The sequence below is a fragment of the Virgisporangium ochraceum genome, from assembly GCF_016863655.1.
Lineage (GTDB): Bacteria > Actinomycetota > Actinomycetes > Mycobacteriales > Micromonosporaceae > Virgisporangium > Virgisporangium ochraceum.
Window position 1 is genome coordinate 1 of sequence record NZ_BOPH01000155.1, and the last position, 41,676, is coordinate 41,676.

The window sequence follows — 41,676 nt, forward strand, 5'->3', positions numbered from 1 at the left end:
CCCGCACCACCGGACCGGTGTACCGCGCCACGACGTCGGTCACGAACCGCGCACCGGCAAAGTGGTCGGTGTGGTCCTCGTAGTAGCGGGCGTCGGGGGTCGGGTCCTGGTAGCGCAGCACCGTCGGCTGGTAGCTGTTGAGGATCGACAACAGCACGGACGCCACGTCGGCCCTGGCGTAGGCGTACGAGCCGACCGACGATCCCGACGGCACCACGGTCTTGTCGGTCAGCCCGTCGTCGTACACCTCGCCGAGCCGGCCGTCGTGCAGGTTCATGAAGACCAGCTGCACCTCGGGCCGCTGCACCAGCGAGTACCGCTCGACCTTGCGGCTGCCGACGGTCCACGGGCCGCCCGTCCACTCCTCCTGGCCGTTCGCGTTGGTGTCGGGCACACCCGCCATCCGCGCGTACGCGTCCTGTACGCCGCGCTGCAGGCTGCGGGCCTTCTGCTCCGGCGTGCTGCCGGCACCGCTGATCTCGCTCGCCGTGATGTAGACGGTGACCGTCGGCATCCCGGCGCGGATCGTCTGGTAGATGTCCGGGCTCATGAAGAACAGGTCGTCGTCGGGATGGGCGACGACCTGCATCACCTGCACCCGGGCGTTCGCCGGAACGGGCCCGACCTGGACGATCGGTGGGTCATTCACGTCTGCTCCCATCGTCGGGGACGGGCACGGCACCCGGATCCTCTCCTCGCACGGTGACGCCCACCGGAGGGCGGATTGAGGGCCGATCGTCCCGACCGCCGGGACCAACGGCCCGGCTCGCCGTACCGGGCGGGGCGCCGCGGTCCCTGTGCGAGACTGCGCGGATGGCGAGGGCGGTCGAGGCGTCGGCGGACGCGGTCGAGGCGTTGCTGGCGGCGAGCCGGGCGCTGGTGGGCATCGCCGCGCGGTCGGTGGCCGACGTCGACCCGGACGTCACGCTGCCGCAGTACCGGGCCCTGGTGGTGCTCGCGTCGCGGGGACCGCAGAAGGTCGCCGACATCGCCGCCGAGCTGGGGGTCGCGCCGTCGACCGGTACGCGGATGTGCGACCGGCTGATCCGCAAGGACCTGATCCGCCGGCACCGGGTGGAGACCGACCGCCGGGTGGTCCGGCTGGTGCTGACCACCGAGGGGCGGCGGCTCGTCGACCGGGTGATGCGACGGCGGCGCGCGGCGCTCTCGGCGGTCGTCGCCGCCACCGCCGAGGTGTGGCACCCGGCCGTCGCCCCGGCGTTGCGGGCGTTCGCCGAGGCCGCGGGCGACGTCCCCGAACAGGACTGGTGGCTGGGCTGGCCGGCCGACGGCGAGGTCGCCTGACCGCCGCCGTCACGTGCACAGACCGACCATTGCAGTGTGCATGGATTAGGGTGGGTCACATGGCCAGTGACAGGGGACCGCGTCGCATCGAGATCCTCATGGTCGACGACGACCTCGCCGACATCGAGTTCACCCGCGACGTGCTGGCCGAGCACCGCATCGCCAACCGGATGACCGTCCTCACCGACGGCAACTCGGCGTGGCACTACCTGCGGCGCGACCCGCCGTTCGACGGGGCCGTGCGGCCCGACCTGCTCCTGCTCGACCTCAACCTGCCGGGCATCGACGGGTTGACCCTGCTTGACCTGGTGCGCGCCGACGCCGAGCTGCGCGATCTGAAGGTCGCCGTGCTGACGACCGCACCGGTCGACGAGTCCATCCTGCGGCGGCGGGGCGTGCCCGCGCACTGCTTCCTGCTCAAGCCGGTCGACTTCGACCGCCTGGTCCAGGTGGTCCGCCAGGTCGACGGGTTCCACCTCCAGGTCGAACGGCCGACCTGACGGGTCGCGGCATCCGCCGGAGGACAGACAGCAACGGCTTTCGTCTCATTCCATCGCGGACGATGGTCGGGTCCGGTCACCACGGGTTGCCCGGCATTGCCTGTTGTCGTTGCCTGGTCACGTTCTCCGGCGGATGCCGTACGTCGAGCATGTCGCGGACCGCGGACTGAGGGAGGGGCCGGGAGTCGCGTCGGGGCGGGACCAAGGTCCCGTCCTCCGGCGCACCCCACGGCCCTGCCGGTCGGGGCCGTGCCGGAGGACCCTGGTGCCTGACTGAGGACGCCAGGAGGTGGTTCCGATGCTCATGTTGATGGCGATGGCGCTGATGGTCACGCCGATGGTCGTGCTGTTCGTCTGCGAGCGGGCGGCCAAAAGGGGACGCGGACCGCTGGCGCAGCCGGACCGGATGCCGGTCCTCGACGGGCGGATCGTGTCCACGTCGATCCCGGAGCAGCCACTGGTTCCCGCCGGTCCCGTGTTCACCGGTCCCGGCGACACCGAGGGGTGCGCGGCCGAGAGCCGCCTCGTGCGCGGCCTCCTGGCCGGCACGATCGACCGCACCCGGTACCACCGGGAGATGGCCGCCCTCGCGGCCGTCACCGCGCCGCCGGCCGTGCAACTGCCCGGCGAGCCGGGCTGAACCCGTACCCGCCGCCCAACCCGGGCTGGCGGCGGTAGCGGCTGTCGGCGGCGCGCCGCGCGGCGCGTCCGGGACCATCGGGACCGATGTGAGGGCCGAACGGCTCTGCGACCGGCACGCGGCGGGCGTCACCGTGAAGGCAGCCGACGAAAGGGGTCGATAATGTTCTCCTCCACACTGCGCTGGTTCCTCGTGGGCGCCGCGGTCGCCACGGCCCTGGTCGCCGCGGGAGCGGTGGCCGTCGCGCTGCGGCGTGGCTGCGCACTGGCCGACACCGAGGCCGAGCTGTTCCCACCCGACGAGGTGACCGACGAGGGCGACCGGGTGTTCACCGCCGGCGCGATTGGCTGAACCGACTCAGGTCCGCCCGCCGCCCTCCGATAGGTCGATCGTGGCGGACCAGGTCTTCCTGCTGGCCAACGTGGTGATCATGATCGCGTATGCGGCGATCATGGTCGCCATCGTGGTTCCGGTCGCCCGCGCGGGGCAGCTGCGGACGAACAAGCTGGCCGTGGCGACCGCGTTGATCTTCTTCAGCTGCTCGGTCGGGCACGGGCTGCACGCCGTGATGGCCTACCGCAGTATTCTCCAGCCCCCCGGGCTCGGCCACGACCACGTCGTGGCCGACGGCTGGCCGTGGACGGCGGCGGTGTGGGACGTGTTCACCGCGCTCGTCGGGGCGTACTACTGGACGCTGCGCCGCGCGTACGGGGTGCTGCTCGGCAAGGGCGCCATCTTCGTCGACCCCTGGCAGCACCGGCGCCTCGCGGAGGCCGACGCCCGGGAACGGGCCGCCCTGGAGGACGCGGAGAGCCGCCGGGCCATGCTCGCCGCCGTGGTCGAACACACCGACGACGCGATCATCGGGCTGACGCCGGAGGGCCGGGTGACCGCCTGGAACCCGGGCGCGCAGCGGCTGTTCGGCTACACCGCCGAGGAGGTCATCGGCCAGCCGGCCACGATCTTCGCCGACGACGCCGACCGGCACCGGCAGGACGACACGCTGACCCGGATCCGCCACGGCGAGCGCGGCATCTCCTACGAGGCGCGGCGACTGCACCGCGACGGTCACCCGATCGACGTCAGCTTCACCGTCGCACCGATCCACGACGGCGTCGGCACTGTCATCGGGGTGTCGGTCGTCGCCCGCGACATCACCGCCGCGAAGGAGGCGGCCGAACGCCAGCGGCAGCTGCAGGAGCGCACCAACCAGGCGCAGCGCATGGAGAGCCTGGGCAACCTCGCGGGCGGCGTCGCCCACGACTTCAACAACATCCTCGCGATCATCGCGAACTACACCGACTTCGCCATCGCGGCGAGCACCGGGGACCCGGAGGTGCAGGCCGACCTGACCCAGGTGCGCACGGCCACCGAGCGCGCCACCAACCTCACCCGGCAACTGCTCACCTTCACCCGCGCCGACACCATCCGCCCCCAGGACGTCGATTTGAACATCGCCGTCGCGGAGGTCAAGGGCATGCTCGAACGCACCATCGGTGAACACATCACGCTGATCACCCGCCCGGCGCGTCACCCGCTGACCGTGCGCGTCGACCCGGGTCAGCTCCAGCAGGTGCTGCTCAACCTCGCGATCAACGCGCGCGACGCCATGGCGGAGGGCGGCACGCTGGTCATCGAGGCGAACTCCGCGACCGTCGACGGCGACGAGCTGGACGTGCAGCCGCCGCTGTCGGCGGGTGCCTACGCCCGGCTGCTGGTCAGCGACACGGGTGTCGGCATCCCGCCCGAGGTGGCCGAGCACATCTTCGAACCCTTCTACACCACCAAACCCCGCGGCAAGGGGACCGGGCTGGGCCTCGCCACCGTGTACGGCATCGTCAGTGAGGCCGGCGGTGGCATCAACCTGTACTCCGAGCCCGGCATCGGCACCACCTTCCGCATCTACCTTCCCCTCGTCACCGGGTCCACCGCGCAGGCGGTCCAGGCGCGTCCGCGGCGGCAGCCACCGCGCGGTGCGGGACAGACGATCCTGGTGGTGGAGGACGAACCGGCGCTCACCCGGGTCGTGACCCGGATCCTCAGCGACGCCGGCTACCACGTCATCGCCGCGAACAACGGGCCGGAGGCCCTCGACCTGTTCGAGCGCCACGGCTGCGACGCGCTGCTGACCGACGTCATCATGCCGGAGATGTCGGGACGGCGGCTGGCCGAACTGGTCCATCAGGCGAACCCGGACCTACCGGTGCTCTACATGTCCGGCTACAGCAACGGCCTCCTCGGCACCACCCAGATCCTCGACGACGACATCGCGTTCATCGAGAAGCCCTTCACCGCCGACGAACTGCTCCACAAGCTCCACGCCACGCTGGCCGGCAGAACGGCGACCGCGAACCAGTGACCCCATACGTATCATGCCGCCATGCGGCCCACGGATATCGAGGAAATTGTATTTCCGGATACGCCCGTCCTGTCTCCGGACGGCACGGAGACGGTGTTCTGCCTCAGACATCCCGACCTGGACGCGGACGCGTACCGGTCACAGCTGTGGACGGTGCAGACGGACGGCTCCGCCGCGCCGAGACGGCTGACCCACGGACCGTCCGATGTGGAGCCGGCGTACTCGCCCGACGGCCGGTGGCTCGCGTTCTGCCGCACCGCCGACGGTGGTGTGCCGCAGCTGTGGGTCATGCCCACGGGTCACCTCGTTCACCTACCGGGCCGACGGTCTGGGCTATCTCGCGGACCGACCGGCGCACGTCTTCGTCGTCGACCCGCACGCCGCGTCGCCGGTTCCCGTCCAGGTGACGACAGGCCCGTTCGACCACGGACGGGCGGTCTTCAGCCCGGACTCCACCCGCCTGGTGTTCGTCGCCGCCCGCCACGACGGCGCGGGGGACGACCTTCGCGTCGACGTCTGGACCTGCGCCGTGGACGGAATCGACCTGCGCGCGTCGACCTCGGGCGGGCTGCGCGCGCGGACCGCGCGGTTCACCCCCGATGGCGCACACGTCTGCTTCGTCGCCCTGGACCTGACGCCCGTCGAGGGCGAGATCCCGTCGCTGCGGTCGAACAGCGTCTGGACGGTTCCCGTGGACGGCCGCGCCGGTCCCACCCAGCTCACCGACCCGGCAACCACCCACGTGCTGCGGTGGTCGGCCACGCACGCTGATGGGCGGACGTCGGCAGGTGTACGCGTTCGCGGTCACCCCGGATCTGACGACGGTCGTCGCCGCCGTCGCCGACGACACCTGCCCCGGCGAGGTCGTGGCCGAGGCCGACCGCGACGAACGGACGGTGACGGCGTTCAACGCCGCACTGCACGGGATCCGACCGATGGGTCGTGCGTCCGGCCGGACCGGGGCCGCATCCGGTGCTCCTGTTCGTCCACGGCGGGCCGCACACGCAGCTCGGATGGGAGGTGTTCGACGAGGCGCAGGTCTACACGGGCGCAGGCTACGCCGTGGTGTTCGGCAACCCGCGGGGCTCGTCCGGATACGGGCGCGCGCACGGCCGGGCGGGCGCGCACGACTTCGCCATCGGCTCGGCGGCGCCGGACCTGTTGGCGTTGCTGGACGCGGCGTTGGCCGACGGCGACCTCGACGGCGACCGCGTGGGCGTGATGGGAGGGTCGTACGGCGGGACGATGACGGCCTGGCTGGCCGCACACCACTCCGAACAGGACCTGGTCTGTCCGCTCGAACAGGCGCAGCGGCTCTTCTTCACCTTGAAACGGGCCGGAACCCCGGTCGAGCTGGTCATCTTCCCGGGGGAGGGGCACGAGTTGTCCCGGTCGGGCCTGCCCAGCCATCGGCTCGCGCGGTTCGACGTGGTCCTCGAATGGTGGGACCGTCACCTGCGCAGCGGCCGGCCGCAGGTCGACACGACCGGGCAGTCGCCGCATCGTCCGCCGCACAGCGTGCGCATCTGAACGACGGTGATCCGGCGGGCGCGCGCCAGATGGTCCACCGCCGCCTCGACGACGGTCGGGTCCAGACCGGTCCGGGCGCGCACGCCCGCCACCGTGCGGGCGCCGGCGTCGATCGCGGCGAGCACCGCCCGCAACGGGGACGGCGGCCGGGAGACGGGGGCGGTCACAGGAAGAGCCTGCCGATCTGGAACACCAGCACGGCGACGAGCCACGAGACCGTGAGGTTCATCGTGACCCCGATCGCCGTCCACCGGCGACCGACCTCCCGGACCTGTGCGGTCATCGTGGCGACGCAGGGCGCGTAGCCCAGCAGGAACAGGAGGAACGCGAGACCGGCGGGTCCGGGATGCCCGCCGGAGGACTCCGTGAAGTCGGCGTGCACGAGCGCACCGATCCGTCCGGGCTGGGCCGGGTCGGGCGCCGGGTCGGGCGCCGGGTCGGCGGGCTCGTCGGCGGCGTAGGTCTGCGCCCACGACGAGATCACCGCCTCCTTGGCGACGAACCCGACGAGCAGCGCGCCGGTCGTGTGCCAGTCGCCGAAGCCCGCCGGGGCGAACACCGGCGCCACGGCGGAGGAGACGGCGCCGAACGCGCTGTCCTCGACCGTGACGGCGCCGAACGTCCCGGCGCCGGGGTGCGCCGGTGTGGCCGACAGCAGCCACACGGCGGCGACGGTGACCACGATGATGCCGGTGGCCGTGCGGAGGAACGCCAGCAGCCGCGTCCAGGTCACCACCGCCAGCATCCGGGGCACGGGCACCTGGTAGCTGGGCAGGTCGAGCACGAGCGGCTCCGGCCGGACCCCGCGCAGCAGCGTCATCCGCAGCAGCAGCCCGCCGAGGACCACCAGGAGGATCGAGGCGACGTACATCGCGAACACCACGGTGCCCGCGCGGCGGCCGAAGATGGCGGAGCCGACCAGGACGTACACCGGCAGCCGCGCGCTGCACGTGGTGAACGGCACCAGCAGCGTGGTGAGCAGCCGGTGCCGGGCGTCGGGCAGGACCCGGGTTGCCGCGACCGCCGGGACGTTGCAGCCGAAGCCGACCACGAGCGGGATGAACGCCCGACCGGGCAGCCCGACGGCGCGCATAAGCCGGTCGACGACCACCGCGGCGCGGGCGAGGTAACCGGAGTCCTCGAGGAGCGCCAGCAGGAGGAACATCAGCACCATCAACGGCACGAACGTGAGGACCATGCCGACGCCGGCGACCAGCCCGTCGACCACGAACCCCTCCACCCACGTCCCGCCGAGACCGACCGCGCCGACCAGCGCGCCCGCGCCCCGGCTGACCGGACCGGCGAACAGCCGGTCGAGGCCGTCGACGAGAGGTGCCGCCCCGGCGGTCGTCAGTTGGAACACGCCCCACATCACGGCGAGGAACAGCGGCAGCCCGAGGACCGGGGAGGTGACGAACCGGTCCACGCGGTCGGACCAGGTCTGCCGGTCGGGGCCGGTCCGCCGGGTGGTGGCGTCGATCAGCTCCGCGACCTCGGAGAACCGCGCGTCGGCGACGGTGAACTCGTCGGGTGCGTCGTCGTCCGGGAACAGCCGTACCGGGTCCGGCGCGGGCAGGTCGAGCGCCCGCAGCACCGCCGGGCCGAGCCGGTCGACGCCGCGCCGGCGACGCGGGTCGACGGCCACGACCGGCACCCCGAGCGCCGCGGCCAGCGCGTCGACGTCGACCTGCACCCCGCGGGCGGCGGCGACGTCGGTCATGGTCAGCACCACCACGACCCGCGGGCCGTGTTCGCGGACCTGGCTGAGCAGGTACAGCCCGCGGGCGGCGTCGGCGGCGCTGACGACCACGGCCACGACGTCGGGCCGCTCCGCCGGCGCGACGTCGACCAGCAGCTCCCGGGTGAGCCGCTCGTCCAGCGAGAGCGGATCGAGGCTGTACGCGCCCGGCAGGTCGACGACGGCCAGCGGCCGGTCGCGCACCCGCCAGGTACCGCGGCCGACCTCGACCGTGGTGCCCGGCCAGTTGCCCACCCGGCGGCGTGCCCCGGTGAGCGCGTTGAACAACGTCGACTTGCCGACGTTGGGGCTGCCGACCAGGGCGACGACGGGTGCGCCGGCCGGGGCCGTTCCGCCGCTGTCGCCGTGGCAGTGGTGGGCCGCCGTCGGGCGCGTCGACGGCGGTGGAACGTCGCCGGGCGGCGGGTGCCCGGTGGATGCGGTCGGCCGCGCGTGGCCGCGCAGCGCCATCCGGGACAGGACGGCGCGTGCCACGGCCACCCGCGTCGTGCCGACGCCCACGACCCGCCCTCCGCCCGCGGTCCGGTGCAGCGGGGTCACCGTCGAGCCGGTCCGCAGGCCCAGTTCGGCCAGCCGGCGGACGCTGGTGGCGGCCAGGTCCGGGCGGTCCAGCGTCGCGGGCCGACCGGTGGGGGCCATGTCGAGGTTCATGGGTGCCCGCCGCCCTACCGCCAACGCCAGCTGCGCAACGCGAGCAGCGTGAACCCGACTCCGGCCGCGCCGAGGACGGCGAAGTCCATCCACAGCGGATGCCCGGCCGGGTAGCCGACCATGAGCTGGCGCAGCAGGTCGGCCAGGTAGGCCAGCGGGATCACCGCGGCGACGGCCTCGACGGCACCGGGCAGCATGCCGGCGGTGAAGAACACGCCGGACAGGAACAGGAACCCGAAGTTGAACGCCTGCGCGATCCCCTCGGCGCTGGAGACCGTGCGGGACAGGCCGGCGATCATGTAGCCCATGACGGTGAAGACCAGGTTGCCGACCAGCACGCAGGCGACCAGGGGCAGCCAGCGGGTCGGGCCGGTGGGTCCCATCATGAGCATGGCCACGGCGATGAACAGCGCGCTCTGGACGACGCCCACCGTCATGCGCCACAGCGTCACCCCGGTCATGAACCTCGCCTTCGACACCGGCGCGATGCTGATCCGCAGCAGGCAGCCGCTCTCGCGCTGCTTGACCAACGGCAGCGCGGTGGCGAACAGGCTCAGCCACAGCATGGAGACGGCCAGGAAGTTCGGGACGTAGAACTCCGCCAGCGACGGCACCCGGGTCGTGACGTCCTCCTGCCGGAGGCTGACGAGCGCCCCCGTGCCGGACAGCTGGCGGTCGATGTCGGCGACGATGGCCCGCGCGGCGAGCGCGGCCACGTCGGAGTTGACGTCGTGGCCCGAGTTCACCGTCGCCGTCACGGTGGCCGGTTCGCGGCGGGCGACCCGGTCGGAGAACCCGGCCGGCACGACCACGACGAGGTCGGTGTCGCCCTCACGCAGCTTGTGCATGGCCGACCCGTAGCTGTCGACCGCGACGCGCACGTCCTCGCCGCGTCGGCCGGTGATGCCGTCGACCACGGCGGTGGCCGCCGTGCCGGAGTCCTCGTTCACGACGACGATGCGCAGCGGCGACGACCCGGAGGACCCGAAGACGTAGCCGAAGAAGACCCCGAGGACCAGCGGCAGGAGCACGGTGATGAGCACGGTCACGCGGTCCCGGAGGAAGAGGCGGGCCTGGCTCAGGTAGATGGCGCGCAGCGTTCTCATGCCGGCTCTCCAGTCTCTGCGATCGCGAGGAAGACGTCCTCCAACGTGCCCCGCCGGATCCGGGCCTCGACGGGTGCGTCGGGCAGGGCGAGGATCGTCCGCAGCAGGGCGGCCGGGTCGTCGGACCGCAGCACGAACCGGTCCCCCTGGGTGACGCACCCGCGCACGCCCGGCAGGGCCCGGGCGGCCGCGGCGTCGAACCCCGCCGCGGGCGCCAGCTCCACGACGCTGTCGCCGACGTGACGGGCGATGAGCCCGGCGGGGGAGCCCTGCACCCGGATGCGGCCGGCGGTCATGATGGCGACGGTGTCGCACAGCTGCTCAGCCTCGTCCATGTAGTGCGTGGTGAGCACGACGGTCCGCCCGTCGTCCCGGAGCGTGCGCACGACGTCCCAGATGACCCGGCGGGCCTGCGGGTCCAGGCCGGTGGTGGGTTCGTCGAGGAAGACCAGCTCCGGGTCGTTGACCAGCGCCACGCCGAGGGACAGCCGCTGGTGGATGCCGCCGGACAGGTCCTTGACGAGGGTCTTCGCCTTGTCGCGGATGTTCAGCCGGGTCATCAGGGCGTCGACGTCGACCGGCCGGGGATAGAAGCTCGCGTAGAGGTCCAGGGTCTCCCGCAGGGTCAGCAGGTCGTAGAAGCCGGTCTGCTGGAGCTGGATCCCCGTGCGGGTCCTGATGTCCCGGGCCGACGTGGCGTGGCGCAGCCCGAGCACGGTCACCTCGCCCGAGTCCGGTGTCCGGATGCCCTCGACGCATTCGAGGAGGGTGGTCTTCCCGGCGCTGTTGGGGCCGAGCAGGCCGAAGATCCGGCCGGTCGGGATCGTCAACGACACGCCGTCGACGGCCGTGACGTCGCCGTAGCGCTTGTGCAGGTCGGTGACCACCACCGCGGCCGCCGCCGGCCCGGTGTCGGGTGGCCCGGCGGCGGTGAGCCAGTCGATGGCGGTGGTGACGACGTCCTGCCCCTCCTCACCGAACAGCGCGCGGGCCTGCGGGTCGGCCGCGGCGTCCGCGTCGAGGTGACGGGACTCGCGGCCGGCGGTCGCCAGGAACGACCGCAGCTTGCGTAGCCGCTTGACCCACTCCCCGGTGTCGGTGTGGCCGCCCGGCTTCTCCGCGGCCGCGTACCACCCGTCGACGCGTTCCCGCCAGGTGTCGATGCTCCAGCCCGTCGCCAGCGTGACGCCGCGCACGGCCAGCCCGCGCAGCGGCGGGGACAGGTCGGGATGGCGCAGCTCCCCGTCGAGGCGGTCGATCAGTGTCCGCACGGCGCCGGCGACATCCCGTTCGGTTGCCGGCGCGGCCGTGCCTCGCACGCTCGTGTTCATCGTCAGTCCGATCTCGAGATCCGCACGACCCGACGCTTCTGCATCGGCACCTGTCTGCCGGCCGCGTTCCTCATCGACACCGTGAGCAGCTCGGTCATCTCACCGGAGACGAGGTCCGCGTCGGCGGTGGACAGCAGGCACGTTCCGAGGAAGTACGACTCGCCCTGCTGCGACCGGCCGGTGCCGCCCCCGCCGACCTCGAGCCGGCCGACGCCCTGGAAGGCGACCCCCGTGCACGGCGTGCCACCGACGAGCGTGAGCCCGAGCGGGTGACTGTGCACCGCCGCGTTCTCGAAGGTGGAGTCCTCCAGCGCGAAGCCCTTGAAGTCGAAGTGCACCTGGGTACCGTCCATGGTGGACACCGGGCTGCGTACCCCGTACTCGCCCAGCCCGTCGCAGGCCAGGACCCCGGTCAGCGCCTCGAACGTCAGCACGTCCCAGGTCGCCATCACGAGCAGGTTCACCGCGGGCACCGCGGCCAGGTCGGTGTACCAGTCGCCGAGGTGGAACCGTTCGGTGGCACCCGCGCCGTCGCGGTGGTCCGGGAACGCCTCGACGGGGAACGGACGGTAGTAGTCGAAGGTCCGGCCCGCGGCGAACGTCCAGCGGATCGGCTCCTGGGTGGCGGTGCGGCCGGGCGTCGCCGACACGGAGCTGAACTCCACCCAGTCCCAGGTGAAGCCGAACAGCGCGGTGCGCGACGACAGGGCGCCGGTCAACCGGCGGGTATAGCCGGCCCGGAGCCGTTGCCGGCGCAGCACGTGCCCGTTCGGGTTGACGAAGTCGTTGTCCATCGTGAACAGGTAGCCGGCGCGGTCCACCGGTGCGGCCACGTCGCGCAGGTCGAGCGCGGCCTTGAGACGGTCGACGATGTCACCGCCGACGATGTCGATGTCGTCGCGGTTGCCTACGGTCATCGGATCCTCCCCAGGTGCTCGGCCAGCCGGTCGAACGCCGACGCGAGGTGGTCGGCGATGGCGTCCATCAGGTCGTCGGGGGCCAGCAGCGGAGGTCCCAGCTGGACGCAGCCCTCGACGACGCGGGTGTACAGGCCGGACTCGAGCAGCCATCCGGTCATCAGCTGGGACAGTTCGGCGGCCGACGGGGTGCGCCGGCCGGGGACGGTGGGCGGCGGTTCCAGGTCGACGGCGGCGAGCAGCCCGAAGACGCGGATGCCGCCGACATGGGGCCGGCCGCCGAGCCGGTCGCGCAGGGCCGTCGCCAGCCGGGCGCTCTTGCGGTGGACACCGTCGTGGACCTCGGGCCGGCACAGGATGTCGAGGTTCGCGGTGGCGGCCGCGCACGCGACCGGGTGGCCGGTGAACGTGAACCCGGGGATCAGCAGCGCGTTGGCCGGCATGCCGGTGGTGATGTCGCGGTGCGTGAGTACGGCGCCGAGCGGCGCGTAGCCCGACGTCAACGCCTTGGCCAGCGCCACGATGTCGGCCTCGATGCCGAACCGTCGGGTGGCCAGGACGTCACCGCACCGCCCGATGCCGGTGACGACCTCGTCGGCGACGAGCAGCACGTCGTACCGTGAGCAGATCTCCCGGACGGCGGGCCAGTACTCCGGTGGCGGCACCGCGACGCCGGCCGAGGTGGACACGGGTTCGGCGACGAAGGCGGCGACGGTGTCGGGTCCGAGGCGTTCGATGGTGTCGGCCAGGTCCTGCGCGCACCCCACCGCGCACCCGGGGTAGGACCGGCCCAGCGGGCAGTCGGCGCAGGTGGGGTGCACGACCTTGGCGAGCCCGTCGGGCAGCGGCCCGACGGCCCGGCTGAAGATGTCGTACGAGGACAGCCCGAGGGTGAACAGCGTGGTCCCGTGGTAAGAGCCCTGCCGGGAGATGACGGTCCGCTTGCCCGGCTTGCCGCGTGCGCTGTGGTACAGCCGGGCCATCCGCAGCGCCATCTCCACCGACTCCGATCCGCCGGTGGTGAAGTAGACGCGGTCGTAGACGCCGTCGACGGCGTCGGTGAGCCGGGTGGCGAGGTCGACCGCGGCGGTGTTGGCGAAGCCCTCCTCGGACAACGCGTAGCCGAGCCGGGTCGCCTGGGCGGTCATGGCCGCGACGATGTCGGGGTGGCTGTGTCCGGCGTTGACGACCCACACCCCGGACAACGCGTCGATGTAGCGACGTCCGGTCGAGTCCACCAGGTGGCAGCCGTCGGCGGTGTCGAAGACGACCGGGCCGCCGGTACGTGCCATCTTCCGGTGGCTGGTGCCGAACTGCCAGATCCGCTCGCGGGCGGTCGCCGGGTAGTCGGTCATGTCGGCACCCCCACGGCGTGCAGCGCGTCGGTGAGCGACTCGTCCAGCGGCGGCAGCCGGTCGAGCCGGTCGAAGTACGCCCGCTGGCACGCGCGCTGCCGGGCCGCCACGTCGGGATCGAAGAGCAGTCCATCGAGGACGGCGACGGTGCGCGCCGGAACGAACGCCGGCGCCTGGGCGAAGGTGGTGAGGTACGGGTTGCCGGCGTGCAGGACGGTGTCCAGGAACCGGGCCCAGCCCCACGGAAAGACCTTGAAAGGTCCGCAGCGTCCGACGTCGGCCGCCATGTCGCGGTACCAGCCGGGCATGCGGGGCAGCACGTCGCCGAGCCGGTCGAAGTCCATCCGGCGGGGGTTGTGGAGCAGGACGCTCGGCGTCCCGGCGGCCACGGCGTTGCTCAACGTGATGGACGTGGCGTTCGTGCCGTAGAAGAGGTTCGCGTGGTGGACCGTCGCCCCGTACACGTGCGGGGGAAGGCTGGCGAAGTACCGGTAGTCCACAGTGGACCCCGACGGCGGGCGCCAGGGCCGCGGTCCGACGTGGACGACCGTCACGGGCCCGGACACCGAGGCGAACAGCTCGGCGCTGATCCGGGGCATCCACTCGATGAGCCGCGCCATCTCCGGCCTGGTGGAGACGTTGACGTACTCCCAGTTCGAGTTGACGGTGAACACCACGGTGTCGCAGTCGTGGAGGCCGAGGGCGGCCCGCCAGTCGGCCCGGGACATCGGCGGGCCGGGCCGGCGCGGGATGAGCCGGCAGTGCACGACCTCGCCGGCCGGTCGCGTGGACACCCGCGGCTTGTCGGGGTCGCTCAACGGGCACGGCCGGATCAGCAGGTCGCAACCCCGGATCAGGCCGGGGTTGACGCGGCTGCGGCCGCCCTCGGTGTCCCAGACGAAGTCGCCGTCCTCCCAGTCGTACTCGTCGAACGTGGCGACCGGCGGTCCCAGCGTGCGCAGCCACCCGGCGTCGACGCCGGACCACATCGACCCGTAGTCGAGGGTGTAGACGTCGGCGCACAGCAGCAGGTGCGGCCGGAACCGCTCGACGAGGTCCCGCACCGCGCCGCGGTTGCGCACCGGGTCGTGCCCGGCCAGGCCGGTCGCGCGGGCACCGAGCTTCGTCAGGTAGTCCGCGCCCCTGGCGTGGCTGACGAACCGGACGTCGAACCGGGTCGGGTCCAGGTCGCCCAGGCACGACCGGGCGATGGTCATCTCGCCGTTGCTGAGCTGGCCCATGGCCAGCACGAGGATCCGCGTGGTCATGGCAGCCCGATCTCCGCTGCCCTCGGCAGCTTGTCGAGCTGGGTGAGGTACCGCTCCCTCGCGCGCTGCGACCGGTCGGCGTCCTCGCCGCGCAGGATCGCGTCGGCCCGGGCGACGCTGCCGTCGGTGTCGAACAGCTCGGTGTGCCGCATGATGCGGTAGAAGTCGTTGTCCTTCAACGCCGGACGCAGGAACGCGTGCCAGCCGACCGGGAACATGCGGTACGGGTAGGCGTTCGGCACGGACCCGAGCAGGGCCGGCAGCGGGGCGTCGGGCCGGCCGAACCACGTGTAGGTGCCGTCGGGACGCCGGGCGATGGAGCTCTGCACGAGCAGGGTCGGCACGCCCTTCAGGACGAGCCGGCACATCGACGTCGAGACGTAGTTGGTCGACAGGTACAGGTCGCACGCGGCGGTGATCCGGGCGAACTCGTCGGCGGGCAGGTGACTGTACTGGCGCAGCCGCGGGATCTCCCGCGAGGAGCCGATCTCCGGGGTGCCGACGCAGACGACCACGGGGTCGCCGGCCACCCGGGCGAGGATCTCGTCGAGCGCGGTGAGGCAGGCGGCGATGAACGGCATCCGGCCCGGGTAGGACAGGTGCCTCTGCTGCCAGGCCGCCGAGGTCACCAGGATCATCCGGTCGCTGGTGCCGAGGCCGAGCTCCTCCCGGGCCAGCGCGCGTTCCCGCGCACCGATCGGGTCCAGATCCTCGAACAGCGGGTACCGGACGGTCCGGTCGTCGCGCGGCGGGTCCGGCGGCACGATCGGGGTCGGCTGCAGCAGGCGGCGGTAGCGGTCCAGCGTGACGCCCCGCATGCCCTTGGTGTAGAAGCCGTACGTGTCGACCCGGCCGCCGGAGCGGGCGAAGTCGTAGATGTCGATCCCGCTGACCGGCACCCCGAACAGGTCGAGGTCGTCGAGGGTGAGGCCGTAGTGCCGCTCGCAGAACGCGTAGTTGAGGAAGTCGGCGAGAATGACCGCCTTCGGCTCGTACCGGCGGCGCACGTCGCGCAGGAGCATCACATTGAGCTTCCCGCTGCCGGGAACGAGCGTCTCGAACCGGAAGCCCTTCGCCCGGGTCTGCGCGACGTGCGACGGCGGGATGACGAACACCGGTTCGATGCCGGCGCCGCGTTGGCGCTGCGCGAGGTCCAGCGCCATCTGCAGCTCGCCGTAGGACCAGAAGCTGGTGACGATGTAGCACGCGTAGGTGGTCATGTCACCCGCTCCCTCGGTTGGGTGAGCAACCGGCAGCGCCGGGTCAGCTCCGCCCGCAACGCGGGCTGTCCGTCGAGCTCCGGGCGCCGCAGCGCGATGACGACCGGCACCGCGAGCTGGGTGGCCATCGCCGGCGCCGGCCCCGCGTCGGTGCGCGACAGCCCCGCCCTCAGGGCCTCCCAGGCGTGGGGTTCGTCGCCGTCCATGAGGGCCTGCACGGCGAGCAGGCAGTACGGCGCGAGGCCGTACGGGGCGCGCGGGTCGGCGGCGGACCGCAGGTCGACCAGGGTCCGGGCGTCGTCGCGGGCGGCGGCGAGCCCGTAGCTTCCGGGCAGGAGGAACGCGATCATCTCGTCGGCCTCGTCGCTGTGCAGCATCGTCAGGTACGACGCGCGCATGAACCGGGCCGGCCAGTGGTCGGGCCGCAGCGACACGGCGGTGCTGAGGTGGTCGAGCGCGGAGGTGAGAAGGCTGTGCTTGCGCAGCGAGTGCGCGGTCACGTCCATCAGCGCCCACGCGGCGAGACCGGCGTAGAACCAGTTGTCGGCGTGCGAGCTTCCCGCCGCCCGCACGAACTCGTCCACGATCCGCGGTGAGGCGTTGAGCCGCACGACGAGCTCGATGGTCGCGAGGGCGTCGTCGTCTTCGCGGCGGGGCTCACGCACGGGACCCACCGCCCGCGGGCACGAACTCGTCCCAGCCGAACGCGTCGATGTACTCCTTGTAGACCCCGCCGCACCGCACCCGCTGGGGGCAGCCGACGCACGGGGATCCGTGCACCCGCATGGCGTGGTCCATGTATTCCTCGTAGTCGTCGAGGACGTTGTTGCGGAACAGCATCTTGAACTTCTGGCGGTCCCAGTCGACGACGTGGTGCTCGTTGCCGGTGATGGTGCAGAACGGGAAGCCCTCCAGCGTCAGCACGGTGCCGCTGGCCACGACCCGGCGCACAGCCTGCGCCACGTACGGTTCGATGTCGCGGTACCGCGGGGTGACCTGGTGGAAGTTCTTCATCGCCGTGCCCTGCGTGTGCAGCGCGGAGATGTTGATGTGGTCGACGCCGAGGTCGACGACGAGGCTCATGATGTCGGGCAGGTCGGTGTAGTTGAGCTCGCTGACCACCGAGTTGGTCCGTACGTGTGCGCCGAGCGCCTTGACGTTGCGGATGCCGTGCACGGCGTGCCGGAGGCTGTTCGGCACCTGCGTGATGGCGTCGTGGACCGCCGACCGGCTGCCGTGCACCGACACGACGAACTTCTCGACGCCGAGGTCGACGCATGTGCGCGCGAAGTCGGGGCGGGACAGCTTGCGGGCGTTGGTCTGCAGGATGACCGTCGGGTAGCCGAGGTCGCGGATGGCGGTGAGGATCTCCAGGAAGTCGCGGCGGGTGGTCGCCTCGCCGCCGTGCAGGTTGACGCCGAGGTACCCGTGGCCGGCGTTCTCCTCCAGGAAGGAGAGCACGCGCTCGCGCGAGACGAGGTCTTTGAGGATCGACGGGCTGTCGACGACGCAGAACTGGCACCGGTTGTTGCACCGGTCGGTCAGATGGATGCTGAGCATCCGTTCGGTCTCGGACGACCGGAGGTCGCTGCCGGACGCGCTCATGGGAGCTCCTAGGCGTAGTGGAGTGGCACGGACCCGGGGTAGATCGTGAGTCCGGTGGTCCTCAGGGACGCGGCCGCGTCGTCGTACCCGGCGTGCCGCAGGAGCAGAACCGCCTCGCGGAACGGGAGGTCGAGGTAGGGCAGCGAGATGCCGGCCGGTGCCGGCGCGACGGTGTCGACCGCCGACGCGAACTCCTCGACGGCCTTGTCGACCGCGGACCCCTCCCGCAGACGCTGGCGCAGCAGGGCGGCGTGCGTCGACAGGAAGTACGGCGGTGGTCCGGCCACCCCGGCCTGGTCGGACAGCAGCGTCTCGAGGTCACGCGCGGGTGGCTCCGCGTCCACGCCCGGGACGGTGTCGACCAGCACGCTGTTGATCTCCATCCGGAGGTAGCGGGGAAGCCACCACGAGGGGTCGATGTCCAGGCAGCGCGACAGCGCCTGCGCGGCGGCCACCTGGTGCGGTCCCTTGTCCGAGTCGTTCGGGTCGTTGAGCAGGAACACCGCGCGGCACAGGCCATAGTCGAGGACCGCCTGCGGTTGCGCGAGCGGATCCTCGAACCGGTCGCGCAGCCGCGTGAGGACCGTGCGGGCGTTGCCCATCCGGGCGCACAGCGCGAGGGTGGCCGCCAGGTCGACGTCCGCGCGGGTGATGAGCCTCATGCCGTCGCCTCCTGCCGGTACGGCTCGAACGCGGAGTCGCCGTGGACGTCGAGGTAGTCGCGGTACACCCCGCCGCACTCGGCCCGCACCAGACACGACCCGCACGCGTCGGTGCGGACCCGCGTGGTGGTCGTCACGAACGAGTTGAAGTCGTCGATGGTCAGGTCGTGGAACGTCACCTTGAGGTTCTGCGAGCGCCAGTCGACGTGGAGGTCCTCGTACCCCGGGCAGGTGCAGTACGGCACCCCTTCCAGGGTGACCACGAGCCCGGCCGCCCGGGCGGTGTCGATCGCCTCGACGAGGTACGGGCGGCAGATGTCGTAGGGCACCAGCGACGCGCGTGCGAACGACTGCGGCTGCAGCGCCGACAGGTTGAGGTGGTCGACGCCGACGGAGGCGCACAGGGCGGCGATCGCCGGTAGCTCGGTGACGTTCTCGGCGCACACGACGGTGGTCACCCGCAGCGCCGCGCCGCCCTCCTTGATGCGCTCGAAGCCGCGCAGGGCGAGGTCGAACGCCTTGGCGTTGCGGGTGATCCGGGTCGACGTGGCCGCGGTGGACCCGTGGAAGCCGCAGGCGAACATGTCGACGCCGATGCGGTGGACCGACTCGGCGTAGGCCCGGTTGCTCATCCGCAGCGCGTTGGTCTGCAGGATGACCCGCCGGTAGCCGCGGGTGCGGATCTCCTCGAGCAGGTGCAGGAAGTCCTTCCGCAGTGTCGGTTCCCCACCGTGGATGTTGACCGTCGACCAGTCGGCCGGGGGATGGGCGTCGAGGACGGCGATGATCTGGGCCGAGCTGACCGTCTCCCGCCGACCGGCGGCCGTGTCGGCGGCGCAGAACACGCACGCCTCGTTGCACAGGTCGGTGAAGTGCAGGCTGATCGTCCGCGCGTCGTACAGCCGTCCGCGGGCCAGGGGAACCGACGGCCGGTACGCACCGGTCAACGTGGGCATCAGAGCCTCTCGTCTCCGACGTCGTACTCCTCGTCCAGGTCGAGGAAGTCCTCCGCCGAGTAGGCGTCGTCGTCGGCGATGTCGGCCTCGTCGGGCGTGTAGACCGCCGCGTCGGCCGAGAAGTACTCGGCCAGGTTCTCCGGGGTGAGCTTGTCGAAGTCGCTCTCCTCCAGGGTCTTGACCATCAGGATCTGTGCCTGGCTGAGGTCGTAGCCGGCCAGCGCCGCGTCGGGATCGGTGAGCAGCTGCTTCTTGAAGACCCGGTCGGTGACGATCCGGTTGAACAGCCGGCCGATCTCGGTGCCCTCGGCGCCGCCGGTGGGTGTCGTCTCGGTCATGTCAGGTCCCTTCCCAGGGTCAGTGGACGATGGAGTCGAGCATCCGCAGCATCTGGCGGGTCTCGTAGAACTCCGGCCGCTGCATGTCGTGGAGCAGGGTGAGACGCTTGCGCCCCTCCCGCCGGATCTCCGCGTGGTCGCGGCCGCCGACCTCGTCGAAGCCGTAGATGTCGAAGTTGTTCGGCATGGTGGTCAGGTCGCGGCCGCTGCGGAACCAGGCGAGGTTCTGCGCCAGCAGGCTCTCGTACGTGTAGAGGTCGCGGACGATGGTCATGCCGAACGCCTCGGGCTGGCGCCCCATCGTCGAACTGGGCACGACGAAGTACCGGTTGGCCTGGAAGTAGTTGACGAGGTCGCGGTGACCGTGCAGGAACCGCACGGTGCGGGCGAAGTCGTGCACGGTCTCGTGCGGGAACCCGACGATCATCTCCAGGTTGGCCCAGATGCCGAGCCGGCGGCACAGGTCGAGACCCGCCTGCACCCGGTCGACGGTCAGGCGCTTGTTGACCACCTTCATCAGCCGCTCGCCGCCGGTCTCCATGCCGAACCAGAGGGTCTGGCAGCCGGAGTCGCGGATCCGGGTCAGCAGGTCGAGGTCGAGGTTGTTGAACCGGGCGCAGTCCTGCCACCGGATCCGCAACCCGCGCCGGGCGACCTCCGCGCAGAACTTCTTGACGAAGCTCTTCGAGAGGTTGAAGTAGTTGTTGTAGAAGTAGAAGTAGGGGGTGTCGTACTCCGCGGACAGGTACTCCAGGTCGTCGACCACGCGCTCCGCCTCACCGATGACGAGCGGGTCGGTCCGGTCGCTCTCGGCGCAGAACGCGCACGCGTACGGGCAGTGGTAGTTGAACGTGTAGGGGATGACGAGCGTCGGTATCCGGCCCCGCGGCGGGTTGCGGTGGTACACCCGCTGCGCGTACTGGGTCAGCGTCGGCGGCCACTTGAACAACTGCTCGTTGTTGGCGGCGCGGGCCTTCGCGGGGTCCGCCGCCGTCGACTCGTCCTCGATCCAGTGCCGGTACCAGCTGAGGTCCAGGCCGTGGAAGTCCGGCCGCAGCACGGCGGCGCGGGCCTTGGGCGTGAAGGTGATCCGGCCGTCCGGCTGCCGGGCGACGAGCCCGTCGACGGTCGTCGACGCGCCGGGCCAGCCCGGTTCGTGGGCGTGCCGGGCGATCTCGTCGAGGGAGCGGTGCCCCGGTCCGACGATGATGAACCGGAAGGCGCGGGTCAGCGCGTTCCACAGGTCGCGGTAGACGTCCTGGAACAGGGTGAGGTAGTAGATGTTGTTCCCGCCGATCGCGACGGGCACGCCGAAGCGGTCCTGGACGAACCGGGCGAGCAGGAATCCACTGTGGATCGGCATCCAGCTGAAGCTTCCGCCGAGGGAGACGCCGACAATGTCCAGTCCCGCAAGGGGTTTGCCGCTCAGCAGCACGTCGCAGAACCGGTCGATGCCCGGGTCCGGGCGGCCGGCCAGGTAGCCGAGCACCCGGTCGCGGTCGTACAGGAACTCGAGGTCGGCGCCTCGGAGAACGCCGTCGTCGTGCGCGCGCAGCAGGTCGGTGTCGAGGTCGTACTGGTCGACGGTGTGCCCGGCGGCGCGCTGGTACGCGGTCAGCACGCCCAGCGTTCCGGGTGGCAGGGACAGTCCAGTGTGGAGGGTCTGCTCGCTCGGCGAGAGCAGGAGGGCCATCTTCACGGCAGCACCGCCTGCGCCAGGTCGGCGGCGTCGAACCGCGGGTCACCGTCGATGCGCTGGAGGTCGTCGGCGTAGTTGATGTTGGCGTAGGCCGAGCACACCGGGAACCAACCCACGCGCCGGCCCTCGTCGACCATCGTCTGCAGCAGGCCCGGCAGGTCGCGTTCCTGACGCTGCGGGCTGAACGGGGTGCGCTCGATGAGTTCGAAGGTGTCCGGCGGCAGCGCGACGATTCCGGTGCCCATCAGGTCGTTGAGCGCCACGACGGGCTTCTCGACGAGGCGGTGCACGAGCCGGTCGGCGCCGCACAGGAGGGTGTAGGTCCGGCGGATGAGCTCCTCCGGCTGTCCCGGTACCGCGCCGAGCAGGGCGTCGTAACGGGAGAGGTCGTCGAGCATGTCCCCGAACCGGGGCTCGACCATCACCTCGTCGCCGAGCAGCAGCAGGAACTGGCGGCCCCGCACCGAGGGTGCGGCGCACTGCAGGGCGTGGACGAGCCCGCGCTGGCGGGACTGTTCGTGGTACGTGACCGGCACACCCCGGTACCGGTCGCCGAAGTGACGCATGACGGTGTCGGCCTGGTAGCCGACCACGAGGACGATCTCGTCGATACGGTCCAGGTCGGCCAGCCGGGCCACGATGTGCTCGACGATGGGCCTGCCCCGGTGCGGGATCATGCACTTGTTCCGGAGACTGGTCATCGCTCCGAGTCGTGTCCCTCGTCCGGCGGCGAGAACTACGGCCTTCATACCGCTCCCCCCTCAGGTCGGCGATCAGGCGACACGGCTGCCGGTGATCTTCCATTGGCAGCCTTTGATGGAGAGTCTGCGACCGCCGGTCGTTGTGGCAGAAGGGTCCTTGGACACCGTCTGTCCGGTCCGTAGTGCCTATCGGCCGGTACCGATCGACCCGCTCACCGGTGTGCGCGAGGGGTGCCCGCCTTCACGTTGCCGCGGCTGGTGACGATCGCGGCCGCGGCCCGGCCCAGCAGCCGCAGATCGACGCCGACGCCGGCCATCCGGGTGTAGCGGACCTCCAGCGCGAGCCGGGTGTGTGCCGACGCCGCGTTGTACCGGCCGCGCAGCACCAGGATCGCGTAGCTGACCAGCCCGGGGCGCACCGACAGCACGGTGCGCCACCGCGGGTCGGCCAGGTCGACCCGGTCGGGTTCGGTCGGTCGCGGACCCACCAGCGCGAGGTCGCCGCGGACGACGTTGACCAGCATCGGTAGATGGTCGAGCGAGAACCTGCGCAGGAACCCGCCGACGGCCGTGAGGTGCGGGCCGCCGTCGCCGTCGCGCATCGTCCGGAACTGGTAGAGATCGAAGGGGACGCCGTCGCGGCCCAGCCGCGGAGACCGGCGCAGCACCGGTCCGGCGCCCTGGATCCGCAGGGCGATCGCGGCGCTGACGGTCGCCGGCGCGGTGAGGACGAGCAGCGCGGCACCGACCACCCGATCGGCGGCCTCGCGTGCGATGGACGGCCCGTTCGATGCCGGCACCCACCCAGGGTACGGCGCAGGTATTTTCGCGCCGGCCCGGCGGCTCTCATCCCACGACACGACCGGAGCCCGGGTGGGCGAGGAGGGCCACGTGACCGACAGGAACCATTCCCCGAACGAGATTCCCGCGGAGTTCCGGCGCTCCGCGGGCGGTGGCACCACGTCGACGGGACGCGTGGAGCCGGTGCCCGACCAGACCGGGCGCACCAACCAGGTGCCGTCCTCGCCGAGACTGGTACCCGACAGTGTCATCTCGCCGCCGCTGCGCGAGCGGATGGCCGCCGCCGGCGACGGTGAGCGCATCGGCCTGGTCATCGAGCTGAACAACAACCACCCGGAGGGTGTCGACGCGGCGCGGCGGCAGATCGTCGGTCGGATCGCGACGATCGCCCCGGCCACCGAGGTCCGCGAACTGGGCAGCTACGTCGGCACGACGTTGACCGTCCCGCAGATCCGCGACCTCGTGAAGGGGGACGCGCGTGACCACGACGACGCCGCGGAACATTCGGACCCGGTGCGCCCCGCGCCGCGGTGGTCGATGCACCGGATCTGGCCGAACTTCGAGGTGCACGGCCTGATCTGCCGCACCGTCGGAACCACGAAGGCGTCCGCCGCGCACCGCGCGTTCAACGCGCTCGGACAGGACGTCGTCTGGGCCGTCCTCGACTCCGGCATCGACCGCGCGCACGAGCACTTCGCGTTGCACGACAACCTGGCGGTCAACGGGCGCCTGGCGCACCGTAACTTCGTCGGCCCCGACGACGCCGACGCGACCCGCGACGCGTTCGGCCACGGCACGCACGTCGCGGGGATCATCGCCGGCGAACAGCGGCCGCCCGCCAACGGCGACAGGCCGATCCTCGCCGCCGCATGGTACGCCGACGACCAGGGCTCGATGAGTGTCGTCGCGCAGGAGCTGCCCGGTGTCACCGGAATGGCGCCGCGGTGCAAGCTGGTGTCGTGCAAGGTCCTGCGGGACGACGGATCCGGTGACCTGGTCTCGTTGCTCGCGGCGTTGCGGTACATCCAGCAGCTCAACGACGACGGTCGCACGCTGCGGGTGCACGGGGTCAACCTGTCCGTCGGCTACCCGTTCGACCCGACGTGGTTCTCGGCCGGGTCGACACCCGTGTGCCGGGAGGTCGACCGGTTGGTGCGGTCGGGGGTCGTCGTCGTGGTGGCCGCCGGAAACACCGGCTACGGCTGGGCTTTCGGCCCGCTCGAACAACGGATCCGGCTCGGGTTCGACATGACGATCAACGATCCCGGCAACGCCGAGCGGGTCATCACGGTGGGATCGACCTCGGTGACGCCGTTCGTCAGCGGGGTCTCCTACTTCTCCTCCAAGGGCCCGACCGGCGACGGCCGGCAGAAGCCCGACCTCGTGGCGCCGGGGGAGCGGGTCGTGAGCGCCGGCGCCGGAACGCTGCTCGCGGACGCACAGCAGCACGTGGCGGGCGCCCGGTACGTCGAGAACTCCGGAACGTCGATGGCCGCCCCGCACGTCTCCGGCGTCGCGGCCGCGTTCCTGTCGGTGCACCGCGAGTTCATCGGGCGCCCCGAGGAGGTCAAGCAGATCCTCACGAGATCGGCGACCGATCTCGGTCGCACCCGCAACTTCCAGGGACACGGACTGGTCGACGCGATGCGCGCGATCCAGGCGGTCTGACCATCGACGGCAGAAGGACGAGCCATGAAGTTCGACTACACGGACGTTCAGTTCAGGACCGACGGATCGGCGCACGACCGCGCGCAGCTCGACGCCGCGACCGCGCTGGTGCGCAGGCCCGGCGTCACCGACGTGCTGGTGCTCGCGCACGGCTGGAACAACGACATGGACCGGGCCCGCCGGCTCTACGTCGACCTCACCGACCGGCTCCACGACGTCGGCGGCACGGTGCTGGCCGACAACCGCCGTCTGGCGGTCGTCGGTGTGCTGTGGCCGTCGATCCGGTGGGCCGACGACGACGACATCGCCGGCGGCGGCGCGTCGGTCGGTGCCGGGCGGCCCGAGCGCGTCGGTGAGTCGGTCGAGGACGCCGCCACCGCCACCCGGCTGGAGGAGCTGATGCCGGCGTTGGACGGCTCGGCCGCGGCCCGCGACGAGTTTCTCGCCCTCCTGCGCGGCATGCTGCCCACGCACGACGACGGCGCCGACGACGATCCGGTGCCGGAGACGCTGCGCTCCGGTCACACCGACACCGTGTTCGCGGCGGCCTCCGGTCCCGACCTCGAACTGTCCCGGGTGCCCGAGCAGACCGGCGGCGCCGCGGCGTTCGGGCCCGGTGTCCCCGGCGGTGCCGGCGTCGGTGCCGGCGCCGGTGGGGCGGCGGGGTTCAGCTTCGGCGGCTTCCGGCGCGCCGCGCGCAACCTGCTGAACCTGACGACGTACTACACGATGCGCGACCGGTCCGGAGACGTCGGACGCACCGGCGTCGCCGGGCTGCTGGGCGAGCTGGCCGCGGCGAAGCCGGTGACGCTGCACCTCGTGGGCCACTCGTTCGGGGCGCGGGTCATGTCGGCCGCGGCGGCCCGCCACCACCGGGTCCACTCGTTGACGCTGCTGCAGGCGGCCTTCAGCCACTACGGTTTTTCGGCGAAGTACGACAGCAGCGGTGCGCCGGGCGCGTTCCGGGCGGTGCTCGACCCGGGCCGGATGACCGGCCCGGTGATCGTCACCCACACCGAGAAGGACCGCGCGGTGGGCATCGCGTACGCGATCGCGTCGCGGCTGGCCGGCCAGGCCGGCAGCAACCTCGGTGACGCCAACGACCGGTTCGGCGGGCTCGGCCGCAACGGCGCCCAGAAGACCGACGAGGTGGTGGGTCCCGGCACCGGCCTGCACCAGGTGGGTGAGGCGTACACGTTCACCGCGGGCGGGGTCCACAACCTCAAGGGCGACCCGTTCATCACGTCCCACGGAACGGTGGCGGTGGACGAGGTGGCGTACGCCATCCTGCAGGCGATCGAGACCCCTGCGGGGTGAGGGCTCCCGTGGGCGCCGTCGCTGAGGGTGAGACGAACTCCTCGGCGGCGCGGACGGAGTCGAAGTCGAGGTCGATGCTGACGTACCGCTCGTCGTCGACGGGGCGCAGGATGTGGTGTTGCCGGACCCCGGCCCGCTCGCGTGCGGCGCCGAACGAGTCGAACGCCCGCAGCCAGGTGTCGTAGTCGGTGATCGCGTGCTCGATACGTAGTGTCGCCATGTATTCGACGCTACGTTCGGGCGTGGCGGGTGCCGCCAGATCAGTGAAGGCGGCGTCGATCACCTGCTCGACGGCGGATCGGTGTCAGCGCTCTCGGAGATCAGCCCCAAGAGCGCGTGTGCCTTTCCCACAACATCAAGCGCGGCCTTGGCCCGGGCCAGCTCTACGCGCAACCGCTCGTTCTCCGCCAGCAACCGCTCGGCGTCCCGGTCGGTCTGGCTGCGGGCCGGTGCATGGGCTTGTCCGCCACGCCCGCGAGCGCGCCGGCGTCACGGGCGCGCCGCCACTCGATGATGTGCGACGAATAGAGCCCTTCCCGCCGCAGCAACGCACCCTTTGCACCCGGCCCGGTCGCCGCGTCGTACTCGGCAACCTCGCCAGCTTGTACTCGGCGGTGAACGTCCGCCGCTTCGGCTGCTCCGCCCGAGGACCCATCGGTTCATCATCGGTCACGCCGGCCCTACGGTCGGCTCGAGTCATCGTCAACGTCGATCCTCCTGTACTCGCCCTGCTCAGAGCATCTGTCTCAGCTCAGCCTGACAGATAGGGGACACCCAGCCGCAGGGTCCTCGACGTCATCGCCTACCTGGCCCGGTGAAGCGATGCGTGAGGGAGCGGCGCAGCACGGCAGGTGAGCGTCCCCGTCCGCGACCAGGTCGGTGAACGTCATCCGCGCTCGCCGGAACCGCGCCGGTGAACCCGGTTGTCGTGTCCGGGCGGGAGCAGCCATGGACAGATGTCGCATCGTGAGTGGTTGGCCACGCTAGCCTGGCCGCCATGAGAGTGGGAATCGTGATCCCGGTGATCGCGGCGATGGTCCTGATGCTCGGCGGATGCGGGGAAGACCCCTTCGATCCGGCCGCCTCCCGGCCATGCGACTTCTTCACCGAGGAGGAGCTGGACAAGTACGTGCTGCAGGTCGAGGTCAACGAGTCCAACCGGTGCAGGTTTGGCAAGACGCCGCCCGCGCAGGACACGCTCACGCACGTCACCGTCGAGTACCGCGACAGCGAGCCCGCCACCGTCGCCGCGGCCCTCAAGCTCCCTCCGGTCGACGGCCAGAAGTCCAAGCAGACCACTGTCGCGTTCAAGGGCTCGATCGACGTCGAGAACAAGACGGGGACCTGTGCGATGGTGGCACCGATCGGCCGGGGGCGATCCCTGGTCGTCGGGATCGGCACAGACACCGGCGGGATCACGTGGGTGTCCGAAGGCCCGAAAGACGACCCGTGCGACTACGTGGCATACCAGTTCAAGGAGATCGAAGCCAAGCTGCGGCGCGACTGAGCAGGCATGGAACGGCCACGTCGAACGGGAACCGCCCGTCTGGACGCCGAGACCCGCTGATACCGGCTCGCGGCCAGCGTCGCCACCGGCCCGGCGTTGACCGCCGTGGGGGTGAGGTGTGGACGGTGAGCCTGCCGTGCGGCCGTTCGACGCGTACGTGTGGGTGCTGACCGATCCGGAGACGTCTGTCGGGGTGGCGCCACTGGCTCCGTGCCGCCGCCGCTCATGCCCGAGCTGCCACGGCTCATCCGGCTCAAGTACCTCACCCGGGTCAACCGGTGGACCGGCCTGTCCGGGGCCGCATGTCTGGACGCGCCCGGGGACAGCCGGGTCTGGCGGGACCTGCTGCGGGGTCACGGCGTCACCGATGTCGCGTCTGTGGTGTTCCGGGACCGGTACGGCTGCTGGGCGTTCCTCGACCTGTGGCGCCTCGGCGGCGCGTTCGACCGGCGCGAGTTGGCCGTCCTCGACGACGTCGCCGCCCTGGTCACTGGAGACCTGCGGCGGTGCGCGCTGGCTCACGGTGCGCGCCGCGCGTCTCGGTCCGCCGACCGGCGCGGACGCCCAGATCGCGGTCACCATCGAGGAGAGCACGGCCACCGAGCGGACCGCCGTGTTCGCCCGTGCCTGCGGGCTGGGCGTCCGGGAGAGGGAACTGCTGCACCACCTGTCGACCGGTGCGGACACCCGCACCGTCGCGGCCCGGATGTTCCTCAGCGGGAACACCGTTCAGGACCACCTGAAATCCATCTTCGACAAGACCGGCACGCGCAGCCGGCGGGCGCTGCTCTCCCGCGTCCTGGGTACCGCCTGACAGCGCCTCACGCCTACCGCGTCGACGTCATCGCCGTGACCAGGAGGTCGATGCGTTCGTCCTGTCGGGCCGGGGGGATGCGGCCGCTCCCGGCCAGCAGGGCGATGCCGTGCAGGGCGCTCCACGCCACCTCGGCGCGCAGGTCGCGGCGGTCGTCGTCCGGTGGGAAGCAGCTGACGAACTCGTCGAAACCGGCCCGCATCACGGCGGGCGTCTCGTCGCTGGCGAACCTCAGGTCGGTCGGCAGGATGAACATGGCCTGGTAGAGGGCGGGTCGCCGGGCCGCGAACTCCAGGTACGCGACGCAGACGGCGCGCAGGGCCGGTCCGGATGCCGCCTGCCGGGCTTCGCGCAGGTGCGCGGCCAGCTCGGCGAACCCGTCCAGGGCGACGGCGCTCACGATGGCGTCCTTGCCGTGGAAGTGGCTGTACAGGACCGGCTGGCTGTACTCGACCCGGTCGGCCAGCCGGCGGGTGGTCACGGCGTCCCAGCCTTCGGCCTCCGCGAGTTCGCGCGCGGCCGTGATGATCATTTGGTGACGGTGTGCGCGTTCGCGTTCGCGACGTTCGCTGACGGCGGACATGCGCCGATCCTAGCAGCGCTAGTCTTCCTTTCGTTGATAATCTAGCGTTGCTAGCGAATCGAGCAACGCTAGAACGATCGCCGCGGAGGAATCCATGCTCACCACCATCGCCACCGTGCTCGCCGGCCTGGTCGGACTGTTCGGCCTCTTCCTGGCCGCGAACGTCTTCCGGTCGCCGGCGGCCGCGGCCGGCTTCGGAATCCCCGGCACGCCGGTCGCCGACCACACGTTCCAGGCCTGGCTGCGGGTCAAGGCCGTGCGCGACCTGGCGACCGGGCTGCTCGTCCTGGTCGCGCTGGTCGCGGGGCCACCCGACCTGCTCGGCTGGCTCATCCTGACCGCCGCGGTCATACCCGTCGGCGACGCGCTGATCGTGCTGCGCAGCAACGGCTCCAGGGCGACCGCGTTCGGCGTCCACGGAGCCACCGCCGCGGCGATGATCGCGGTCGGCGCGCTGCTGCTGGTCGGGTGACCGGCGATGGAGATCACCCCCATCGGCGTCGTACGCAATGACCGGACCGACGTGCGGAACACCGACAACTGGGGAGCCGTCCGCAGCACGATCACGGTCGACGAGCGCTTCGGCGACGCGTGTCTGCAGGGTCTGGAGGGCTTCTCCCACGTGGAGGTCCTGTTCGTCTTCGACCGCTTCCCCGAGACCGACGACCACCGCGAACCCGGCCCCTACCGCGGCCGCGCCGACCTCCCGCCCATGGGCGTGTTCGCCGGCCGCGGTCCCCGCAGACCGAACCGCATCGGGGTGACCTCCTGCGCCATCGTGTCCGTCGACGGCCGCGAGCTGACCGTGGTGGGCCTCGACGCGGTCTCGGGCACGCCGGTGGTCGACCTGAAGCCGGCGATGGTCGAGTTCCTGCCGCGCGGCGTCACCCAGCCGGAATGGGTCAGCCGCATGATGTCGGAGTACTTCGCGCCATGAGAGTGAAGCGTGGGCACTAGGATTCTGAAGTGTGAACCGCCGCTCCTACCACCAGTACTGCGCCACCGCGAGGGCGCTCGACGTCGTCGGGGAACGCTGGACGCTGCTGTTGGTGCGCGAGCTGCTCACCGGTCCCAAACGCTTCGGTGACCTGCAGGCCAACCTTCCCGGCATGGGTACGGGCCTGCTCGCCGCGCGGCTACGTTTTCTGCAGGACGCGGGGGTGGTGGGCCCGGTGACCCTGCCGCCACCGGCGCGCACCGCGGCGTACGCCCTCACCGAGGCCGGCGCCGAACTGGAGCCGGTCGTGATGGCGCTGGCCGGCTGGGGGATGCGCTGGGCCTACGGCGAGCGCGACGAGGGCGAGACGTTCCGGCCCGGCTGGGCGGTACTGGGGATGCAGGCCAGATTCGACCCCGCGGCGGCCGCCGACGTGAGCGCCGTCTACGAGTTCCGCGTCGACGACGACGTCTTCCACGTCCGGGTGCACCACGGCACGATCGAGTCCGTGCACGGACCGGCGCAGCACCCCGACGTGGTCGTCGAGACCACTGGCGACGTCTTCGCCGACCTGGCGGCCGGCCGGCTCAGCGCGGCGGAGGCGGTCCGCGCGGGCGGAACCACCGTCACCGGCGACCGGCAGGCCGCCCGCAGGCTGCGGTCGATGTTCCCCGTGCCGCGGGGATGAGGCTCAGACCGCCAACGGCACGCCGTTGACGGTGAACGCCACACCGACGTTGCCCCGGATCGCGTGGGAGTACGGGCAGATCCGGTGGGCGGCGCGGACCAGCTCGGCCGCGTCGTCGGTGCCGGGCAGGGACACGTCCAGCTCGACGCCCAGCTTCAGCGCGCCGCCGTCGGCCGGGAGCAGCGACACCCGGGCGTCGATCGTCGTGTCGAGCGTGCGGCCCGGTGCCGCCAGGTCGAGGGCGGCCTCGAAGCAGGCCGCGTAACCGACGGCGAACAACTGCTCCGGGTTGGTGCCCGAGCCGTCGCCGCCCAGCTCCTTGGGCATCCGGATGCGGACGTCCAGCTCGCCGCCCGGTGTACGGCCGTGCCCGTCGGTGCGGCCGCCGGTCACGCGGGCTTCTGCGGTGTAAAGAGCCACTTCCCCTCCTTCGCTACTTCAAAAACAGGAAGTTGAAGGTATAAGTTCCTGGTGTGAAAGAGCAAGAGGGGAGAGACCGGTGGACACTTTTCTGCTCGTCCACGGCGCCTGGCACGGCGCGTGGGCCTGGGACCGGCTGAGGCCGTTGCTGGAAGCCGCCGGCGCCCGAACCGCGGCGCCCGACCTGACCGTCGGGTCGGAGGTGGGACTGGCGGACCACGCGCGGGAGGTGGTCACCGCGATCGATGCCCTACCGGGCGACCTGGTGCTCGTCGGCCACAGCTACGCCGGAATGGTGGTGCGGCAGGCGGCCGACCGACGTCCGGAACGCGTGGGCCGGCTGGTGTTCGTCGACGGCTGGATCGGCCCGCACGGCGCCGGCCTCGCCGACCTCGCCCCACCCTGGTTCAGGCCGGCCGTCGAGAGCATGGCCGACCGCGGGCTCGTTCCGTCACCGGGCGCCGGCGCGTTCGGCGTCACCGACCCGACCGACGTGGCGTGGCTGGAACAGCGCCTGCGACCCCATCCGTTGAAGAGCTTCCTGGACCCGGCTTCCCTCACCGGCGCGGTCGACGCGATCCCGGCGCTGGCCGTCGTCACCGCCCAGGAACAGATGCCGTTCCGGGAGCTGGCGAGCGGCTATCCGACCGTGGCGGTCGACGGCCCGCACGACGTGATGCTCACCCACCCGGGCGAGCTCGCCACGCTGCTGTTGTCCACCCGTTGACGCGGGCGCGGTCAGCCGGCCCGCGAACCCTCCCGGGGCGGCTGCCAGCGGGTGGGAGTGATAGCGGCCAGCGGGTCGAGCCGGGCGGATCGCCGTTCCACTCGGCTCGGCGACGCTGCTCGAACGGTGAATGGACGAAGCGGCCGGAGCCGGAGCCTCCCGAGCCGTGGAGGTGGCCGGTGACGGCGTCGAGTGTGGTGGCGGCGCTTCGCACGAGGTCGCGGACCGCGTGCAGACCGCTGTCGCCGAGGAGGTACTTCTCGACCGTGACCGTGATCGTGGCCGGGAGCTGGTGGTGCAGGGATCCGTCCGGCTCGAAGGACCGGTGGATCTCGCAACGAACACCGACCAGCCTTCGACCGTTCCGGTACCGGCCACCCAGTCCGCCGGGGTTTCCGGCGCCTCCACCGACCGGACAGGTATGAACGCGGCCCACAACACCACGCGCCAGCCCTTCCACGATCGGGTCCCGCCTGAGGCTAACGTCTCGCGGGTCGTGTCGCGGTGGCGACTTCGGCACCCGGGCGGCGTTGATCAGCACCTATCGTTGGCCCGTGCGGTCACAGCCGGGTCATTGTTGCCTCATCTGGGGTTAGGTGCGTCGGGGATGCGCCGTGCGGGTGCGGAGATCCGTCTGCTGGGACCGGTGCGGGTGGACCGCGCTGCCGGTCCCATCGACCTGGGACCTCGACGGCGACGGCTCGTTCTCGCGGTCCTGGCGCTGGAGGTGAACCGCCTGGTGCCGGTCGAGCGGTTGGTCGACCTCGCCTGGCCGGACGGGCCGCCGCGCACCGCCACGCACGCGATCCGCGTGTGCGTCAGCGGGCTGCGGTCGGCGCTGTCGGCCGACGGCGGGGACGAGTTGACCATCGACACCCGGGGCGGTGGGTACGTGCTCCGGGCCGATCCGGACCGCATCGACGTCGGTCGTTTCCAGGTCCTGCTCGACCGGGCCGCGGACACCGACGACGATGCGGCGAAGGTCGCCGTGCTCGACGAGGCGTTGGCGTTGTGGACGGGGCCGGCGCTGTCCGGGATCGCACCGGAGCAGACCCGGTTGCGGCTCTCGCTCGGGTTGGAGGAGGCCCGGCTGAGCGCCGTCGAGGACAGGGTCGACGCGCGGCTGCGGCTCGGGTGTCACGCACAGGTGCTGGTCGAGCTGACGACCGCGGTGCGGGCCCATCCGGACCGCGAGCGGCTCGTCCTCCAGCTGATGCTCGCCCTGTACCGCAGCGGACAGGCGGGCGCCGCTCTCCAGACCTACCGGGACGCGCGGCAGCGGCTCGCCGACGAGTTCGGACTCGATCCCGGCGAGGCGCTGCAACGGATGGAGGTCGCGATCCTGCGCGGCGACCCGGGTCTGCTGGTGCCGGACCGGGACGTCGCCCCGGAGCCGGCCGACGCGACCGCACAGCCCGGCGCGCACGCGGTCCCCGCGCAGTTGCCCGCAACCGTCGGAGATTTCACGGGACGCGAACACGAGCTCGCCGCGCTCGACGGGTTGCTGCCGGAGCACCCGGGACCGTCGACGATGGTCGTCGCCGGGATGGCCGGGGTGGGAAAGACGACGTTGGCCGTGCGATGGGCGCACCGCGTGCGCCGGCAGTTCCCGGACGGGCAGCTATTCGCCGATCTCGCCGGGTTCTCGACCGACCCGCCCGCGGCGCCGCTGCGGGTGCTGGGCGAGTTCCTGTCGGCGCTCGGAGTCGCCGGCAGGCAGATTCCCGTGGGACTGACCGAGGCCAGTGCCCTGTACCGCAGCCTGCTCGCCGACCGGCGGGTGCTCGTCGTGCTCGACAACGCGGCCGACGCCGACCAGGTGCGGCCGCTGCTGCCGGGCGGGCCGGGCTGCCGGGTGGTCGTCACCAGCCGGCGCGGGCTCGGTGGTCTCGTCGCCCGGGACGGCGCGCGCCGGCTGGCCCTGGACGTGCTCACCGCCGGGGACGCCGTCGACCTGCTCAGCCGGATCGTCGGGGCGGAGGAGCCGGACGGGTACGGCGACCTGGCCCGCCTGTGCGCCTACCTGCCGCTCGCGATCCGGATCGCCGCGGCGAACGTGAGCGCGTGTGCCGGTCACGGTGTGGTCGACCAGATCGCGCGGCTGCGCGACACCGACCGCCTGGACTCCCTCACCATCGACGCCGACGACCAGGCGGCCGTGCGCGCGGCGTTCGACCTGTCCTACGCCGCGCTGGAACCGGCGGGCCGGCGCATGTTCGGGCTGCTGGGCGTCGCGGCGGGCCCACACATCGGTGTGCCGGCCGCGGCCGCGCTGGCCGACGTCGAGCCGGCCGAGGCCGCCCGGACCCTGGAGCGGCTCGCCGGCGCGAACCTGGTCGAGCGGCGCTCCACCGGCCGGTACGGAATGCACGACCTCCTGCGGCTGTACGCCGGAGAGCGGGCGAGGGCCGCCGGGAGCGCCGGCACCGCCGCGGCGGTCGACCGGCTGGACGCCTTCTACCTCGGTGCCGCCGGTGCCGCCGCCGATGTGCTGTACCCGTCCTCGCCGCGGCTTGTCACGGCACCCGTCGAGACGGCACGGGCCTTCGACGACGACTGTGCGGCCGGCGCGTGGCTGGACACCGAACGGCCCACCCTCGTCGCCACCGTCGTCGAGGCGGCCGCGGCCGGGCGTGAGTTGGCCTGGCTGCTGGCCGACGCCATGGGCGGCTACCTGTTCCTACGCCGCTACGGCGCCGACTGGACGATGGTCGCCGAGGCCGCGTTCGCCGCCGCGGAGCGGTTCGGTGACACGTCGGCGCGGGCATCGGCACACCGGCACCTCGGCGGCGTCCACATCGCGTCGAGCCGGTACCGGGAGGCGGTCACCTACCTGCGACCGGCGCTGGAACTCGCCCGCGCGGCCGGTTGGAAGGCCGGTGAGGCCGCCGCGCACAACAACCTCGGCCTCGCCTACGACAACCTCGGCCAGCTCGACCGGGCCGCCGCGCACTTCTGCGCCGCACAGGCGCTCTACGACGGGTGCGGGCTCGTCAGCGGCGCGCTCGCCGCGCTGAGCAACCTGGGCGCGGTGCACGGCAGGGCGGGCCGGCTGGCGGAGGCCGCCGCGGCCTACCGCCGGTCGCTGGCCGACGACCGGCGTCGGAAGTCGCGGTCCGGTGCGGCCGCCGACCTCAGCAACCTGGGCGGCGCGGTGTGGCGGATGGGCCGCCTCGACGAGGCGCTCGAGCACCTCACCGCCGGTCTGGCGCTGCACCGGGCGGTCGGCAACCGCGCCGGCGTCGCCAACTCGCTGGACTACCTCGCCCGGGTGCACACCGACGCCGGTCGCCTCGACCTGGCCGCGAAGTGCGCCGAGGAGGCGCTGACGGTCGCCACGGAGATCGGCGACCGTCGGATCGAGGTGAACGTCCGCAACGCCCGGGCCGGCATCCACGGGCGGAGCGGCCGGGCCGACGTGTCGTCCGCCGGGTACGGGCACGCCCGGTCGCTCGCGGTCGGTGCCGCCTTCCACCACGGTCAGGCCGAGGCCCTGATCGGGCTGTCGCGGGGGAGCCTGGCCCGCGACCGGGTCCGCGCCGCGATCGACCTCGCGCGGGAGGCGTTGGCCGTGACCGTCCGGCACGGGTTCCGGTTGCTGGAGTGCGACGCCCGGCTGGCCCTCGCCGAAGCCCGCCTGGCCGACGACCCGGCGGCGGCGGCCGAGCAGGTGCGCAGCGCCCTGGCGATCCAACGGGACACCGGGTACCGGCGCGACGAGGCGACCGCCCGGCGGGTCCTCGCCCGCGCTGTCGGCGCCGATGAGGAAACCGTGACCCGACTCTGAACGCCTCCACCTAGCGTGCTCCGGCAGATGCCGAAACGAGTCACGAAAGGTGGTGTTCCTCGATGGTGAAGATGCTGGAAACGCTCGGCGACCGGCTCCTGGGCATGGTCGTGCCCCGGGTCCGGGCGTCGGCGTGCGGCTGTTGGGCCGTGGGCACGTGCCCGGACGGTTCCGTCCGCGAGTGCTGCAAGTCGCCCGGCAGCGGGCTGTGGTGCGACACCTGCTTCTGACGGTCGGCTCCTGCCGGGCCGGGCGGTGTCGCGCCCGGCCCGGCGGCACACAGGAAGGAACCTCGATGATCGTCGCCATCACGATGCTGACGTTGCTGTGTCTGCTCAACCTTCTGCTCACGCTCGGCCTGGCCCGCCGGATCCGGGTGGAGCCACCGGCGGTCGTGCTGCCGCCGGGCTCGCGGGTCGACCCGGCCTTCGACCCGCCGACCCTGGTCGGGTTCTTCTCACCCGGATGCGGGCCGTGCCACGAGCGCCTTCCGGAGTTCGTCGCGCGGGCGCGTCGGGCGCCGGCGGGTCGCACGGTCGCGGTCGTCGTCGGCGACGGCGGGAGCGCCGACGACATGAGCGCCGACGACATGGTCGCCGCGCTCGGTGACGCGGTGTCCACAGTGGTCGAACCGCCGGGTGGGGAACTGTCCACCGCGTTCGGCGTCCGGGGGTTCCCCGCGTTCGCGCTCGTCGGTGACGGCGGCCGGATCGAGGCCAGCGGCACCGACCTCGCCGCGATCCCGCACCTCGTGGCGGTCTGACCGGTGCGCACCGCGCTGGCCGCCGTGGCGTTGGCGTGGCGCGCGTCGCGGTGGGGCGTCACGGGTCTGGTGGTCCTGAACCTGCTCGGCGCCGCCGGTCCCGTCGTCGCGACGTGGCTGACGAAGCTCGTCATCGACGGCCTCGTGGGCGGTGCCGGCCCGTTGGGGTGGTACGCCGTCGGGCTAGGCGCCGTCGGGCTGGTGGCCGCGGTGACGCCGCACGCGGTCCGGTACGTGCGGGCCGAGCTCGGGCGTCGGGTCGGGGTGCGCAGCCGCGACGAGCTGATGTCCGCGGTCGGCCGGTTCGTCGGCCTCGGCCGGTTCGAGGAACCGGCGTTCGTGGACCGGCTGCGGCTGGCCCAGCGGGCCGGCGTGTCGAGCCCCAACGGCGTGCTCGACGGCGCCGTCGGCGTGCTGGGCGCCTGCCTGGCCCTCGTCGGGTTCCTCGGCTCGCTGCTGGTGCTGAGCCCGCTGATGGCCGGGATCGTCGTGGTCGCCGCGGCACCCGCGTTCGCCGCGCAGCTGGTGGTCGCCCGCCGGCGGGCGGCGGCGATGTGGGACATCGGCCCGGTCGAGCGGCGCGAGTTCTTCTACCTCACGCTGCTGTCCTCGGTGGAGGCGGTCAAGGAGCTGCGGGTGTTCGGCACCGGGTCGCTGCTGCGGCAACGGATGCTCGCCGACCGGCGCACCGCCGACGCCGCGCTGCGCCGGGTCGACCGGCACGAGCTGCGTACCCAGGCGCTGCTGGTGCTGCTGAGCGCGGGCGTGGCCGCTGGCGGGCTCGTGTGGGCCGTCGTCGCGGCGCGGGCGGGCCGGCTCACGGTCGGCGACGTGTCGATGTTCGTCGGCGCCGTCGCCGGTGTGCAGGGCGCGCTGACCGGCCTGGTCACGCAGACGGCCACCACCCACCAGCACCTCCTGCTGTTCGGCCACCACCGCGACGTGGTGACCGCCGGCACCGACCTGCCTGTCGCGGGGTCCGCCGTCGCGGCGCCGCCGCTGTCACGCGGTATCGAGCTTCGTGACGTGTGGTTCCGGTACTCGCCTGAGCACCCGTGGGTGCTGCGGGGTGTGACCCTGACCGTCCCCTGTGGAACGTCGATGGCGCTGGTCGGTCTGAACGGCGCCGGTAAGTCCACTGTGGTCAAACTGCTGTGCCGGTTCTACGACCCGACCCGCGGCTCCATCCGGTGGGACGGCGTCGACCTGCGCGACCTCGACCCGCGGTCGCTGCGCCGACGCATCGGCGCGGTGTTCCAGGACTTCGCCTGCTACGAGCTGTCCGCGTCCGACAACATCGGTCTCGGCGACGCCGACGCCGTCAACGACCCCGGACGTATCGTGGCCGCCGCCCGGCTGGCCGGCGCGCACGGGACGCTGGCCGGCCTCCCGCACGGATACGACACCCAGCTCACCCGCCTGTTCCTGGGCGAGAACGACGCGACCGGCGTGGTCCTGTCCGGTGGCCAGTGGCAACGCGTCGCGCTCGCCCGCGCCGTCGTACGCGCCGATGCCGACCTGCTCATCTGCGACGAACCCAACGCCGGGCTCGACGCCGACGCGGAGTACGAGGTCCACCGGATGCTGCGCGCGCACCGCGCCGGTCGCACCAGCGTGCTGGTCTCGCACCGGCTCTCCGCGCTCCGCGACGCCGACCGCATCGTCGTGCTCGACGGCGGCACGGTGGTCGAGGAGGGCGACCACGCCGCGCTGCTACGGGCCGACGGCACCTACGCGCGGCTGTTCGCCCGCCAGGCCGACGGGTACCGGGAGCCGGTGCCGTGATCCGCATCGCCGTCGTCGACGGTTCCAGCATGGCGCCGACGCTGCGCGACGGCGACCGGGTGCTGGTCCGCCGCACCCGCAGGGTCCGGCGCGGCGACATCACCCTCATCGCGATGCCGGCTGGCTGGATCCTCAAGCGCGTCACGGGATTGCCGGGTGACGCGGGCGTGCCACCCGGCACGTACCACGTCCTGGGCGACAATGCCGACGCGAGCATCGACTCGCGCGAGTTCGGCTGCGTGCCCGCGGCGTGGGTCTACGGCGTCGTCGTCCGGCTGATGGCCAGCTCGTCGAAGCCCGTGTCCGGGTGACGTTCGCGTCCGAACCGCCACGCGTCGTCGGCGCCGAGCACGAGCTCCACGGTGCCCTCAGCGGCCACGACGCAGCCGGTCACCAGATGGCCGCCGATCATCGTCCCCTTCGGGTCGGCCACCGACAGGTGGACGTGGATCCGGTCGGGGCCGAGCGTGCCGGCCGCCGAGACGATCTCGAACGCGTCCTCCTCGACGCGGATCCCGTCGAGCCGCACCGTGACCCGCGACAGGCTGCCGACGCAGGTCATCACCCACGCCGCGGTGAGGCCCTCCCGCCGGACGGCCGCGTGCAGGGCCTTGTACAGGTCGGTTCCGGGTTCGAGGCGCATCGGTATGGTCCGCATGCCGCGGACGTTAACCGGGCGCGTTCACAGTCCGGTCATCGTCGGATCCCGAGACGTCGCCGCCGATCCCGAGCTCGTTGCCGTCGTTGTCGTGGAAGACGTACTTCCAGACGGAGTCGTGCTTCTCGATGTCGACCGGCTCCAGGCCGCGCGCGGCGATCCCCGCCACCTCGCCGACCGGGTCGTCGACCCAGACCATGCTGACGGCACCGCCGGCCCGGGCCGGATCCTGGATGATGTACACGTACCGGTTCTCGGCGAGCTGCCACACCGCCTCGATGTCGTTCGGATAGAACGACGGCTCGGCACCGAACAGCCGCTTGTACCACTCCAGCGCGGTCCCGTATTCGCGTACCGGGATGCCCGCGAAGATCCCTACCGCCATGTCCGCCCCCCTCCGGGTGTGACCGTCCACCGTAGCGTGGGTCGATAATCCGTGCGTGGAACTCGACGACGTCGACTGGGCCGCGTTGCACGGCACGTACGGGTCGGCGGCCGACGTGCCGCATCACCTCGAAGCGCTGCGCTCGACGGACCGCGACGCGCGCCGCACGGCCCTCGTCGGACTGTCCGACGCCGTGGTCCATCAGGGGACCCGCTGGCAGGTGAGCGCCCACGTGGTGCCGTTCCTCGTGCGGCTGGTCGACGACCCCACCACCGCCGACCGCGGTGCGTTGACCGCGTTGCTGCGCGACGTGGGCATCGGCCCCCGCGACGACGGCGACCTGCCGTTCGACCCGGACGCCGCCTTCGACGGCCCGACGGTGACCGGCGAGCAGGAGGCCCTGGTCATCGAGCGGGTGTACCGCCGCGAGGAGGAAGAGGAGGAACTGACCGACGACTGGGTCGACCTCGCCGACGCGTGCGCTGAGAAGTGGGACGCCGACGCCTACCGGGCGGCCGCCACCCACGCCGACGCCTACCGCCGCTGGCTGTCCGACCGCGACCCGGAGGTGGCGTCCCGGGCGGCGGAACTGCTCCACCACGGCTCGTTCCCGGTCCGGCTCACGGCCGCGGTCGCCCTCGCGTACCGCGTCGGCCGGGGCGTGCCGGACGACGCCCTGACCGTTCTCGTCGAGGCCAGGGAACACGAGGAACTGCCGCCTTTCCCGTGGGGCTGGGACCGGCGCGCACCCCGCCGGTACATCGCCCTCGCCCTGCAACGCATCGGACTCGGCTGACGGTCGGTGGTCAGCAGTCGAAGGGAACACCGTCGGCGTTGTGGAGGGAGACCACGACGAGGGAGGTCGGTACCCGGATGCTCTCCCGGCTGCTCACGTCGTAGAACACGGCCGTTCCGGCGGCCTGCCCGAGGTACAGGAGACAGCGCCGCGCGCTGATGTCGAGGAGCCCGGGCGGCGTCTCGCTGACCCATGCCACCGACGCCGGGACCGCCTGAACCGCCAGCACCGGCAACCGGACCGTGTGGAGCACGTACACGTTGCGGACGGTCAGGCCGCTCTTAGCCTTCGCGCCCTGGTGCCACGCGAGGGCGGGAAGGCCGGCGAGGACGACGGCGACCGCGGTCGCGGCCGCCCGGACCGCGATCCGCACGAGCACGGGGCGCAGCGGGCGCGGTGCCGCCCGGCCGCGTGACACCCTCCCGAGCGCCCGCCGGGCGCCGTGGACCGCGATGCCCGCCAGGAAGAGGACGGCCGTCACGAGCAGCACGAGCTCGATGGCACCGATGAGCTGGCTGGACAGCACCTCCAGGTATCCGTAGCCGACCTCCTCCGGTGTCGCGCGGAGCTGGAGGTAGAAGAACACGTAGGCGAGGCGGAGCACCCCGTACAGGGCCGCGCCCGCCACACCGAGCAGGGGCACCGCGTACTGGACCGCCCAGTCGAGGGGCGCCGACGCGGCCGCGGGCGTGCGGGGTCGCGCGTCGCGGCGCGCGAGCCGGGTCGCGGGTGGACCGAGGCGCAGGCGCCGGACGGGCAGCAGGCTGATCCGCACGAGCGCGTCGACCGGCCGGGGCGGCGCCACTACTCGGTCTCGAAGAGGAGACAGAGGCCGCCATCGAAGCGGCATCCGGGGTCGGTGGTCGACAGGGGGTCGACCCAGATGCCGTAGGGCCCCGGCCTGGCTCCGGCCGGCAGCGTCCACCGCGCGGATCCCTCACCCCGCTCGTTCGTCACCAGCTCCGGGAGGTCCACCAGGGCCGTGTAGCCGTGTCGTCTTGCCCCCGGACCGTACACCGTGAGATACACGGTCGTTCCGGCGGCGAACCCCGCCACGTCCACGATGATCCTTCCCCCGCGGACCGCGAACCGTCCGGCGATGTCGCCCTTCAGGATCGCCCCTGGGCGCCGGGCCGGCGCGACGACGACCGAACCCGACGTCGTCTTCCGCGTCGACCCGACGGTGCCCGTCGCGGCAAAGGTGTAGCGTCCCGGATCCGGGAAGAGCGTGTCGCTCACGTCCGCCGCCACGCGCCAGAACCATCCGTTGTCGTCGTCCTTGTCGGCCGGGAACTGCCGGACGGCTCCGGTGGGGGAGGTCAGCGTGACGACGACCGCGCGGTCGAGGCGGAAGTCGTCGAAGCACAGCATCGTGTCGTCGAGGCGCTTGAGTCGCACCGTGATTCCGGTGGTACCGGCCCGGTACGGGTCGCAGGCGTTGCCGTTGTTGCTGCCGAAGAACCCGTCGATGAAGTCCGGTCGCCGGCGCCGGCCCGACTGGCGCGCACCCGTCCCGCTCGCGGAGATCGAGGCCGAGGGCGGGTGCCCGGCGCCGACCGGATCCCGGGAGCCCCTGTCTGCGGGTGCGCCGGCCGGGTCGGCCGGATCAGCCGCGCCGCCCGGATCGACCGGGCCGGCCGGATCGGCGCTTGCCGCCGACGCGGGCAGGGCCGACGCCGGAACGGGCGACACCGGGGTCGTCAACGGGTTCGCGCCCGGTTGGGGCAGCGGCCCGGTGTCGCCGTCGGAGCAGCCTGTCGCGGTCGCCATCACGGCGACCAGCCCGAGGCCGACGACCGCCATCCGGCCCGGCCTCCGTCTCCCAACCCTGCGGATGTGCACTGGTCCCTCTCGAGGTGGTGCGGAGCGGCGGCGGATTCGGTGCCAACCGGAGGGTTAACCGGTCCGTGGCGGAACTGGTGACGGGCGGCGCCTGTCGGCTCGGTTACGGTCAGGGGGCACGGGCCGCGGAGTGACAGCTCACCAGCGAGGTTGCGATGAAGCGTGGGATGGTCGTGAAGGCGCTCAGCCGGGTGGGGGCGCGTAAGCCGTTGCAGCGGGTCGGGCTCGTGGGTGAGCCGACGGTGGCGTTGGCGTCCGATGCGCCGGAGGTGGCGCAGTTGCTGGCCGATGAGGGG

The 41,676-nt window shown here is 72.1% G+C and carries 43 protein-coding genes and 1 pseudogene; 20 read left to right on the top strand and 24 right to left on the bottom strand.

What is annotated here, in order from left to right; translation table 11 throughout:
* The coding region (locus Voc01_RS51335; protein WP_203935096.1) for a PIG-L family deacetylase at window positions 1-649 on the bottom strand (649 nt) is incomplete at its 3' end.
* Window positions 650-813: 164 nt separating this feature from the next.
* Between Voc01_RS51335 and Voc01_RS51340 the strand changes: the two genes are divergently transcribed.
* The 6 genes from Voc01_RS51340 to Voc01_RS51370 all read left to right on the top strand — a co-directional run bounded on the left by Voc01_RS51340 (window position 814) and on the right by Voc01_RS51370 (window position 6,334).
* The gene (locus Voc01_RS51340) at window positions 814-1,305 is read left to right on the top strand and encodes a MarR family winged helix-turn-helix transcriptional regulator (protein ID WP_203935097.1); all 492 of its coding nucleotides are present in this window, start codon (window positions 814-816) and stop codon (window positions 1,303-1,305) included.
* 59 nt (window positions 1,306-1,364) lie between these two features.
* Window positions 1,365-1,805 (top strand): response regulator, encoded by a 441-nt coding sequence (locus tag Voc01_RS51345; RefSeq protein ID WP_203935098.1) that lies wholly within the window; start codon window positions 1,365-1,367, stop codon window positions 1,803-1,805.
* 298 nt (window positions 1,806-2,103) lie between these two features.
* The gene (locus tag Voc01_RS51350; protein ID WP_203935099.1) at window positions 2,104-2,445 is read left to right on the top strand and encodes a hypothetical protein; all 342 of its coding nucleotides are present in this window, start codon (window positions 2,104-2,106) and stop codon (window positions 2,443-2,445) included.
* Window positions 2,446-2,607: 162 nt separating this feature from the next.
* Entirely contained in the window at window positions 2,608-2,796 is a 189-nt protein-coding gene (locus tag Voc01_RS51355; protein ID WP_203935100.1) for a hypothetical protein, read from the top strand.
* A 40-nt stretch (window positions 2,797-2,836) separates the two neighbouring features.
* Complete coding sequence (locus tag Voc01_RS51360; RefSeq protein WP_239161094.1) at window positions 2,837-4,804, top strand: PAS domain-containing hybrid sensor histidine kinase/response regulator family protein; 1,968 nt, start codon at window positions 2,837-2,839, stop codon at window positions 4,802-4,804.
* A 942-nt stretch (window positions 4,805-5,746) separates the two neighbouring features.
* Window positions 5,747-6,334 carry an alpha/beta hydrolase family protein gene (locus Voc01_RS51370; protein WP_203935102.1) on the top strand — a complete coding sequence of 196 codons (588 nt, stop codon included), beginning with the start codon at window positions 5,747-5,749 and terminating at the stop codon, window positions 6,332-6,334.
* 163 nt (window positions 6,335-6,497) lie between these two features.
* Here Voc01_RS51370 and feoB read toward each other — a convergent pair whose 3' ends face one another.
* The 15 genes from feoB to Voc01_RS51445 all read right to left on the bottom strand — a co-directional run bounded on the left by feoB (window position 6,498) and on the right by Voc01_RS51445 (window position 22,702).
* Window positions 6,498-8,732: a ferrous iron transport protein B gene (feoB, locus tag Voc01_RS51375; protein WP_203935103.1), complete on the bottom strand. Its 2,235-nt coding sequence runs from the start codon at window positions 8,730-8,732 to the stop codon at window positions 6,498-6,500.
* Between the two features lie 26 nt (window positions 8,733-8,758).
* Window positions 8,759-9,850: an ABC transporter permease gene (locus tag Voc01_RS51380; RefSeq protein WP_203935104.1), complete on the bottom strand. Its 1,092-nt coding sequence runs from the start codon at window positions 9,848-9,850 to the stop codon at window positions 8,759-8,761.
* Window positions 9,847-11,121, bottom strand: coding sequence for an ABC transporter ATP-binding protein (locus Voc01_RS51385; protein WP_203935105.1), 1,275 nt, complete (start codon window positions 11,119-11,121; stop codon window positions 9,847-9,849). The genes Voc01_RS51380 and Voc01_RS51385 overlap by 4 nt, the downstream gene beginning before the upstream one ends.
* A 62-nt stretch (window positions 11,122-11,183) precedes the next feature.
* Window positions 11,184-12,098: a class I SAM-dependent methyltransferase gene (locus Voc01_RS51390; protein ID WP_203935106.1), complete on the bottom strand. Its 915-nt coding sequence runs from the start codon at window positions 12,096-12,098 to the stop codon at window positions 11,184-11,186.
* Entirely contained in the window at window positions 12,095-13,453 is a 1,359-nt protein-coding gene (locus tag Voc01_RS51395) for an aminotransferase family protein (protein ID WP_203935107.1), read from the bottom strand. The genes Voc01_RS51390 and Voc01_RS51395 overlap by 4 nt, the downstream gene beginning before the upstream one ends.
* Window positions 13,450-14,721, bottom strand: coding sequence for a DUF6365 family protein (locus Voc01_RS51400; RefSeq protein WP_203935108.1), 1,272 nt, complete (start codon window positions 14,719-14,721; stop codon window positions 13,450-13,452). The genes Voc01_RS51395 and Voc01_RS51400 overlap by 4 nt, the downstream gene beginning before the upstream one ends.
* Window positions 14,718-15,941, bottom strand: coding sequence for a DUF6365 family protein (locus tag Voc01_RS51405; protein WP_203935109.1), 1,224 nt, complete (start codon window positions 15,939-15,941; stop codon window positions 14,718-14,720). Before Voc01_RS51405 ends, Voc01_RS51400 begins: the two co-directional genes overlap by 4 nt.
* A complete protein-coding gene (locus Voc01_RS51410) occupies window positions 15,938-16,606 on the bottom strand; it encodes a hypothetical protein (RefSeq protein WP_203935110.1) in 669 nt (222 codons plus the stop codon). Before Voc01_RS51410 ends, Voc01_RS51405 begins: the two co-directional genes overlap by 4 nt.
* On the bottom strand, window positions 16,599-17,546 hold the full coding sequence (locus tag Voc01_RS51415; protein ID WP_203935111.1) for a radical SAM protein: 948 nt from the start codon (window positions 17,544-17,546) through the stop codon (window positions 16,599-16,601). The genes Voc01_RS51410 and Voc01_RS51415 overlap by 8 nt, the downstream gene beginning before the upstream one ends.
* An 8-nt stretch (window positions 17,547-17,554) precedes the next feature.
* Window positions 17,555-18,208: a hypothetical protein gene (locus tag Voc01_RS51420; RefSeq protein WP_203935112.1), complete on the bottom strand. Its 654-nt coding sequence runs from the start codon at window positions 18,206-18,208 to the stop codon at window positions 17,555-17,557.
* Window positions 18,205-19,164, bottom strand: coding sequence for a radical SAM protein (locus tag Voc01_RS51425; protein WP_203935113.1), 960 nt, complete (start codon window positions 19,162-19,164; stop codon window positions 18,205-18,207). The genes Voc01_RS51420 and Voc01_RS51425 overlap by 4 nt, the downstream gene beginning before the upstream one ends.
* Window positions 19,164-19,502 carry an Os1348 family NHLP clan protein gene (locus Voc01_RS51430; protein WP_203935114.1) on the bottom strand — a complete coding sequence of 113 codons (339 nt, stop codon included), beginning with the start codon at window positions 19,500-19,502 and terminating at the stop codon, window positions 19,164-19,166. The genes Voc01_RS51425 and Voc01_RS51430 overlap by 1 nt, the downstream gene beginning before the upstream one ends.
* A gap of 19 nt (window positions 19,503-19,521) precedes the next feature.
* Window positions 19,522-21,195, bottom strand: coding sequence for a B12-binding domain-containing radical SAM protein (locus tag Voc01_RS51435; RefSeq protein WP_239161097.1), 1,674 nt, complete (start codon window positions 21,193-21,195; stop codon window positions 19,522-19,524).
* 2 nt (window positions 21,196-21,197) lie between these two features.
* Window positions 21,198-21,950: a nucleotidyltransferase family protein gene (locus Voc01_RS51440; RefSeq protein WP_203935116.1), complete on the bottom strand. Its 753-nt coding sequence runs from the start codon at window positions 21,948-21,950 to the stop codon at window positions 21,198-21,200.
* 164 nt (window positions 21,951-22,114) lie between these two features.
* Entirely contained in the window at window positions 22,115-22,702 is a 588-nt protein-coding gene (locus Voc01_RS51445) for a sugar transferase (RefSeq protein ID WP_203935117.1), read from the bottom strand.
* Window positions 22,703-22,793: 91 nt separating this feature from the next.
* On the opposite strand from Voc01_RS51445, the gene Voc01_RS51450 reads away from it, so the two are divergent.
* Both Voc01_RS51450 and Voc01_RS51455 read left to right on the top strand, forming a co-directional pair.
* Window positions 22,794-24,371 carry a S8 family peptidase gene (locus Voc01_RS51450; protein ID WP_203935118.1) on the top strand — a complete coding sequence of 526 codons (1,578 nt, stop codon included), beginning with the start codon at window positions 22,794-22,796 and terminating at the stop codon, window positions 24,369-24,371.
* 24 nt (window positions 24,372-24,395) lie between these two features.
* Window positions 24,396-25,688, top strand: a complete 1,293-nt coding sequence (locus tag Voc01_RS51455) for an alpha/beta fold hydrolase (RefSeq protein ID WP_203935119.1) — start codon at window positions 24,396-24,398, stop codon at window positions 25,686-25,688.
* Here the strand turns inward: Voc01_RS51455 and Voc01_RS51460 are convergent.
* Together Voc01_RS51460 and Voc01_RS53875 are read right to left on the bottom strand one after the other, a co-directional pair.
* Window positions 25,612-25,908, bottom strand: coding sequence for a hypothetical protein (locus Voc01_RS51460; RefSeq protein WP_203935120.1), 297 nt, complete (start codon window positions 25,906-25,908; stop codon window positions 25,612-25,614). The genes Voc01_RS51455 and Voc01_RS51460 overlap by 77 nt on opposite strands.
* A gap of 165 nt (window positions 25,909-26,073) precedes the next feature.
* Window positions 26,074-26,319 (bottom strand): annotated as a pseudogene (locus Voc01_RS53875) (IS3 family transposase); the annotation flags it as partial.
* Between the two features lie 381 nt (window positions 26,320-26,700).
* On the opposite strand from Voc01_RS53875, the gene Voc01_RS51465 reads away from it, so the two are divergent.
* Window positions 26,701-27,195: a hypothetical protein gene (locus tag Voc01_RS51465; RefSeq protein ID WP_203935121.1), complete on the top strand. Its 495-nt coding sequence runs from the start codon at window positions 26,701-26,703 to the stop codon at window positions 27,193-27,195.
* Between the two features lie 523 nt (window positions 27,196-27,718).
* Window positions 27,719-28,009 (top strand): LuxR C-terminal-related transcriptional regulator, encoded by a 291-nt coding sequence (locus Voc01_RS51470; RefSeq protein ID WP_203935122.1) that lies wholly within the window; start codon window positions 27,719-27,721, stop codon window positions 28,007-28,009.
* A 13-nt stretch (window positions 28,010-28,022) separates the two neighbouring features.
* On the opposite strand, the gene Voc01_RS51475 is transcribed toward Voc01_RS51470, so the two are convergent.
* A complete protein-coding gene (locus Voc01_RS51475; protein ID WP_203935123.1) occupies window positions 28,023-28,592 on the bottom strand; it encodes a TetR/AcrR family transcriptional regulator in 570 nt (189 codons plus the stop codon).
* Window positions 28,593-28,686: 94 nt separating this feature from the next.
* Here Voc01_RS51475 and Voc01_RS51480 point away from each other — a divergent pair, with 94 nt between their 5' ends.
* The 3 genes from Voc01_RS51480 to Voc01_RS51490 are packed head-to-tail and all read left to right on the top strand — an operon-like array spanning window position 28,687 to window position 30,217.
* Window positions 28,687-29,064, top strand: coding sequence for a DUF4267 domain-containing protein (locus Voc01_RS51480; RefSeq protein WP_203935124.1), 378 nt, complete (start codon window positions 28,687-28,689; stop codon window positions 29,062-29,064).
* Window positions 29,065-29,070: 6 nt separating this feature from the next.
* Window positions 29,071-29,529: an SAM-dependent methyltransferase gene (locus Voc01_RS51485; protein WP_203935125.1), complete on the top strand. Its 459-nt coding sequence runs from the start codon at window positions 29,071-29,073 to the stop codon at window positions 29,527-29,529.
* Between the two features lie 31 nt (window positions 29,530-29,560).
* Window positions 29,561-30,217, top strand: coding sequence for a winged helix-turn-helix transcriptional regulator (locus Voc01_RS51490; RefSeq protein WP_203935126.1), 657 nt, complete (start codon window positions 29,561-29,563; stop codon window positions 30,215-30,217).
* Between the two features lie 3 nt (window positions 30,218-30,220).
* Here the strand turns inward: Voc01_RS51490 and Voc01_RS51495 are convergent, their stop codons facing one another.
* Complete coding sequence (locus tag Voc01_RS51495; protein WP_203935127.1) at window positions 30,221-30,637, bottom strand: organic hydroperoxide resistance protein; 417 nt, start codon at window positions 30,635-30,637, stop codon at window positions 30,221-30,223.
* A gap of 79 nt (window positions 30,638-30,716) precedes the next feature.
* Between Voc01_RS51495 and Voc01_RS51500 the strand changes: the two genes are divergently transcribed.
* The 6 genes from Voc01_RS51500 (at window position 30,717) to Voc01_RS51525 (ending at window position 38,010) form a co-directional block, all read left to right on the top strand.
* A complete protein-coding gene (locus Voc01_RS51500; protein ID WP_203935128.1) occupies window positions 30,717-31,364 on the top strand; it encodes an alpha/beta fold hydrolase in 648 nt (215 codons plus the stop codon).
* Between the two features lie 607 nt (window positions 31,365-31,971).
* Entirely contained in the window at window positions 31,972-35,151 is a 3,180-nt protein-coding gene (locus Voc01_RS51505; RefSeq protein ID WP_203935129.1) for an AfsR/SARP family transcriptional regulator, read from the top strand.
* Between the two features lie 62 nt (window positions 35,152-35,213).
* Window positions 35,214-35,381 carry a hypothetical protein gene (locus tag Voc01_RS51510; RefSeq protein ID WP_203935130.1) on the top strand — a complete coding sequence of 56 codons (168 nt, stop codon included), beginning with the start codon at window positions 35,214-35,216 and terminating at the stop codon, window positions 35,379-35,381.
* A 65-nt stretch (window positions 35,382-35,446) separates the two neighbouring features.
* A complete protein-coding gene (locus tag Voc01_RS51515; RefSeq protein WP_203935131.1) occupies window positions 35,447-35,914 on the top strand; it encodes a TlpA family protein disulfide reductase in 468 nt (155 codons plus the stop codon).
* A gap of 3 nt (window positions 35,915-35,917) precedes the next feature.
* A complete protein-coding gene (locus Voc01_RS51520; RefSeq protein WP_203935132.1) occupies window positions 35,918-37,699 on the top strand; it encodes an ABC transporter ATP-binding protein in 1,782 nt (593 codons plus the stop codon).
* Window positions 37,696-38,010: a S26 family signal peptidase gene (locus tag Voc01_RS51525; protein ID WP_239161096.1), complete on the top strand. Its 315-nt coding sequence runs from the start codon at window positions 37,696-37,698 to the stop codon at window positions 38,008-38,010. Before Voc01_RS51520 ends, Voc01_RS51525 begins: the two co-directional genes overlap by 4 nt.
* Here the strand turns inward: Voc01_RS51525 and Voc01_RS51530 are convergent.
* Both Voc01_RS51530 and Voc01_RS51535 read right to left on the bottom strand, forming a co-directional pair.
* Entirely contained in the window at window positions 37,956-38,357 is a 402-nt protein-coding gene (locus Voc01_RS51530) for a PPC domain-containing DNA-binding protein (protein ID WP_203935133.1), read from the bottom strand. The two genes, Voc01_RS51525 and Voc01_RS51530, sit on opposite strands and share 55 nt — an antisense overlap.
* A gap of 10 nt (window positions 38,358-38,367) precedes the next feature.
* On the bottom strand, window positions 38,368-38,742 hold the full coding sequence (locus Voc01_RS51535) for a VOC family protein (protein ID WP_203935134.1): 375 nt from the start codon (window positions 38,740-38,742) through the stop codon (window positions 38,368-38,370).
* Between the two features lie 55 nt (window positions 38,743-38,797).
* Here Voc01_RS51535 and Voc01_RS51540 point away from each other — a divergent pair, with 55 nt between their 5' ends.
* Entirely contained in the window at window positions 38,798-39,538 is a 741-nt protein-coding gene (locus tag Voc01_RS51540; protein WP_203935135.1) for a hypothetical protein, read from the top strand.
* A gap of 10 nt (window positions 39,539-39,548) precedes the next feature.
* Here Voc01_RS51540 and Voc01_RS51545 read toward each other — a convergent pair whose 3' ends face one another.
* Together Voc01_RS51545 and Voc01_RS51550 are read right to left on the bottom strand one after the other, a co-directional pair.
* A complete protein-coding gene (locus tag Voc01_RS51545) occupies window positions 39,549-40,343 on the bottom strand; it encodes a hypothetical protein (protein WP_203935136.1) in 795 nt (264 codons plus the stop codon).
* Window positions 40,343-41,341, bottom strand: a complete 999-nt coding sequence (locus Voc01_RS51550) for a hypothetical protein (RefSeq protein ID WP_203935137.1) — start codon at window positions 41,339-41,341, stop codon at window positions 40,343-40,345. The genes Voc01_RS51545 and Voc01_RS51550 overlap by 1 nt, the downstream gene beginning before the upstream one ends.
* Window positions 41,342-41,676: the final 335 nt, after the last annotated feature.

Excerpts from the sequence above, each read along its gene's own strand:
- Voc01_RS51340 (WP_203935097.1), top strand. The coding sequence starts at position 814 with ATGGCGAGGGCGGTCGAGGCGTCGGCGGACGCGGTCGAGGCGTTGCTG.
- Voc01_RS51345 (WP_203935098.1), top strand. The coding sequence starts at position 1,365 with ATGGCCAGTGACAGGGGACCGCGTCGCATCGAGATCCTCATGGTCGAC.
- Voc01_RS51350 (WP_203935099.1), top strand. The coding sequence starts at position 2,104 with ATGCTCATGTTGATGGCGATGGCGCTGATGGTCACGCCGATGGTCGTG.
- Voc01_RS51355 (WP_203935100.1), top strand. The coding sequence starts at position 2,608 with ATGTTCTCCTCCACACTGCGCTGGTTCCTCGTGGGCGCCGCGGTCGCC.
- feoB (WP_203935103.1), bottom strand. The coding sequence starts at position 8,732 with ATGGCCCCCACCGGTCGGCCCGCGACGCTGGACCGCCCGGACCTGGCC.
- Voc01_RS51380 (WP_203935104.1), bottom strand. The coding sequence starts at position 9,850 with ATGAGAACGCTGCGCGCCATCTACCTGAGCCAGGCCCGCCTCTTCCTC.
- Voc01_RS51390 (WP_203935106.1), bottom strand. The coding sequence starts at position 12,098 with ATGACCGTAGGCAACCGCGACGACATCGACATCGTCGGCGGTGACATC.
- Voc01_RS51395 (WP_203935107.1), bottom strand. The coding sequence starts at position 13,453 with ATGACCGACTACCCGGCGACCGCCCGCGAGCGGATCTGGCAGTTCGGC.
- Voc01_RS51400 (WP_203935108.1), bottom strand. The coding sequence starts at position 14,721 with ATGACCACGCGGATCCTCGTGCTGGCCATGGGCCAGCTCAGCAACGGC.
- Voc01_RS51405 (WP_203935109.1), bottom strand. The coding sequence starts at position 15,941 with ATGACCACCTACGCGTGCTACATCGTCACCAGCTTCTGGTCCTACGGC.
- Voc01_RS51415 (WP_203935111.1), bottom strand. The coding sequence starts at position 17,546 with ATGAGCGCGTCCGGCAGCGACCTCCGGTCGTCCGAGACCGAACGGATG.
- Voc01_RS51420 (WP_203935112.1), bottom strand. The coding sequence starts at position 18,208 with ATGAGGCTCATCACCCGCGCGGACGTCGACCTGGCGGCCACCCTCGCG.
- Voc01_RS51425 (WP_203935113.1), bottom strand. The coding sequence starts at position 19,164 with ATGCCCACGTTGACCGGTGCGTACCGGCCGTCGGTTCCCCTGGCCCGC.
- Voc01_RS51430 (WP_203935114.1), bottom strand. The coding sequence starts at position 19,502 with ATGACCGAGACGACACCCACCGGCGGCGCCGAGGGCACCGAGATCGGC.
- Voc01_RS51435 (WP_239161097.1), bottom strand. The coding sequence starts at position 21,195 with ATGGCCCTCCTGCTCTCGCCGAGCGAGCAGACCCTCCACACTGGACTG.
- Voc01_RS51440 (WP_203935116.1), bottom strand. The coding sequence starts at position 21,950 with ATGAAGGCCGTAGTTCTCGCCGCCGGACGAGGGACACGACTCGGAGCG.
- Voc01_RS51455 (WP_203935119.1), top strand. The coding sequence starts at position 24,396 with ATGAAGTTCGACTACACGGACGTTCAGTTCAGGACCGACGGATCGGCG.
- Voc01_RS51460 (WP_203935120.1), bottom strand. The coding sequence starts at position 25,908 with ATGGCGACACTACGTATCGAGCACGCGATCACCGACTACGACACCTGG.
- Voc01_RS51475 (WP_203935123.1), bottom strand. The coding sequence starts at position 28,592 with ATGTCCGCCGTCAGCGAACGTCGCGAACGCGAACGCGCACACCGTCAC.
- Voc01_RS51480 (WP_203935124.1), top strand. The coding sequence starts at position 28,687 with ATGCTCACCACCATCGCCACCGTGCTCGCCGGCCTGGTCGGACTGTTC.
- Voc01_RS51485 (WP_203935125.1), top strand. The coding sequence starts at position 29,071 with ATGGAGATCACCCCCATCGGCGTCGTACGCAATGACCGGACCGACGTG.
- Voc01_RS51505 (WP_203935129.1), top strand. The coding sequence starts at position 31,972 with ATGCGCCGTGCGGGTGCGGAGATCCGTCTGCTGGGACCGGTGCGGGTG.
- Voc01_RS51510 (WP_203935130.1), top strand. The coding sequence starts at position 35,214 with ATGGTGAAGATGCTGGAAACGCTCGGCGACCGGCTCCTGGGCATGGTC.
- Voc01_RS51515 (WP_203935131.1), top strand. The coding sequence starts at position 35,447 with ATGATCGTCGCCATCACGATGCTGACGTTGCTGTGTCTGCTCAACCTT.
- Voc01_RS51530 (WP_203935133.1), bottom strand. The coding sequence starts at position 38,357 with ATGCGGACCATACCGATGCGCCTCGAACCCGGAACCGACCTGTACAAG.
- Voc01_RS51535 (WP_203935134.1), bottom strand. The coding sequence starts at position 38,742 with ATGGCGGTAGGGATCTTCGCGGGCATCCCGGTACGCGAATACGGGACC.
- Voc01_RS51550 (WP_203935137.1), bottom strand. The coding sequence starts at position 41,341 with ATGGCGGTCGTCGGCCTCGGGCTGGTCGCCGTGATGGCGACCGCGACA.